Below are 57671 nucleotides of genomic sequence, written 5' to 3'. Positions count from 1 at the left end.
AGCATTAATCGTTTGGGGCGGCTGGCTCGGACACCAGCCGGAGGAAGTGGCCGCCATTTTCCGGACGGTGCTCGAAGAGGAAGGGTTCCGGGTAGAGCTGTCCGACACGCTGGAGACGTTTGCCGACGAGGAGAAGCTGAAGTCGCTCGATCTGATCGTGCCGGTATGGACGATGGGACAGATCGAGAAGGAGCAGGTAGCCGGCGTATCCAAAGCGGTACAGAGCGGCGTAGGGATCGCAGGCTGCCACGGCGGCATGTGCGACGCGTTCCGCACGAACGTCGACTGGCAGTTTATGACCGGCGGGCAGTGGGTGGCGCATCCCGGAAACGATTCCGTCGAGTATACCGTGAACATCAAGAGCAGCTCCAGTCCTCTGCTCGAAGGCATCGACGATTTCGGCGTCAAGACCGAGCAGTATTACATGCACGTTGATCCGGCTGTCGAAGTGCTCGCTACGACGCGATTTCCGGTGGCGGCGGGTCCGCACTCGCTGAACAAGGCCGTCGATATGCCGGTCGTCTGGACGAAGCGATGGGGCGTCGGGCGTGTCTTTTACTGTTCGCTCGGGCACGTCGCCAGCGTCGTGGAGATCCCGCAGGTGAAGCTGATGATGCGCCGCGGTTTCGTATGGGCGGCGGAAGGTAAGCGGCTTGCGGCGGAAGCGGCGGCGTCAGCGGCGAAAGGATCGGCTGTAGAGAAGGGCGCAGCGTATACGGGAATGGGAGACAGCCAGCTGTAGTCCGGCAGTATGAGAGTGGACCGCAGCTGCGGAATGGAATAAGCGGGGGAACCGTTCATCTCGATTGAAGGCGGAGGGGTTAAGTTCCATGGAGAAAGTTCGCGTAGGCATTATCGGGTGCGGCAATATTAGCGCCATCTATTTCAAAAACTGCAAAACGTACCGGGCCCTCGAAGTTGTGGCCTGCGCTGATCTGGACGTCAGCCGCGCCCAGGCCCGGGCCGAGGAGTTCGGCGTGGCGAAAGCCTGCTCCGTCGAAGAGCTGCTGGCCGATCCGGCGATCGATCTTGTGATCAATTTGACGATTCCGGCCGCTCATGCGGAAGTATGCTTGCGGGCGCTGAATGCCGGCAAGCATGTGTATGTCGAGAAACCGCTTGCGGTTACGCGCGAAGACGGCCGCAAAATCGTCGAGCTGGCGAAGGAGAAAGGGCTGCGTGTCGGCTGTGCGCCGGATACGTTCCTCGGGGGCGGCATCCAGACGAGCATCAAGCTGATCCGCGACGGCTGGATCGGCCAGCCGGTCGCCGCTACGGCGTTCATGCTGAGCCGCGGTCCGGAGAACTGGCATCCCGATCCGGTATTTTTCTATAAAGCCGGCGGCGGCCCGATGTTCGATATGGGACCTTATTATTTGACTGCGCTGGTGGCGGCGCTTGGTCCGATCAGCCGGATCGCGGGCATGACGAAGACGAGCTTCCCGGAACGGCGCATTACGAGCGAGCCGAAATACGGCCAAATGATTCAGGTCGACACCCCGACGCATATCGCGGGCTTGCTAGAATTCGCTTCCGGCGCGATCGGTACGATCATCACGAGCTTCGACGTGATGGGCGGTTCGGGCTTGCCCCGCATCGAAATCTACGGAAGCGAAGGCTCGCTGAAGGTACCCGACCCGAACACGTTCGGCGGACCGGTGCTGTACCGCCGCAAAGGGGCGAAGGACTGGACCGAGATTCCGCTGTCGCACGGCTTTGCCGAGAACAGCCGCGGCGTCGGCGTGCTCGATATCGCCCGAGCGATTGCGGAAAACCGGCCGCATCGCGCGAACGGCGATCTCGCCTACCACGTGCTGGAGGCGATGCACGGCTTCCATGACGCTTCCGATCAAGGGAAGCATTATGAGATGCACAGCTCGTGCGAATCTCCGGAGCCGATGCCGATGAATGCGGACAGCACCTGGCTGTAGGCTGTAACCGGCTGTAAGCTGGTGAAAGTTGTTGCAAGTTGTTGCAAGTTGTTGCAAGGCCTCGCAGAGCTGTCTGGCAGATGGTTGGGTTGTTCCGCTTTGTGTGAGTTTGCGGCGCGCATTTCGGAGCAACCGCTCTGCGGCTCTTTCGGGGAGCTATCTGGTAGGGGACCGGGCAGCGATCAGCGATTCGGTAGCGATCCGAAAGCGATAGCAGATGTTTGCACCTCTTATTTTGCGGGATTTGCCCAAAGATGCGATATTTAGAGCTTCTAGGGGCTCTTATTTCCTGCTCGTAGCCGTGAAATCCGCACAATTGTCTGAAATAAGGGGTACAAACAACTCTTATTTTCCAAAAACGGAAGTTTTGTCCGAAATAGAAGCTGCAATCATTTCTTATTGATTACCTCGTATCTCCCCAAGTTATCTTGGTAGTACCTCATACTCCCTAATGTTAACTTGGCTACCTGGGAAGTCCCTCAAATCGCCTCAACCTCCTTAATATTTTTTTGAAGTACCTTATACGGTCTCACAGACTCCTAATGTTACTTTGAAGTACCTAATACCTCTCACATACCCCTAATGTTACTTTGGAGTACCTAATACCGTCTCACAAACTAACTAATGTTATTTGGGAAGTCCCTCATAACACCACACACTGCCTCGCGTTGCATCGTACTCCTCGTGCGAACACGCCCATGTGCCCTCCATGTATATATACATTCCGCTCCAATGCTTCTTCCGCCCGCAGTCCTTCTGGCTGGAACCTCAACTACCCGGATGAAAGGCTCGCGTCGTCACTGAATCTGTCGAAAGAAGCAGGAAATGCCGGAATAGATGTCGTATAACCCTACTAATTTGTCAATACTGGAAGGAGATAGAGAGGTTGGGCAGTACTATGTGGCATGCGGTCTACATGTGGGCAAGCATCTCAGGATCGGCCGCTGCTGTTCCGTATAAGCCACTGGGATGAGCTGTTCCGGATTCACTATACCGCAGCGAGAGCGAAAGGGAGCCGAATCAGACTTTCATTATGGATGGCGAGGATGGGCATTTTGTCGAAAATAGCGACGCGACGGTCGGGACGGATTGGACGATCGGAGCGGATGGACGGATGGACAGGTGGGGCGAATTGGCGGGCGTTCTGGACCGGCATCTCCCGATTCAGGATTCGTCGTGGAGAAACACGGATCGAAGAGTGCGAAAACGAGCAAGTCGTGACGATTTATGTGAACGATGGGATGTTCAAGCCGAATTTTGCTCTAGGAAGCGGAGTTTATGAAATGACAAACGGGGACTGGAAGCACGGCGCTGTTCGCCGAGGAACCGGCCCGCGTACTGAAGTGAACTTAGTAAACAGCCGGCGGCCTGCCCGGCCGACAGACGCCGTCCGCTCCAGTCCCGCCGTCAAATGGAGCGGCATCTTTGAACCTTGAGCAGCGCGTCAACCGGCCATCGATTTGACCGTCAACGTAATCGTGCCGATCATGAAGGCCATGCCAACCGCCATAATAAACTCCCGGATGTAATAAGCGATCTTCGGCGACAGCCCGAATTCTTTCTCTTTGTCCAGCGATTTTAATCGGGCCAAGTACCGTTCTTTGCGCTCCTTGTACGATTTGAGCATAAATGCGCAAAACACGATGCCCCATAATACCGAGGCTACAAGCACCATTTGCCAAATATCGTTGAAGTAACCGACGAGAATACCGGCGACGATGTGGATTTTCAACCTGCCTGTCCCCCTGATCTGAAATAAATTGCAGCCTTGCTCCACTGCGGGTCCGCTGCAATCCAGTATACCATATCGGGGCGTCCGGCGCCCGCGGAGACTCGATCGGCGGAGCTTCATACAGGCTGTGGCCCAAAGGTCCGTAACCGGAAGGGGAAATGTCGAAATGTTGTCCGAAGGGAAACTTTCCTATGGGGAATAACGTCTAACTTTGTAAGGGTAACGAATAGAAAGGCGGGGGGACTTTTTGGTTAACGATAAAGCTGAATCAAGCAAAAAAAGCTGGAAGACGATACCGGCTGCGTTGTGCGTAGCGGCACTATCGTTAGCGGGGGCGGCTCCGGCCTATGCCGATGTGCCTAACGGCTGGCCTTGGAGCGATGCGCCTCCAGGCGTTGAGGCAGCGGCCGATTCCCGGGCGGTGCGGATTGTTTTCGAAGGACCGGTCGTGATGTGGCCGGCGGCTCCTGCGATGAAGGACGGGACTACGGTCGTCCCGGCGAGAGCGCTGCTGGAGGGCATCGGCTACAGCCTGGAGTGGAACTCCGGGCAACTCGAGCTGACGGCAAGCCGCGCAAGCGGCGAGACTCTCGTATTTCGCGTCGGACATGGAGAGATGAACGTCAAAGGAAGCGCGGCGGTTGAACTGCCGGTTGCGCCGTATATCGAAGGCGACCTCTTGTGGGTTCCGCTGCGGATGCCGGCCGAGGCCAGCGGCTTGAAAGTCAGCTGGAACGCGTTGGATCAAGCCGCCGTGGTGAGCGACCCGGATGCGCCGGTGCGCTTCAGCGTAGGAACCCGTTCGGACAACGGCGTTCTGGACGCTCCGGACAAGCTGACCGAATACTTCAAGACGGAGTGGAAGTCCGATATCCGCTTCTCGATTTATGCGCCGGAACAATACAACGACCGGGTCAATATCCGGATCGCGGCAGGAGATCCGACCGATCTGATGCTGCTCGGCAACCCTTACCGCTACTCGGATGAACTGCTCCAGTCGTTCGCGGCCGATCTGACGGATATGCTCGAGAAGTATCCGCGGCTGAAAGCGCTGGCGTCCGGCGATGCTGCGGCTGCACGCAGCATCGGCGGAAGGCTGTACGGCATTCCGCGCCCGAGTCATCCGAATGCTGCGGCTTTTCCCGCGATCCGCCAAGATTGGCTGGACCGCCTCGGACTTATCATGCCGGAGACGATGGACCAATTGTTCGCGGTGTTGGATAAGTTCGTTCATAACGACCCGGATGGGGACGGCAAGCATAATACGATCGGCATCACGGGGCGTGTGGACGGCAACGGGCTCGGCACCTTGTCCTGGGTGGAGCAGGCGTTCACGGGAAGTCCCGTGCGGTTTGCCGGGGCCGGCGGGAAAGTCGTCGATAACGCGGCGGGGAAAGAACAGCGGGCCGCGCTGGACTGGCTCGCCCGCGCCTACAAAGCCGGCTTGGTCGATAAAGAGTTTGCGCAAACCGGCAGCGAGCGCGTCGTATCCAAGCTCAGTCAAGGCCGGGCCGGTCTTGCCGCGATCACCGCTGAACAGGCGGCGAAGCTGACCGTCGAAGCCGGCACGTCCGACAAATTCTCCGCACGCTGGATGCCGATTCCGGGGCTGAAGGGGACAGGCGGCGCGATCGCGCCTTGGAGCACGGAGGAATCCGGGCTTTACATCATCCCGCGCACGGTGCCGAAGGACAAAGCGGAAGCGATCCTGGACTGGCTCGACCGCGGAATCGCCGCAAGCGAAAACGATTGGAGCGGCATATCCGGACTCGGCGAAGCGGACCGGTCCGTGCTGGACAATGTGTTCGGCACGACGTCGCTGTTTCCACAGAAGGCGCTGTTCGACCAGCTGTCCGATTCGACCCGGGACGGGTACCGGTACGCGGTGTACGCTTGGCAGGACGTGTCGTATGCCGGCAAAACGCTGCCGCAGGCAAACGCTTTGTTCGCGACAGGCGAATACGGCGAGTTGAACCGCAAGCTTCAGGAGTTGAAAGTCAAAGTCATAACCGGCGAAGCGTCACTGGCCGACTGGGACCGTCATGTGAAGGAAATGACTGATTCCAAAGAGTATCGGGATATGATGGGGAAGCTGAACGGCTTTCTTCGAGAAGCAAAACCGTAACGATCGCAAAATGAGAATAGCCGGAAAACGACAAACCCTCTAAATCCGCAGAACGGCGGAGTTGGAGGGTTTGTTGGTGTCCGCTTATTGGCAACGGCCCGTTGGTGTCTGCCGACTGGCAACTGTTTTTTGGCGGCTGTCTGTTTGCGCCGCCTGTTGGTGTCCGCTTATTGGTTCTACCTGTTTGTTTGCCTACCAGGCGGCTTGTGGCATGCCGCTGCCTAATACAATTTCAGAGCTTATCTTATGGGATGAATAGACGTTAGCCAGCGGCCGGCTTTCCTTTTCAAGCCACATCATTAGCTCTGAATTTGAACTAGTCTTCCTTGATTTTGAAGCTGCGGGCCCAGTATAAAACCGGGGTCGACGCTATCGATATGATCATTTTGAACAAATAGGTCGTAATGAAAATTTGCAGCCAAATGTCGAACGGATATTCGGTCGCAAACGCGATCGTGCAGAAGACGAGCGAATCGACCAGCTGGCTGAGCAGGGTGCTGCCGTTGATGCGAATCCAGAATTGGTTGCGCACCGGGAACTTGCGTTTCAGGTAAGCGAACACGCGGACATCGAGAAACTGGCTGACGAAGTAGGCGCACAAGCTGCCCGCCGCGATTTGCGGCAGCAGGCCGAAAATCGTCTGCAGCGACTCCTGGGCGAGATCGCCTTCCTGGGGAACGAACGCCAGCGTCATCTGCATAATGACAAGCGAAGCGAGCATGCTGAAAAACCCGAACCATACCGCCTGCCTGGCCGCCTGCGTACCGTACTTTTCGTTCAGCAGATCGGTGGACATGTAAATCGAAGTATAGATCGTATTGCCGAGGGTCATGACGATTCCGCCTGTCACGAGCAAAGGCATCTCGATCGTTTTCGTCACCTGGATGTTGGCGAGAACCGTCGCAAAGCCGATCCAGGAATACAGCCCCTTCTTGCCGAATAACCGGTAGCACAGCAAAAACAGCCCGAAATGAACGAGCATAAACAGGATGCCCCAAACCAAATTGAACATCGAATAATGCCTCCTTAGTTTTGATAACGCGGGATGGTTACGAACCGCGGCCGGTCAAAAAAATCCGACAGCTACCATCATACCAGTTTCCGATAAGATGACAATCTTTTTTTGAGTGTGGGCAAGGGGAGACGTGATCCACCAGTCGTTATGTTGCAGTAAATGTTGTAAACTTCTTGTTAATAAATTGTTACATAGTTGTATTCAATTCACACCAAATTCACATCTTAATACATATAATATACATGTGATTGTAAGCGCTTCACATAAACGAGGAGGTCGAACGATCGTGAATCAGAGACGAATCAGTTTAATGGTTGTAACCGCTTTAACGGCATCAGCGCTAGCAGCATGCGGCGGAGCCGGAGGGAGCCAGGGCGGTCAAGCGGCCGGCCCGGAGGCGAAAGATAATCCTCCGACTGCCAGCAAGCCGGTCAATACCGGACCGAGAGAGATCACGATGTACACGGCAGGCGGCACCATTGACGAGAAAGCGTTCGATTCGATGTACGGCGATGCGATTCGCAAAAAGTTCCCGGATGTGACGGTCAAATTTATTCCGAATACAAAAGGCTCTACCTTGCCTGATCTGATCGCGGCCGGTACGACGATCGATATTATATTCGACTCGATCGGTTATGCGGAGTCGTTCCGTAATTACGGCATCCATATGGATATGACGCCTTACATCAAAGCAAGCGGATTGGATCTGAACCAGTTTGAACAAACCGCGATCGAGTTCCAGCGGAAAATCGGCAACGGGCAAATTCATTCGCTCCCGGTATGGACCGCTTCGGCCGGATTGTTCTACAACAAAGATTTGTTCGACAAGTTCGGAGTCGGTTACCCGAAGGACAATATGACCTGGTCGGAAATACTCGAGATCGCCAAAAAGTTGACTCGTAAAGACGGCGACATCCAATACGTCGGTTATGTGACGGCGGCGGGCTCGCAGGCCAATACGAACCAGCTTGGGCTCAAATACGTCGATTCGAAAACCGGCAAGGCGCAAATCGATAATGAAGACTGGACGAAGTTCATGCAGAGCATCGTGCCGTTTTTCCAGATCAGCGGAATGACCTGGACGGCGGAGAATACGACGGTAGCGGCGATGCGGGCGATGTTCGAGAAGGACCGGACCGCAGCCATGTATACGAACTACAGCGGAGGCACGCCTCCGGAGGATATGAACTGGGACGTAGTGAAAGTGCCCTCGTACGAGCAGGCGCCCGGCGTAGGTCCGCAAAGCTATCCGGCCTACTTGTCGATGACGACGCTGAGCAAAAACAAAGAGCTCGCCTTTGACGTCATTCATTACCTCGTCTCGAAAGAATATCAGCTGCTGAATACGAAAGCGGGCCGCGCCACCGTACTGAACGATAAAGAAATTATTAAAACGTATGGCGAATCGATGGCCAAGTTCAAGGGCAAAAACATTACCTCGATGTTCCCGGAGAAACGGGCGCCGATCGGCGATTACACGGCAGCGGATACGGCGGCTGCATCTCAATTTTCGAGCGCGTTCACGAAAATTATTTTGAACCAGAAAGATATCAATACGGCTTTGCGCGAAGCGAACGAGGCGGCGAACAAAGCGATTGAGGAGATCAAACAGAAAAACGCGAAATAACGCGCCTGTTCAGAAACGAAAGCTGCCGCCTGAGGGTTTCCCGCCGGGCGGCTTTTTTGTGCGCGACGGGGGACGTTCGGGGCTGCCAGGCAAGCGGCGGCGATCCCGACCTACGAGAGCGCGCGGGGAATAGGCCGGTTTCGTCGAGTCATTGGCAGCGGCCCATCCCGGGTCATCCGCAGGGCCGTACCCTTGTGCAGGCATTTCGCAAAATCGTAAAGCTCAAGGAAAGAAAGCTGAACACCGGCGGCGGATTAGGTAGTATACTGGAGGTAACCATACTGGAGGGAAGCTAATGACTGCAATTAAAAGCTTATCGAGTCAAGACGAGTTTGTCGGCTATTACTTATTGAAGGAACTGGAAGTCAAACAAACGAATTCAACGCCTGCCAAAGACTATTTCGATATCGTCCTGTGCGATTCGAGCGGTCAACTGCCGGCTAAATACTGGGACGTCTCGCCTACCGACAAGGAAACGTTTTTCCCGATGGGGCTCGTCAAGGTGCAAGGGCTCGTTCAGACTTACCGGGAGAAGCTGCAGATCAAGATCACGCGAATGCGCAAAACGACGCCGGAGGACGGTGTCGTGCTCACCGATTTTATCCGTTCGGCTCCGATCAGTCCGGCGGACCTGCTTGCTGCGATCAAGCAAACGGTGGAATCCATCACGGATCGGGATATACATACGATCGTTTCCTATTGCGTGAAAAAGGTGGAAGATAAGCTGTCCCATTATCCGGCCGCCAAGACGCATCATCACGCCTATTTTGCAGGGCTGGCGTATCATATCGCGAGAATGCTGGAGCTCGGGGAATTCGTCTGCAAGCAGCGGCCTTTCCTTAATCCGGATCTGATCAAGGCGGGCATCGTGCTGCACGATATCGCGAAGCCGGAAGAGATGATCGCACAGATGGGGATCGTATCCGACTACAGCGTCCAAGGCAAGCTGGTCGGCCATATTTCGATGGCTTCCAACTGGATTACCGAGGCCGCCCTGGTCGAAGGAATCGATCTGCAATCGGAGCGGGTGCTTGCTTTGCAGCATCTCGTCTTGTCCCATCACAATCTGGGAGAATGGGGCAGCCCCGTGCAGCCGCAAACCGCCGAGGCCGTCGCGCTGCACCATATCGACGCGTTGGACGCCAAGCTGCAAATGGTGGAGGACGCCTTGCAAACGACGCCGGAGCATGAAGAATGGACGCCGATGATCCGGGGGCTGGAGAACAAGGCGATCTACCGGATGAAATGGTGAGTATGACCGCTGGAACAGGGAAACCGGATTTTGGAATACTACGATTGTAAAGAGAATAGCGCGAGCCGGGAAAAGCCTTTCGTTTGTTGAAGGGCTTTTTTGGTGTGGAATGAAAACGGTGAGCGGAAATGGATGGTTGAAACAGGAACGAATTTCCGGTATGATTGCATTATGTATCAAATGATATATAACAAATGATATTCAAAAGAAGGGAAGGCTCATGCCGCCTAAAGCCAAATTTACGAAACAATCGATCATCGACGCCGCCTTCGAAATCGCTAAAGCGGAAGGACTAGGCGGGATTACGATCCGGAAAGTAGCCGATAAGCTGGGAAGCTCGATCGCGCCGATCTATGTTAATTTCAAAGACGTCGAGGAGCTGACCGGCGAGGTCGTCCGCAGCATCTTCGAGCTGTCCCGGCGTTTGCTGAAGGAGCACGATACCGGCAACCCGTTTCACGATATCGGTGCGGCCAGTTTGCGATTCGCCAGAGAATACAGCGTGCTGTTCCGCGACCTGGTGCTGAAGCCGAATGATCGTATGAGCGGGTACGAGGAAGAACTGACCGTTCTGGTCGCCCATATGAAGTCTGATCCGGAGCTTGAAGGGTTCACGGAGGAGGAGCTGAAGGGGCTGCTGTTCAAAATGAGAATATTCCAGCTGGGCCTCTCCGTCATGGTGGCGAACGGCTTGCTGCCGGACGGCTTCGGCGAGGAGATGGAGCAAGGGCTGCTGGACAGCACCGCCAAGGAACTGATTGCAGCGGCGCGGATGCGAAAACAAGGACTATCGATTTAGTCGGGTGAGGGGAAAACAGTATGCCGGTTCATAAAGTACAGTCCCGTATAGAGGAAAAATTCAGAAAGACGGTGGGCGACAATCCCAGTGTCCGCAACGCCTATTATTTGGTTCACTCCGACCGGCTCGGCATCCATCTGAGTATGGCTGAGGGGAGGACCGGCGGCAGCCCCGCGAACCCCGGACAGCGCTATCTGATTGCCAGCATCAGCAAGCTGTTCACCTCGGTTCTGACGTCGATGCTGATCGAGGAGAACAGGCTGGATTACGAGGATACGGTGGCGAAATACCTGGATGCGGATCTTCTGAAGGGGCTGCATCGGTATAAGGGGAACGAGTATTCGAACGAAATCCGGATCAAACATTTGCTCGGCCATACTTCCGGTCTTCACGACTTTTTCGAAGACAAGCCGAAGCAGGGCAAGCCGATGCTGGAGCTGATCCAGGACGAGCCGGATCGGCTGTGGACCCCGCGGGAAGTGGTGGAATGGTCGAAGGCGCATCTGGAGCCGCATTTTCCCCCGGGAGCAGGGTTTCATTATTCGGACACCGGCTACCATCTGCTCGGCTTGATCATCGAGCAAACGCTCGGGAAGCCGCTGCATGAGGCGTTCGACCAGTATTTGTTCCGGCCGCTCGGCATGAAGTATACGTCGCTGCATTTATACTCGGAGCCGGAAGAGGATAGCGGCTATCCGCTCGCCGATGTGTATATCGGCGACAATCGGATGACGGATCATCAGAGCTTGAGCGTGGATTACGCAGGAGGCGCCATCGTATCGACGTCGGAAGATTTGCTGATCTTCATGAAGGCGCTGGCGAAGCATGAGCTGATCAGCAAGCAGCGGCTCGAGGCGATGCAAGTCTGGTCGAAGTTCCAGGTCGGCATCGACTACGGCTACGGGCTGGTCCGGTTCAAACCCATTCCGCTGCTGCTTCCGAAACGGTATCAAGTGTGGGGCAATTTCGGCTCTACCGGCTCGTTTTTGTTTTATCAGGCGGAGCTGGACCTTTATTTGCTCGGCAGCTTCAACCAGCTTCGTTCTACGGGGAAGGCGCTGCGGATGATGTTCAAAACGATCGATATCGTATCCAGACACGGTAAGCGGTAAGGCGGCCGGCCAAAAAAGCTGCATTATTTTTTGACGTACAGGCACGACTGGGTAGTCGCCCACATACATTAAAATGATCTTTTCCTAAGGGGTGACACATGTGCTTGGTTTCTTCGGTGCCGTATCCATTTTCATCAAGCAGCTTCTGTTGCTGGTATCGTACGTCAAAAATAATGCGTTTCCGCAGCCGCTTGCCGAGGAGGACGAGGAAAAGCATCTCCGTCTGATGGCCGGAGGAAATCAGCATTCGCGCAATGTGCTGATTGAACATAATTTGCGGCTGGTCGCCCATATCGTCAAAAAGTTCGACAATACCGGCGAAGACCTCGAAGATTTGATCTCCATCGGGACGATCGGCCTAATCAAGGCGATTGAGTCGTTCTCGCCTGACAAAGGAACCAAATTGGCTACGTTTGCGGCTCGTTGTATCGAGAACGAGATTCTCATGTCATAAGTGTGCATTGAATTGGTTAAGCCACATCGCGGCATGTGGCTTTTTTCATGCACTTCACAAGATGAAGAACCTATTTGAAAGAAATTGATCAGTTTGGCTTTCGGGCAAGAAGTATTATAAAATCACATCATAATTGTTTTGATTTATGATGTGATCCCATTTGAAGAGTGAGGAGTTTTGTAATGATTTTAAGGAATTCATTAGAATTTACGATTAGTGAAGAAATGATGAAGAGAATTAATCAGTGGGATCAGTGTCAAGCAATCGATGTTAGCGGGGCCAAGTTTGCTTTTACTTTTATACCATCGGGACTTGGCACTTATATTATTGTCAAGTGTGATGTGTGTAAACGCGAACTTCATATACCGGATGATCTCGAGTAAGTCATTGCTAAAATCTTTACACACATCATCAATTTATTATTTGTAGCTTTTTGACTTAGTTAAATAAATTGGATATAATCAAAATGAGAACATGTATTCTGTAATTTTGACTTGGAGGAAATCCTCTTCTTTTGTCGAATTAACACTCTAACGTGATTAGACTTGGAGTGTAGCTAAATGGTGCCGAATCCAACATTTATTTATCATATAACGAATATTGAGAATTTGCATTCGATACTTAACAATAGTGGTCTCGTTTGTATTAATCAATTACATGAAGATGGAAGCTCTTTCGTAAATATCGCTTATGAGCAAATTCAATCTCGACGCTCGGAAAAACAAGTTCCTTTGCCTCCGTACGGTAATTTACACGATTATGTTCCTTTTTACTTTGCGCCGCGATCACCTATGTTATATACAATTAATCAAGGTAATGTAACGCAGTATCAAGGTGGTCAAAAACAAATTATATACCTCGTATCAACTGTACAGCAAGTGCTTTCAGAGAGAATTCCATTTGTGTTTACTGACGGCCATGCGATCATGAGTTATTCTGAATTTTTTAATGATCCAGGTGATTTGGAGCAAATTGATTGGGGAATAATGAGCTCCCGCTTTTGGAATGATACTACAGAATATCCTGACAGAAAACGGAAACGTCAGGCGGAATTCCTTGCTTTTGAGTTTTTTCCGTTGAACTCTGTACTTGAAATTTGTGTAATTAACGATGCTTTTCAAGATCAGGCAATTAAAATCTTACAAAATAACTCAATTAATATTCCCGTTAATGTACGGCGAGAATGGTATTACTAAGGTGGTGAGATTGTGATTGAGTATAAAAAAGGTAACTTGTTGGAGTCCGAGGCCGAGGCTTTAGTGAACACGGTGAATTGTGTAGGAGTTATGGGGAAGGGGATAGCGCTTCAATTTAAACAAGCCTTTCCTGACAATTTTAAAGAGTATGAAAAAGCATGTAAAAACAATTTGGTTATGCCAGGTAAAATGTTTATTGTTGATATAGGGTCTATGTTTAATCCTCAATATATAATTAACTTTCCAACAAAGCGTCATTGGAAAGGAAAGTCAAAGATTGAAGACATAAAGTCTGGATTGGTCGATTTTGTTGAGAAAATACGAGAGTATGGTATCAAATCAGTCGCAATCCCACCTTTAGGTTGTGGTAATGGCGGATTGGAATGGGATCAGGTACGGCCACTGATTGAGGAATCGGCATTGAAGGTTCCTGATGTTCTATTTATGGTATACCCGCCTATTGGGAGTCCAGAGCCTGATAAAATGCGTGTTGGAACTGAAAAGCCAAAGTTAACTCGTGCTAGGGCACTGCTCATTACACTAATGAATCTATATGCTGCACCGGGCTACAAATTGTCAATGTTGGAAATACAGAAACTTGCCTACTTTTTGCAAGAGTGTGGTGAAGATTTAAGACTAAGATTTGTAAGTGCTCAATACGGACCGTACGCAGATAATCTAAATCATGTTCTTCAAAGACTTGAGGGACATTATATAAGAGGATATGGTGATCGAAATCGGGATGCTGAGATTTATCTATTACCTGAAGTAGCAAAGGAAGCTGAAGAATATTTGAGACAGCTAAACGATGAAAGTACGGATAAAAGGCTTCAGGATACCAAACGAATTATTGAAGGATATGAAACTCCATACGGACTTGAATTGCTGGCTACAACAGATTGGATAATTAAACATCAACCAGATGCTAGTGCTAATGTTAAACGTACAGTCGATCATTTTAAAGCATGGAATGAAAGAAAAAAGAAAGTGTTTAAAGAATCTCATATTGAGACGGCGTGGCGGCATTTAACTACTATTAACTGAATCTAATAAATGGTGTGGATGCCCTGTCCAAATTAACTTTGGAAGGGCATTTATTGTTTAATCCTCGTCGTAATTTTCACCGTACATTAAAAACAGTAAAGAACTAAGTATTTTCGTCAAACAAAAACATACTATCGAGCAACGAAAGATATCCATATGTGGTTGAAAGCTCACGGTGTCGATACTGCTGTTGAATCGCGCGAACGCTAACGCCGGCAGCCAACAATAAGTAACCTGTTGTTCGCCTTAAATCATGGACGGTAACATTCCTCGTAATTCCAGCTTTTTTGCAAATAGTTTTAACGATTTCTAGCAATTTTTCTCCAGAGAGTCGGCGACCGTTTACGGAGAACACAAAACCGCTGATGTCGCCGTCTATAGTTTCTTTGTATTGCTTAAAGTGTAATAATTCTTTTGTTAGTAACCTCGGAAGTGCAATTCCCTTAGCGTTGGTTTTTTGACCTTTATCCACTCGTACCATTCCGGTTGTAAAGTCAATTTGATCGAAAGTTAGATAGCACAGCTCGCGATTACGTAAAGCAGAGGTGATCGCGGTCCATATGAGCAAAAAATAGTATTTAGAAAAGGGATCGATTTTTAATGCATACCGCAATATCTTTTTGCATTCCAATTCTGAAAGGAAATTGATATTTATATTTCTCTCATAGTAGGTGTTTTTGAAATTCGCCATCGGGTTATGGTGTATGAGATTCATACGTTCAAGAAACCCAAAGAAGCTCTTCAGCGAGCTAAGTTTATTGTAAATCGTTTTATTCGAAAGCCCAGGATTTTGGAGCACTAAGAACGTTACAAACTCTTCAATGAATTCGCGGTCAATCGGCTGGTAATCATCCGACTCTGAATAATAAAAGAAACGATTGAAATCAAGCGTTCCTTCGAATTGTAGATCGTAAAGAAAGTCTTGAAATATATGAAGTACGTTGATCGTTGCTTCCATTGCACGGGGCTTAAGCCCGCAATACTCCTTCCATAAGCAGAAGTAGTTGGATTCGAATACGATACCAACAGTATTCATTCTTCAGCGACTCCTTAAAAGAGATCAGCAGCGGCAGAGTTTGAAAAGGGGTGCTTTTCAATGGCCTCAAGAAGCATGCTATTAAATAATTCCAAGTAGATCATAGTCGTCTTTAAGGACTTATGACCAAGCAGCTTTTGAATTGTAACAATATCGATCCCTTCCTGTAATGCAAATAAGGCAAATGAATGTCTTAAAGAGTGTATCGTAAGCCGCTGCTTCTCTTCTGTTGAAAGAGTTTGTGCATCCTCAATCAAGGAATCAAACATCGCTTGCACGGTATTGTCGCTCAAAGGTTTCTGGCCTTTTGTTGCCGAAAATACATACAAATTGCAGTAACCATCTATATTTTTCAAATGGCCGTACTTAAAAGCTATATACATTCTTAATGTGTTAAGGGAGGACGGAGTGAGGAAACGGGGAACTTTCTCCAACTTATCTCCTTTCTCCCTGACCATAATGTATTTTTCCTTGTAGAACACATCTCCTATTTGGAGTTGTGTAAGTGCGTTTAGCCTTACACCACTGCCTAGGAATACCCAGAGCATGGTATAGTTACGGAACCCGTCGTTCGTTAACCTGGAGAGATTTACTATCTCTTCGATTTGAACCCTCGTGAAAGCTTTAGGAAGCTCATTGTTAAAGGGGATCTTTATTACAAGGTTTTCTTTAATTCTCTTTATATCTAGTTCATAGAACCTAGTAAACGTGCGGGTAAAGAAGTCACGCAAAAAGGAGGCCTTCTTCGAGCGTGTGTTTTGAGTGCCTGCAGATTTTAAATATTCAACTAAAATGAGAGGCTCGTCTTCAAATGCAAGCAAGTTTGGGATTTTGGGTAATGTGTGAATATATCTTGAGAATTGTCTCAATTCGGAACGGTAAGTGATCTTCGTACTCTCGGATTTTCGTTCGAAGTCTGCACTGTTAAGATACCATTGCTCAGCCTCTTGAAAGGATATCTCTTTCATAGGTTTCGGCTCAACCGGAGTTACGAGATTACTCATTTCCAAAGCTTTCCTTATATTCTCTTCAGAGTGAGCGGCGCTGAGTTTCTGTAGTTCCGCCATAATGTTGGCGACTGACGATTTCCCGGATTTCACTAACATCGGGTCAATCCCTCCAAATTTGATCGATTTTCTCCATTGCTTCTTGTAACACAGAGTCTTGTCGATGAGAGTATTTTGCAGTCGTGTCAATACGCTCATGCCGTGCAAGCCGCTGCAGTAGTTCAGGGTGAATACGTTTGTTTTTACTTAATGTTGTGATAAATGTATGACGAAACAGGTGGAAGCCTCCCGGGAAATTCCAGTTCGCTATGATCGAGTACAATTTATACTTTTTCAACATTTCTCGATATAGCTTCTGTGTATCAAGATAAATATTAAAAATTCGCGTACACTTATGAGTTGTTACCGCATTTAGTTGTTTAAAATACAATCGTAATGTGGGTGGGATCAGCATTGGTGTAGACTTGTTTCTTCGCCCTTTCCCTCGGATCCTTATGATTCCAGCTTCTAGATTAACATCACTCCAAGCCAATCGTTCGCATTCGCAAAAACGTAGCCCAAGAAGGAGCAATGATCCGAAGAATGCTGAATCGTATTCGGGTTCATCCGAATATTGTTGGAGCGTTTGAAAGAATCGAGAAAGCTGATCTTGGTCCGGTATGTCCCGATAACGGTAACGATTTGCTTTTATTCCGTCGATGGAACCAATGTTTTTACGTATCGCTCGTACGTCGTACAAGTACTTAAAAAAGGATATTACTTCGTAAAAAATGTTACTTGCAGTAATATCGGTATACTTTCCGGATATCTCACATCGCTCTAAATACTCCTTAAATTGAATGAGATGTTCACGCTCGATCAACCAGATTGGAATTGTACTCGCTGTGTGGTCTTGAAAGCTGGCAAACACCTCTGTCAGCCAAGAGAGGAAGAACAGCGAATAGCGAGTCACTCTTTGAACATAAGGTGTACTGTTGCCTTCACGAGTTAGGTGTTTCGCAAAACGATCAAGGTACGGATGAATTTCAGGTTCCTGTTCCTGCCTAGACTTTTTCCCCCAATTATCCGGCATCCGAAGTACACTCTCTGGGTAATATTCCTTAGCCAACTTTTTTATGAAGTTAAAATCGATTTTCTTTTCCAAATATCTTTTACAATAAATAATAATATTTTCTTTCGTCACATCCGAATCGGATATTTGCCATGCGGATTTATTAACGATAACTGCAAGAGAAGATTGAAAATGTAAAGCTATTAAGTAAGAACTATAAAGTTGGTAAGGTGTGCGAAAAATCTTTATTTCTTTCAGCAAGGCGCGTATCTTTTGAAGCTTAATATTCGGAATTACTTTTTGCTCCCAAAGCCAATCGTTTATACCTTTCGAGCCAAGTCTCTCTACCGAACCGTTTTCCTCAATACGTAGAACTTCCTCCATAAGACTCCTCACCATCTCCTCACTGACATCCCATATAGCTTCAGTTTGGTCAAGGTTAGTAGGATTTATTCCATCACCAAAAATTTGAATAGAAGAAGCATTCCACAGAATAGATATTGTTTTTTTCCACTGATCGTTTTGTGGCATATTGCTACTGTTCAATTCATTAATTACATTTTTTGAATCTTGATCCATATTGAGACCTCCTCGTTAGGTTTGGTTCAAACTTTCAAAAAATTAGTTAGACAGAGGTGAGAACATGGCAAAGGTAGAACCGACTAAAATTGTAGTCATTTATGGGGATAATCATAAAAAGTCACTCTGGTCTGCAATCGAACTCTTGAAGACTAAAGTTTCAATCGAGACTGCCGATTTGAAAATTCCACTCAACAGTCCGATTAACGTTTTGAAACATGTTTAGTTTGTGAATGATACATTTCGCTTGTCTTTGATTTTGTTATTGCGAGAGCCTTAATTGCAGATTGAACGTTATGCTGAAAATGATCGCCTTTAATACATTTGATTCGCTTAGGTGAAACAAGCCCCATAAATATTACCTCTTTCGAACAGGCATTAGAAAAACAAAAAAAGGGACCCAAAGTACCACAGTTACCTGTGGAAATTCGGATCCCTTTCGCGCATGCCAGAGACTTATATTCATTAACAGTTGAACTATTAAGAATTCAGCAGAGGAATTCTCCGCGATACCTGTAAAACAGGGGAAAATTCTGCCTATGACTCTGCTTATGTTTCATACTATAAAAGATTGAGGGACTTGTTGTCAATGGCTTCCCGTTAGGGAATTGTATTTTTTAGAATATATAATAATTACATAGAACGTTTCAAAATTACGCATTCCAGACTACTGTGTTATACTTTTGAAAAGCACTTAATAGAATTGGAAGAATTGGAAGGTGAAAATTGTCATGGATCGCATTCCAGATTTATTAAAATACATTAAACTAACCGGGGAACGGGCGAAGTTGGATGCGAAAGCGAATGGGACGTACATTGTATATAAAACTGATAAAGGACAGATTGTGAAGGAATATACAAACGGCGAAATCGAGGTCGTTCAAAACCCGGGGGTGACCCATGAATGAATCATCCCCTGGCATGTACGTATTTGCCGGCAATAACGGGAGTGGAAAAAGTACGATACGAAATTTGATCGTAGACAGGCTTGGAGTTAGTGTGAATATTGATCCTGATGTAATTGCCCGAGGTCTTGATGCAGGCCAACCCGAACGTCGTAAGATATCTGCCGGGAAAGAAGCTATCAAGCTGGCTCGTGATTGTATACATTACAGAAGGGATTTCTCGGTAGAAACAACATTGGCCGGTGGTAATGTAATAAGGCTTATGCGGGACGCAAGAGCGAACGGTTTCGGGGTGACCATGCTTTACGTGGGGGTTGGTGATTACCGACTAAACATTGAGCGTGTTGCTGCAAGGGTTCGTAACGGCGGTCATGACATTCCGACTGAAGACATAATTAGAAGGCATACAACTTCCATTCGCAATCTGCTTTCCCATTTTGATCTCATCGATCAACTGGTTGTCATTGACAATAGCACAACTTCCGGTCAAATTGTTTTGCAAGCAGAACGCGGTGTGTGTTCTAGTCTGATTGAATCTGTTCCATCCTGGATTCACAGCATTAAGGAAAAATGGAATCAATCCGTCTAACAAGCAAGAGATGAAAACGACTATGTTTGATTAGTCGTTTTTTTGTTTTTCGAACATTCGTTCGCTGACAATCTAGTGTCAATTTGCTTTGATATATTGTTATTAGAGCTGCCATAGGAGTTGGTTAAGTGGAACAAAAACTTCACCCGAATGTCATTCGATATTGGCAAATTAATTACGGCTTATATACGTTCAAATGGATCCTGATCAGTTGCATCCCGTTAATAATCCGGACATTTTGGTTACCTGCCTGGGGCTGGTTAACCATGATTTCCTGTCTGGCGATATCATTTTTCTTCATCAAGGGATTCACCTTCATTTGTTTCGGTGCCTATAGAAAATACTCTCGAAGAAGCTATCTCTTAGGTGACGACGAGCTGATGATCCGATGGGGGAATGTCTGGTCGGATAACTCCTCTATTATTCCGCTTAGCCGGGTGCAGCATGTGGATCAAGAACAAGACATGCTTGCCAAACGGCTGGGCCTATCCGAGCTAACCATTACAACGGCAGGGGACCATCACTTTATTGTGGGACTGACTGAAGAGGACGCTGTTCGGTTGCGCAGACAAATCATAGAACTTTCTAAATTAGACAACGAGGATGCTTATTATGATTAAACGGCATCATCCAATTACCGTCATCTATAAGTTATACAGTCAAATCCGGTATTCGATTATTCCCCTTGCCGCGTTTCTATATAACGAGATTCGGGCAGGAACCGGGCAACAGCCTGATTGGGTATATCTCGCAGCCACGGTTTACGGCGTTGTGACAGGTTGTTGGTCGATTTTTTCTTGGTTTAGAGAAACCTATCAGTTTGATTCCAAGGTGCTGCATATTACCAAAGGTGTATTTACTGTAACACAAAGAACGATCCCGCTAACGAAAATCAATAACATAATAATCGAGCAAAGCTGGTTGTATCGGCTGCTCGGGATCGCCAATGTTGAACTTCAAACGAGTGATTCCAATGCTGATGCCGATGCTCGCCTGGTTACATCCCAAAAGATGGCGGAGTTGCTCAAGAAATCAATAAGGCTTATCGAAAACCAAAGTGTGATCCCTTTAACCATAGAACATCATGTGACCAGAAAAGAAATTATGATGCTGTCCATGAGCTCAAATACATTCTGGCTAGGACTTCCTGTCACAATCGCTGTCATTCAACATTTGTGGAGTTGGTTATTCCCTGCACCGGAAGAGGAACAAGTCAGCTTCATGGAACTATTCAAGAAAGAGACTTGGAGCCGGATAACCTTAGATGACAGTATAGAAGTGGCACTGTATTTGGTAGCTTTCTTGGGGATATGCGTAATCGTTACTTGGCTTTTCTCTATAGGGATGGCACAATTTCGTTATAAAGGTTGGCATCTCACAAGAGCCGGAGATGTGATTTCTATTCATCATGGTTGGATGGAACGTAAATCGGTACAGATTCAGGTGGAACGTATCCAATCCATTCGAATCAAGGAGCTGATGATTGGGCGTTTGTACGGATATGCCTCCGTATGCATGGATTGCGTCGGATATTTAGGGGAGCGGAGAGTCAAATTGCTCGTTCCTTCCATCCGTTCATCGGAACTGGTCGAAGTGCTGGGTCGGTTGCTTCCCGAGTTTCAACTCCAAACTCCCGAGCGAGCTTTACACCGAAACGCGAAATTTACTACAGCTATTCCTGTTATCTCGTTGCTAGTATCAGGTATCAGTGTTGGTTGTTACTTCACCTTATTGTATTTGACAATCGTTCCGCTTCTTTACACCGTCTACAAATATATGACTTACGTCTATGTTAATACAAAATGGGAAATAGCCGTGAACTTGTTCATGTTACGCAAAGCAGGCTTCAATCAGACGACTGTGTACCTCTTGCGTGAATCCATAGAATCCATAAGTTTTAGACAATCATGGTGGCAGAGATTATTTCGTGTTTATCAGCTGGAAATGGACATCGATTCCCCTGCGAACGTACGGGAATACCGTATAGCCGGGATGACGAAACAATACTGCGACGAGATTCTAAGATGGTATAAGAATAAGTGATATTAGTCTATTTGAGGTGGTGTTCAAATGGAAATGGATCAAGCCGTAAGAGATTGTCTACTGAATGTAATCTCCGGGTTGGAACAATGGGGGAATGAACTTGGAGAGCCGCCGGCTCTGTTGCGTCAAGGGCATATGCAGTTTGTTCGCCTACTGATGTTGGAGGGAAAAGAAGCGCCTATCGATTTGCCTTCGCTAATTCAATTATTGCAAAAACCGGCAGAAGAATGGGGGATTTCAGTAGCTGGTATCTATCCGCAGGAAGCACCGCTCTTGATTCCAGACCTGGGCCTGTCGCCAGATGCATGTGAGTTTAAATTCATGTACGATTCACCTGAAGAAGCGCAGACACAAGAAATAGTAGCGATATTGCGCTACTGCCGGGGGACAATGCCTATGTTAGAGGAGAAGTACAGGAAACTTCGAGCGTTCCTTATCACCAATCCGGTGATATCTGCCTATCGTTTAATGGAGTTTGGGCCGGAGCTTAAGGATACGGAACTGATGAAATCGCTAAGTCGCTGCTATGTAGAAATAACGGACGATTTAGAACGATATCGCATATGTCCACGATGTGGATGGACGCTGGAGTTTCGAAATAATCACTGGCAATGTGGAACCGAAGACCTTTGCGGGAAAATCGCAAGTCGCGGAGAGCTTAAGAGATGGGAAACCCCGGAGCCCATGCATCGATTGCGTTACGGCATTTATCGTTACACCATGCTGCCAGGGCTGGCGGAACTTGCAACTAAAGATTGGTTAACGAAGAAAGGTTACAAGGTTACACTTTTTCCTCAAGTTGATCGATTCGATCTGGCTGTTGAATTGGACACGCATATCTTATATCTGGATATGAAAGATTTTAAGCATCCCCTACATCTAGCTAACTTCTTCAATAAAATGCAACCCCACCAACTAGAGAAATATCGAGACCCACATGTGTATATTGTCATTCCAAAATACCGAACGAAAATATACCCCGGTTATTCAAGGCTCGTTACACAAGCGCTAATGGCCCATGCGAGTCATCTGAAAGTCATAAATGAGCAGGATGTGCAGAAGCATCTGGCAGGGGGAGCAACGAAGAGATGAGAGTAGCGTATTGGACCTATTTTGAGCAGTTCCTTCCACGTCTCTTGCCGTCTGGATTGCCGCGGCAAAACATTGAAACCATTTATACTGTCGAATTGTTCGTAACGGGATGTTTGATGATCGATCCTTCCATGGATATCCGCGAGGGATATTCGATTTTATCAGGTTACGATTCTCCTATTCTTCCTAAGCGTGCTCGGAAGGAGATTGCGCACCGTCTAAGAGTTTTATATAGTTCTATTCGCTCAAGGATGACATGGGACAACTTATTCGAACGATATGAAGAAGTTTCGGATGAATATAGATTATATGAAATCGACGGTAGACATTGGAGACTCCGGACTCCTGCCTTGTTCTCCGATCGCAGGAAATGGTACTCCCAATTATTAGAACAAGCCGTTGCCCATCAGTCTAAAGACATACACTTTGCTACATCAGGCAAGTTCTACTACTACAAATATAACCAAGAGCAAGAGTCTATTCGTTATGGCGGAGAACTTCCATCGCCGTTGGTTGATACGCCAACATTTCCGAGCTACAGAACCAAGGGGAAATTTACACTACAACTTGGGGATGAACATACGTATCATAGTGAAGGGATGCGGGAAGCTTCGGCAGCCTCGGAATGGAAGGAACGGGCAGGAATTGGTCTTAAACTAAAATCATTGACAAACCCCAGTATTCGACAGTTCGAGTATAAGGGCTTACAGCATATCGTGGGGGGACTGGGTTCGGGTAAATCGACATTTATGGTGTTGGAGACGGATCGATTAGTCCGGGCGGGAGCTCGTATCGGATTTATTGAGAGCAGTGTCCCCCAAGTATTAAATCGGGTTAAGGAACTTCGTTTATTGGGTATTAACGCTGTTCCTGTAATTGGAAGATCGGGCCGCCGTAAACATCAGAAAGACTATATATCCGCCCGTCGCCATCAGATTCGGGATGTAACGGACTGGGGGCAGGACTCTTATTTAGAACTCCGGCATGTATCTAATTTTTGCATCATCCATGCCCTTGCCAATGATCACGAAGAAACGACGGATTATCCATGCCGTCAGTTAATACAGCAGGAGAAAAAGTGCGTATGCCCTTATGCTGCCATTTGCGGAATCTATCGCGATTTCGCAGCCCTGATCCATGCGGAAGTATGGGTTACAACCTCAGCAAGCATATTGAAAACAAAACTACCGGTTATGCTGGATCCTTATGAAAGAACAATCTATGAAGCGATGTATGACTTGCTTGATATCATTTTCGTTGATGAAGCCGATTCGGTACAGAAGCAATTCGACGATTCCTTCGTCTCCGAGATTGCTTTGTTTGGAAACTCCCAGCACCTCTTTGAGAAGACCTTGTTAGAATCTTTCCGTAAAACGATAGGCCATTATGGCAAGTATGCCCATGACGAGGTTGTACAAGATTGGATGGATGTCCTGAATCGCCTTGAAAGCACCATCCGTCGCGGCGTATATCGTACATTAAATTTATCACCAGAATTCGCTCAGTTTTTGTATCGGAAGTTATTACGGCTCTCAACCGAAGCATATCGCATCAGTGGTGCTTTCGCCAAGGATGAACAAGATCGGGAGAGAATCGAACAGGAGTTACGTAACTATGCGGACCATCCACTGGAGCACCATATCTATGCAGATGTAACCAAAATGGTGCAAGCTCGAACAATGAAGGAGCGGGAACAAGCTTTAACTGCCATCCTCCATAAGTTGGGCGGTGAGACAACCCCCATTGGAAGATTAAAGTTCCCGGTTCATTCCTTGGAATTATATCTTTGTCTTGCACTTATCGATCATGATATACAAGTGTTCATGGATCTTTATCCGCTAGTTCAAGCCAAGTTGGGGAAATTATCTGAATTCGAAGGACTTTACTCAATCAAACGTGAATTTACAGCGATTATGAAGGAAGCAATGACCGGACGTATGACCGGGTATCTGTACGAAGTAAAACCTGGAAATGAAACAGGTACTTTCAAAGCTGTTCAATATTCAAGTGTCGGTCGTCTTCTCCTTGAAGACTGGCAATCAATCTATGCTGGAATTGATGGATACGAAGGGCCTGCGGTTGTTCTGCTTTCCGGTACAAGTCTGGCTCCTGGATCGGCGCATTATCATGTTGCCTCGTTACCCGGGTGGCTGTTGGAATCCAGCCTGGGTGTTCCAGTCATTCACCAAGAATATTATCCGGTCTATGAGCACGGAAAGGAAAAGCCTATTCAAATATCCGGCGAGGTTGAGGATAGAAGAGAACGAAATCTACGTGCGCTAACCGCTAAGTTGACGTCCAAGATTGATCAAGAGTTGATGGAGTGGCGTTACTCGGGAGCAAATCGTAAAGTGCTGTTGATTGTCAACTCTTATGAAGACGTTGCTGATGTCGGAGCCGTATTTGCATCCCATTCTTCTTGGAAAAATAGATACCGCCAGTTAACGAGGGACCCGGATCCTTTTCATGAAGCCGAGTTTTCAAGAGCAGAGTTAGAGCGGTTTGCTAACGAAAACGCTGATGTGCTGATCGCCCCTTTACTTGCAATAAGTCGCGGTTACAACATTCTGGATGATACGAAAGGTTCATTATTTGGATCGGTGTTTTTCATGATACGTCCATATCCGATTCCGCAGGACATGACTTATCTAATCCAACTTTTGCATGCCAGACTGCCTGACTTAATTGAACGTGCCGATTTTGAAGGCAAGCTTTATAAACAGGCTCTGGATTTAATTCGCAGTGAAAGTAATAGCTTGCTTCATCGGATGTACCGTAAACCAGACTATTGGTCCGTACTAAATCCTGTTGAGAGAAAGACCATAGCCTGGTATACGTTTATCCCAGTCTGGCAAACGATTGGAAGACTTCTTCGCAAAGGTACACCGGCCAGAGTGTTTTACTGTGATGGTAAATTTCTAGCTCAGCCTATGCGTACGGATGTTGGCGAATCGATGCTGGATTACTGGCTTAAGATCATGTTGGATCATGAATCAAATCCAGCATTTCGCAGTTTATATGGACCATTTATAGACAGTATGAAAGTCATGATGGAAAGGAATGAGACCCATGAGTCGGACTGGTAAATTACTGCAGCTGTATGCTTTCGAGAGTGATCAAAATGCCTGGAAGAATGAGCTGATCTATCTATTGGATATTCCAACGGTTTGGCGAGAATTTATTCTTCAATTTTATAATGGCGTAAAGCTACCCTTTGCGATCAAGCCATTAAGTAAAAAACTGCAAAGTATATTTCCGCAGATTGTCTCGGTAAATAACCAATTTTATCTGAATGAAAATCGTCCGTGGCTCATTGCAACGCAACCTGTCCCAGTTGAAATGATCCTTTTACTCGCTAAGGGATGGATGAACCAAATAGCAACGAGGCAAGGAGTTGCTGCACCGGATATTTTGGAAACAAGTACAATAGGCTGGCGAAGCGAGAAGGTGGATTCCATTGTGCATCGTGACTCAAGATTGAAATATGAATTGCTACCAGCTCTTGTTGCCCATCAATTTTGCTTGAGTCCGAAGCAACTACTGCTAGAGAAATGGGATGAGCCAGTTGAGCTTATGTTCTCACAGGTATATGCCACGCAAAAGGCAGAGTGCATGTCACAACCCATATCCACAAGATCCGGTACCTTTTCTTATGTCGTTCGATTTCGATTACAATATCGAGCTGGGGAGCCGGAACGCCTTCTTTTGATGGTTTCGGCTGGAGTAAGGCGGTTTATTACGAAATCTCAGGAAACCAAATTTCTGAAGGGCGGCATTAATAGCACGTTATTGGTTTCCATGGACAATCCTCTTATAAAGGGTCAGGGAATGGGATTACGTTCGTACGCGAGTTTATCCTTCCGCAGAGAGGGTGGAACCGAGCCTTATACACGTTGGTCTGAAGGGCTCGACGAATTGTTTTGCGATGTCTTATGGGGCAATTCATTATCGACTGAGGATATCTTAACAAATCCAGTCAAGTATCACTCAGATGGCTCCCCTAAGATATGGATAGTTCATAATAATCGAGTCTTTAATAATTCCCTTTATATTGAAGCGGGAATCAGTATTCAGGAGAAAATGAGATTTTACGAGATGGTAAGGGAGAATTTATCCGACTGGAGATCGCTTACGCCGTTGCCACTTGTGCCGAAGCCGAAGCGAGATGGGACATTAAGGCGAGTGAGAGAGCAGATCTCACCTGTATACTGCGGTCACGATAAAGATTTCGTGCTTGAAGTGTGGGGACCGGACTCCCTTTATCAATGTGTCGTCGAAGCATTGAAGACTAAAAAATATAAAGGAAAGTTGCTGGCTGAACAAGTTGACGGAGAAGTTTTTAGCTTGAACGCTTCCTCTGGAAATCGCATCGTTATTGACAGGTGCGACAGAAGGGACTATGTAGATGGCTTGGATCGCGGAACACTTAAAGACCTAGCGGATGAACATCGAACCAACAAAATCGTCCGAAGCGTCGAACATGTTAAAGGGAGTCAGTTCATAACGTGCTCCTTGATCGAGATATTACCTAAAGACGACTGGAAAAAGCTCGGCGAAGGAACAGATCCCAAGCAAGCCGTACGCAAAGGGTTTCAATTAACGGGGAGAATCACTCAATTCGTCTATCCAGAGAAAGGTGCAAAAAAGTCTAAACGTAAGAAGGATAAACCTGAGTCAAGCTATATTCACAAAGTCTTCAACTGTATTTTGGATTTATTGGGGGATGCAGGAGTTATCGATTACAAGGCACATATGGATGTAAATGAACAACGCCCAATCATAGCCTATGATCTGGTTTCGGGTGATAAAGGAATTTATGCGTTTCTTACGAAATTTGAAGACGGTGTACTAACGGTAAAGAGCCGGGGCCTTGAGGAATGGTTGACTTTATCGGAAGCTGTGTTACAAACAGATCAATTTGATCCGCTTCCCAAAGCCCCGGATGCACAAAAGAAAGAAATAGCACGCTGGTTCGGAGAGCAGTTAAGAATGGAACGAATGAATGGCAAGGAGCCGATCGTTTTAGTTGAAGCGGAGCTTCGATATAAAGGGTTGGAGGGCATTCAAAACAACAAAATTGTCTGTGACAAGAACCCTGACTTGCCTGGATTGAAACAGGACGATCAGGGGATAACCGTTATTCGTGTCAATTCCAATGAGGATGTACCAGCTTACGGTTTTCGCCCCATGTCTTTCTCTATTGGTGTCTATTCCGATAACGAGTCAGGACTGTATTATGGTGTCGGAACCAAACCCAAGACCCAGATGAATATTGCAAAAGCCATGACCAAGTATGATAACCCAGAAACGGCTTTTCAACAACCCCGAGTTGTGGAATATATGCCATTAGGTCCGATGGATAGGCAAGATCGAGAGCGCTTGGCTTGGATGGTACATCGCTTACGTGAAGTGTGCATTACCTTGGAATCGACATCGGCACAGCCTTATCCTTTGAAAATGACGAGTACGATAAAGAAATACTTAAAATTTAAGGAGTATGAGGTTACTGAAGCAGAGGCAGATTTTTTGGAGTTGTAAGCGGGGGTGCAAAGAATGACAATGATTAAAGAACTGATTACGAACGATGAATTCGTCGGCTTCTATTTGCTGAAAGAACTGGAATTGAAGCAAACTAACACTTCCCCTGCAAAGGATTACTTCGATTTGGTGCTGTGTGATGCCAGCGGCCAGCTACCTGCCAAGTATTGGGATGTGAAGGAAACGGAAAGAGACAACTTTTCTCCGATGACGCTTGTCAAGGTTCAAGGAATCGTTCAGTTATATCGGGAAAAACCGCAAGTTAAGATCTCCCGGATTCGCAATGTAAGGGACGAGGATGGCGTGTCTCTAACCGATTTTGTTCGAGCTGCACCAATGGGATCTACGGAATTATTAGAAGTCATAAACAAAGTCATTGAGAGTATTTCGGACCCGGTCATTCGTGATATTGTAGGCTTTTGCGTCGATAAGGTGAGAGAGAAACTGGCTCATTATCCGGCGGCCAAAATGCACCACCATGCTTACTTTGCGGGCTTGGCCTACCATATCGTTCGTATGCTAGAAATTGGTGAATTCCTATGCAAGCAGCGGTCATTCCTGAATGCAGACATGATCAAAGCCGGGATCATCCTACATGATATAGCAAAGCCAGAGGAAATGATCGCTCATCTCGGAGTCGTGTCAGACTACAGCATCCAGGGAAAGTTGATCGGTCATATTGCAATGGCAGCTAGTTGGATTACAGAAGCCGCATTGCGGCTGGAGCTTCCGCTCGATTCGGAACAAGTAATCGGATTGCAGCATCTTATTCTTTCCCACCATAATCTCGGGGAATGGGGAAGCCCGGTACAACCGCAAACGGCGGAAGCGGTAGCTCTACATCATATCGACGCAATGGATGCTAAGCTGCAGATGGCGGAGGACGCGTTGAGAGCCACTTCGGACAAAGAGTTATGGACACAACCGATCCGAGGACTGGAGAATAAAGCGTTGTATCGGACGCCACTCCTATGAAAATAACACGGCAAGAATTTGAGAAGATCTTTAGGAGGACAAATGCTTCCTGGTCCTACGAAGATGCTGAACTGAATGACAAAGAAAAAGAACTCCTATGGAAGCGGCATAATGAAGAAATTACCGATGAGGAGTTCAACCGCGCCCTACTCGAGAAAAAGTCGAAGAGACCTGGAATAAAGACCAGTGGGGAGGAGACTCCATGAAAAGTAAATTCTACGTCGTAGTAAAGGGTGAAAATCCAGGAATATATAACAAATGGGATGGAGGAGCCAAACAAAACGTTGAAGGATATAAAGGGGCTGTGTATAAATCGTTCTCAACGTTAGAACTGGCAAAAATTTGGTGGAAGCAGATGTCGCCAGATCAACAAAACCCTAAGTATCATTTTGATCAAAAAGAGGTTGCCTCGGAGATTCAGCCTACTGAGGTAGAGGAAGAACAAGGGCCTTATTCCACCTACGTAATTATTGATCCTCGAACACAGATGCCCTTTTATGTTGGACAAACCCATGATATGGAACATCGAAAAACCAGCCATTTACGTGATTCTTACAAACATAGAGCCTACAAAAAGTGGATTGCAAGTATTCGGAAGGATGGCCTCGAACCGGAATTCCAGATCGTTGATACCCAGCCAACAAAAGCAGATTCCCTGCGTTCAGAAACCGAATGGGTAAAAAAGCTTGCATATCAAGGCATCCGTGTCTTGAATGGTTGGCGTGAACATAAGGAATGGATCGATTTAATCCTTAGAGAAAAAAACAGTAGCCAATAAAAGTCGCATGACTCATTCAAACAATGACTTTGTATGTTATTGAGGAAGGTGATGTTATGTTCACACCCAAATATTCAATAACGGACGCTATTGCCCGCAGACTAATGGATATACAACGCGCCAGTGTTGTAGTGGATTTGCTTCCATTGCCCGCATCTATTCTGGATTTGCTTAAGAAAGAATCAATGGAAAAGACGGTCATTCTTTCAACGAAAATTGAAGGAAACACGCTTGACGAGGCGACGAAGAGAAAAGTCTTGTACCAAACCAGCAATGACAATGAAGAGCAGGAAGTTTATAACTTAATGAAAGCTTTGGAATACCTGGATGAAGCCGAAAAAAGGCAGGTTCCGGTCACAGAGGAATTTATTAAAAAGCTGCATGCCATTATCCGAATATCGCACGGACGAAGACCGCGTAATAGCGACTATCGCGAAGAACAAAATCAAGCAGGCAGCCGCAATGCTTCCGGTTTTTATTTGCCGCCGGAATGGAAAGATGTCCCTGTATTAATGGAGGTTATGGTGGCTTGGGTGAATTCGCCGGAAACCTATTCGGTTCCGGTTCCTATTAAAGCGGGGATTTTCATGTGGCAATTTCTGACGATCCATCCGTATATGGACGGGAATGGCCGAACGGCCCGGATGATCACGACATATCGCCGCGGCGGATATGGCTTAAAGGGGTTATTTGTACTCGAGAATTTCTATGACCGCAACTTGGCTGAATATTATCGCCGACTCCAGTTGGGTCTCCATCACAACTATTATTTTGGGCGGAATGAGGCTGACTTAACGCCCTGGTTGGAATTCTTTATTGATGGCTTGGCGGAGGTATATCAAGAAGCCGCAGCCATCGTAACAGAGAAATCCACCCAAATGACGAAAATCGAACCCGATCTGATTCGCAAGTTAGATCCCCAGCAAAGAATGGTGTTCGCTCAATTAACCTTCAAACAAGACACCCTAACGATAAGCGAAATGAGGGACCTGCTTCGTTTGTCGGATCGTTCAATAAGGGAAAAGGTAAGTCATTGGAGAGAAGAAGAATTCATTGAGCCGCGCGACCAAGACGCCAAAAGAGTTCGTTCGGTCAAATTATACATTGAATACGAGAAGCTGGCTCAAGACATTCGAGATGCCCCGGATAAATTTGCCCATTTTCTAAAATGAATGCAGCACTGCGATCTCCATCTGAGATACCTCAGTGCTTTTTTAATTGGCAGAACGTACATTCGCTGACAATCTATGGTCGTTGTGATCCGTCATAATGAAGGAAAGACATACGGGAGTGATTACATTGGATCAATCAATATACATAGCCATAACAGGCACACAGCACTATTTTGGGGCTGCATTTCTGAAACCGGGGCAGATTGTTCACTTAATCAAAGATCCTGATAATCCCCATGACCATGAGGCGATAAAAGTAGATATGATCCCACTAGGCAAAATCGGCTATGTCGCCAACAGTCCGCATACCGTACCGAAAGGATGCCGCAGTGCCGGGCGTATTTATGATAGGTTTGAGCATCATGCTTGTGGCATGGTGCGATTTGTCGTGAAGGAAACGGCAATTGTTGAACTTACGCTGGGCCTAGAGGAAGTGTACATCATCAAAACGACTGAGGATGTTTCGTTTTCCCCCTGCCTATAGGCAGGAAGAACTAGGAAGAATGTCGAATTTCCATTTATGATAAGGATTTACATTACATATGCCATGACAGGAGACGCGATATGTCAGATAAAGTGATACGGCTCCATAAAATGCTGCTTGCTATACAAGCTAACCCGGGAATTTCGGCCAAGGAGCTGGCGGATAAATGCGAGACCACGGATCGAACGATTTACAGAGATATGAGAATTTTGGATTTGATTGCACCAATTACGAATGAAGGTTATGGAAAAGGATACCGTTTTGTTGGGAATTTCGCCATGTACCCGCTTAATTTCACGGAGCAGGAAGCGTTGGTATTTTCTGTCTTGCCCTCCGTGCTCGACACCAGCAAATTGCCTCCAGGATTTGAATCCGCCTATGACAAGGTGATGGCGACCCATGTAAAAGAAACCCGGAAACACTACGATACATTGGAAAATGTCGCGGATATGATTCAAAAGGGGACTCCAGCTTATCGGGAGAACCATACCAACTTCTTGCTACTCATCATGGAAGCGATCATCGCCAGCAAAACGATCAGGGCTGTTTACCATACACAAAGCCGGAATGAATTAACGGAGCGCGAAATTGATCCGTACTGCCTAGTTCCGCGTGATCAACAGTTTTACTTGATCGGCTATTGTCGTGCCAAGCGGGAAATTCGCACGTTTCGGATCAGCCGTTTCCGTCATGTAGAGTTGACTGGTAATCGTTTCGATAAAGGTGATTTTAGCATCGCTCATTATATGAAGCACACTTGGTCCATTGAACGCGGGGATTCCTTAATCACCTTCAAGATCAAATTTCATCCGGATGTCGTACGGTATGTGAAGGAAGAAGAATTGTTCGTGAGACCGAAAATGACCGACCTGCCGGACGGAAGCTTATTATTCGAGGTCACCGTCAACCACGAACGGGAGTTTATGAATTGGGTGGTTCACTATGGACCATCGGCGGAGATCATCGAGCCTGCATCTGTCCGGGAAAAGTTCAAGGAACAACTCATACGTTGGGGACAGTTGTACGGGAAGTAAGGTGCCAATGTCGAGCGAAAAACGAGAGGGAGGTATCTGTTTTGAACGTAGAAGGAACGTTTCTATGGCGTTTGTATGATGCAATCCGTAAAGAGCCATTTCGCCGCAAGATTGTCATCGCCCCCTCCTATATGGAGGGGCAGTCCTGGCTCATCCGGATAAGCCGAGAATTAGGGCCGGTTATGAACGTCGAGGTCCATACCGTCCAATCCTTCGTTAAAAGTCAGGTTGAGTTCTCCCTGTATAAACAGGAGATGACCTTAATTAGAGATCAGCGCTCCTTTTGGATCATCCACTATGTCATGGAACAAATGGCTTCCGAGCCTGATTCCTACATCTCCATGGATCAAGTAAAGCCCGGTATTGCTATGCATGTTCACAAAGCGATTATGGATTTGCGCCGTGCTGGAGTGAGAGCGGAGGAGCTTCGAGACGATCATTTTTTGAGCCAGCAAAAAGGCTGCTATGTCCGAAAGGTATTGTCAGCGTATGAGCTTTTCCTGAAGCAGCGAAAATGGACCGATTTTCCCGGCCTTTTGTCGTATCTATCAGCCCCATTGCCTGAAAACGTGGAACTTATCCTGCCAAACCCTATGCCGCTTCCACTGGTTTCCACCAAGATGTTGGAGCGGTTGTCCAATGGCCGGATGACGAAAATAAAAACGGATGCTTCCTTCACTGACACTAACTCCTCATTGCCGTTCGGCGAGGTTCAGTTCTATCATGCGACAGGGAAGCTGGCGGAGGTTCGTAAAGCATTAAGACGAATCATTCAGGGGCAGATTCCGTTGGATGAAGTCGAGATGATCGTACCGGGCGCGGAATATGCGCTGGCCATTTCGACCATGTGTGCTTCTCTAGGTCTTCCCTGTTCCTTCGCAGACGGGTTGCCTGTGACAACATCCGGGATAGGAAGAGCCGCACATTTTCTGCTGAACTGGTTGGAGTCCGGTTACCAGGTGCGGCAGCTCGTATCCATGCTGCAGCAGCAATTGATCACGTTCTCCGATCGTGACAAAGGAATAACGAATGCGGATTGTATTCGGGCCCTGGAGAAAAGCGGCATTGGCTGGGGAAAAGAACGGTATATCAAAATACTGGGGTCAGTACATGTTCGTTCCCAAGGGGATTCAGATGAAAGACCCGAAGAACTCGAGCGAACGGAACAACAACAGCGGGATGACGAGATCAAGAACCATCTTACCAACCTCTTAGAAGAACTGTTTCCAGACGAGGCGGCGCTCTGCTCTCCTGCAAGCATTTGGGGATGGCTCGTTAAAATTCTGGATCGATTCGGCGTGTGCAGAGTGGAAGAGGATGCGATCGTTCGGCAGGAGATGAAAGATATAGGCAAGGAGCTGCAGGAATGTCCCGTACCGGACTCGATGCCGTTACAACATGGGTTCTTATATGTCAGGGACATGCTGCAGGAGCTTCGAGTCGGGGTGCAACCGCTGCCCAAGCCAGGCTCCTTGTACGTATCGAGTTTGGCAAATGGGGGGATCAGCGGGAGAAAACACACGTTTCTGCTCGGGATGGATGAACATTCGTGGTCCGGGAATATCCGGCAAAATCCCATGCTGCTCGATGAGGAATGCAGACGGATCGGCCCTGAGCTGCAAACAGCGGTGCAGAGACAAAGGGAACGGCAGCGCCATCGCGATGGACGGCTTGGGATGATGAGCGGTGAGCTTACATTGAGCTTCTCGTCGTATGACCTGGCCGAAGGAACGACTGTAAGTCCGGCTTTTCAGCTTCTACAGGTATTCCGCAAAGCAACGGGGGAGCCGAATGCGGACTATGAGATGTTTCACCGTAGTTTAGGGGAACCGGTCGGATATTTGGATGTAGAAAAGCCTTCCTCTGCTGAACCAAATAAATTGCCATTGGACGGAGCTCATTACGTTTTTGGGCATATCCAAGCACATGCAAGCCTTCAGAGAGACAGGCAGGCCGTCATTGAATCGGTCTATCCTTTGCTCCATCAAGGCAGAACGGCCCTTGAAGCACGCGGCCGCACACAAGTGACGGAGCATGACGGATATATAGCGGGGAAAGAATGGATTGCTTATTGGAGAGGCCTGTCCGAACGGACGCTTAGTGCCAGTCAGTTGGAAAAGTATGCGGAATGTCCGATGCGTTATTTTTTTCAATATGTATTGGGGATTCGCGTGAAAGATCAGGTGACCTTTGATCGTACCTCCTGGCTGAAGCCGAATGAAAGAGGCTCGCTGTTGCACGAGGTTTATCGGCGTTATATGACAGAAGTCTGTGCAAGTCATGACATGCCGATTACGCACGATTATACCCTACTGCTTCGGATCGCGGAGGAAACCATTCTTGCGTATGCTGAGCGGATTCCGGCACCGAGCCCTCATGTGTTTGAGAAGGAGCGGCAAGCGATGCTCAAGGATGTGGAAGTGTTCTTTCGAATGGAAGTGCAGGGTAAGACAACTCCGCGGTTTTTCGAACAAGAGCTCATCGTGGACGGACAGCCACTGCGCCTTGAGCTTGAAGACGGCATGACCATTTCGTTGCGCGGCATCGTCGACCGAATCGATCAAGTTGGGCCTCATCAATATCGCATTATCGATTACAAGACCGGCAGCCCCCGCCCTTACAAGGAAAATGGTGTGTTCGTCGGAGGTACACAGCTTCAGCACGCGCTTTATGCTTGGGGTACAGAGCTTTGGATGCAGCAAACGGGTTTGGATTCTGATGCAAAAGTGCTTGAAGCGGCTTATGTCTTTCCGAGCGAACGGGGACAAGGGCAAGTGATTGCACGGTCACAAAGTGAGCGTCACCGGGTTACCGAGGTGATCCGGAGAATTCTTTCGTCGATGGAACAAGGAGTATTTATTCCTGCATCGGGTATGGGGGCCTGTCGCTATTGCGACTATGCGGCTGTATGCGGGGATCACGCAGAGATGATGGTCCATAAACGAGAGGATGAAGTGAATACGGAGCTGCTGCTCACGCTGCTGGAGGTGGAGAACCTTGAATGAACCGTCCGATCAACACGCTAGAACGAGGATATTGGAGGAGCTTGATACTACTTTTCTGGTAGAAGCTGGTGCAGGATCGGGCAAGACAACCAGCTTGGTAGGCCGATTGCTGGCGCTCATCGAGACCGGCACGGCTAAAATCGAGCAGATTGCTGCGATCACCTTTACGAATAAAGCGGCGGATGAGATGAAGGAGCGTTTCCGCATGGCTTTGGAACGGAAAGCGGCTGATGTTGTTGAAGGCGAAATTAGAGATCGATTGGAAGAAGCTTTATCCAATTTAGACCAAATCTTCATCGGAACGATCCATGCGTTCTGCTCCTCCATGCTTCGCGAGCGTCCGATTGAGGCCGGATTGGACCCTACTTTTGAAGAAATGGACGAAGAGATGAATCGTGCGTTCCACGATCAATGCTGGGACGAATATCTGATTCGACTGCAGGAGGAAGATAGTGAGGCTCTTGCTTCCTTTGGCGAGGTGGACATCGATGTCAGCATTCTGAAAAATGTCTATGATCGGGTATCTCTTTTTACGGACCTCCAGATCCCTTGCGAACCGGTTCAGCGTCCTGAGTTCAACCTGATCCGGCTCTCCCTGCTTCCCATGATTGAAGAAGCAAGCAGTTTTATGCCGATGGCTGAACCGGAGAAGGGGTGGGATAATCTTCAGGCTAAACTGCGTGCTGCGAATCGCATGCTGCTCTTGTCGAAGGAGCAGGACGATAGGCTGATGCATACGCTTGCCAAGATGTTTGACTTCAAACTGGATGTGAAGCAGTACAAGTGGACGGAGAAGAAGCAAGCCAAAGCCATCTCCGAACAATTTCACGATTGGCAGATCACGGTCCTCTACCCTTTTCTTCAATCGTGGCGGGAATACTTGTATCCGAAGGTCATTCAATTTGTCTTACCTGCGTTGGATTATTGCAGGAAACGGCGATTGCAGGCTGGACAGCTGAACTTCCAGGATCTTTTGATGTATGCATGCTGTCTGCTGCGTGATTACCCGGAGGTTCGCGCGTTTTTCGCAGGACGCTACCAACGGCTCATGGTCGATGAGTTCCAGGATACCGACCCGGTCCAAGCGGAAATGATGTTTCTCTTAACGGGAGAGAGCGACGACCCGAATGAACGGAACTGGCGAAAGTTTACGCCTAAGCCTGGTTCCTTGTTCGTCGTGGGCGATCCCAAACAGTCCATCTATCGTTTTCGCCGTGCGGATATTTCCATCTATAACGAGGTGAAGACGCGGATTCATGCATGTGGAGATGTGCTTCACTTGAACAGCAATTTCCGTTCCGTCGATGCGATAGGCGCTTTTGTGAATGGGCAATTCGTCGGCAAGTTGCCCATTCGGGAAAGCGATGTTCAAGCGGCGTATGTCCGGATGGAAACGAATATACCCAATCCCAAAGCAAGCAAGAAAGCGAACCACGGGATATATGCGCTTACGTATCCGAAAATTCCGGGAGGCAAGGAAGCAGTAGCGGCGGTTGACGCCGAGCGCATTGCCTCAACCATAGCGTGGGCTTGCCGCGATGGGAATTTGCACATTCAGGAGCGGGATGGCGCATCTTGGGTGTTTAGAGAGGCGCGGCCCAGTGATTTTCTGATTTTGACAAGAACAAGGCATTATTTGCACCTATATGCGGAAGAGCTCGAGAAGAGAGGCGTGGCTGCGGAAACAGTTGGAAGCTCCGCCTTATATCCCGAGCTTCATACACTTGGACAATTAGCTCTCTATCTGGCCGATCCGTCTGACCAAGTGGCGATGCTGAGCGTCTTGCGCGGGCCTCTATTCGGTATTAGCGACAAGGAACTGATGGCGTATCGTGCTCAAGGAAATGCATGGTCAATTTATCGGCTGCCGGAGGAAGTAGCAGAACTGGGCAGTCAAGTTGCCGCTGCATGCCGGAAATTGCGGGAATATGCCGGCTGGGTCAAGGAAATGCCTGCATGGGCAACCCTACACCGCATTATAGAAGACACCGGTCTTTTACCTTATTCCACGGTGCAGGAAGCAGGGGCCAACCGGTCGGGAACTTTGCTTAAGATGCTGGAGCTCTTGCAGCGTGACACCTTGCTTGCATCGGATTGGCATGAACTGGCGCATGCGATATCGGCCATTCGGGAGAGACAAGGAATGGAAACCGCCAGTCTCTACACGGGTAAGGGGCATGCGGTGCGGATCATGAATGTGCATAAGGCTAAAGGGCTGGAAGCGCCTATCGTTTTTCTCGCCTGTCCTTGCGGTGACAAGGATCATGACGCTGACCAGTTTGTTGATCGTTCGGAGGCTGAGGCAGCTGGAAATTTCTTGATCCAGCAAGCGAAAGGATTTCAGAAGGAAACGATTTCCCAGCCGGTTGGCTGGGATGCGATGAGCGTGCGGGAACGAGCCTTCATGCATGCGGAGCGGGATCGGCTTCTCTATGTCGCGGCGACGCGAGCGAAGCAAATGTTGGTTGTCAGCCTCTATCCCGAGCAGCCGGCGAAGTGCCCGTGGAGCACGCTAATGGATGGGATGGATCACATCCGGGAGCTGGATGTTCCGGAAGTGGATGTCAGGACTGGTGAGTGTGATCGAGAAAATGAACGAGATATCGTAGTTGGGACAGCTTCATCTGGTGTATCTGAATCAGAACCAGCATCCATTGATCTAGGAGTTTACTTGGCCCAAAGAGAGCGGGTGTTCCATCAGTTGCGCCAACCGACTTATGCGGAAGCAACCGTTACGAGACTGACGAAGAACCTTGGCGACACGCCGGAATGGTCAGCTACGGGAAGGGGACAATCCTTTGGTAGCATGATTCATAAGGGAATTGAGGCAGTTGGAAAAGGTCTCTCGATGACCGATTTGCCCGAGTACGTTCAATACCTCTGCCAGATCGAAGAGGTTGCAGAGAAGGACGCGGCGGATGCTCTGCCTATTCTCAATGAAGTTTTAGGTAGTGAACTCTGGCAGCGTAGTCTACTGGCGAAGCAACGGTTGTTTGAAATCCCGATAATGATGTTTCAAAGTAATCAGAATACAACAAACCAGTTTGCAAACGAACAAACGGTTTCCGAGACTGCTGCTTCTGAGTCTGAAACTCAATCCGATAAAGGATTTCATTTAATAAAAGGTGTTGTAGATTTTGCATTCGAGGAAGAAGATGGCTGGGTGATCGTCGACTTCAAGACGGATCAATTAGACGATGGAAACCTGCAGCAGTTTGTCAAATTCTATGCGTCACAGGTGCAGGCTTACACCGAAGCATGGTCGAGTACGTTCGGGTATTCGGTAAAGGAATCGGGTTTATATTTTGTTAGTGTAATGAAATATGTCAAATTATAGTTTGAAAGGTGAACCCTAATGGTTGATCAGAACAAAATACTAAAAAAAGAATATACCGACTGGTTAAGGCGAAAGAAGAAAGCAAACGGACAACCATATTCGGAAGGCACTGTCATGCAATATGTTTCAGCTTTATCCACTTCACCTGCAAAGCTGTCGAATATCGAACTTGAGACGACCAATGTGTTCGAAATCGCAAATGCAAGTCAGTATGAGAACATGAGAAAAGCCATGGAGCAAGCGAAGAATTTTGACTTAGTGAACGAAAGAACTGGTAATAAAGCTTTTCAATACAGTCTTGTTTATTATGAGGATTTCCTAAGGGAGCGAGAGAGTGGGCTCGGTTCTGGAAATGCGTCTAGCCAACAAAGCGAACAATCTATTTCCGCGGCGGGGGATTTAGTTGTGCATTCATTCAATAATCAGATGTTAGACAAGAATAACATCCTATATGGTCCCCCAGGAACCGGTAAAACTTATCATACTGTTCTATATGCGGTTTCCATTATTGAAGATAAGCCATTAAATATCATTCTTCAAGAAGCTGAGACAGACGGATATGATCAGATTAAGGGGCGCTTTGAATCGTATAAAGCCTCTGGACAGATTGCATTTACCACTTTTCATCAATCCTATGGTTATGAGGAATTTATCGAAGGGATCAAGCCCAGGCTAGTATCCGAAGAAAAAGCGGATTCTGAGATTGGTGAAGTAGCTTACGAGATTGTACCTGGATTATTTAAACGGTTCTGCGTGGAAGCTCAAAAACCAATTGTGCAAGCCAGCAACAATTACGGAATCCGTAAAGAACCAACAATTTGGAAGGTATCCTTGGGAGGGTCCAAAGAGAATCCAGTCAAAAGAGACTGTTTCAACAACAACAGAATTCGCATAGGATGGGATTCTTATGGTGCAACCGTCACTGATGAAACCGATTATAGCCAGTATGGAGGAAAGATGATTCTTTCCCGCTTTATGAACGAGATGCGAAACGGGGATATCGTCCTGGTTCTCTACGATGAAGAAACCATTGATGCTATCGGTGTGGTGACAGGAGACTATGAGTGGCTTGAAGAATTAGACGATTATAAGCGTTCCCGAGATGTAAACTGGTTAGTTAAGGACATTCGGGAGAACATCATGGAACTGAACGATAACACGGTTATGACCCTCGGGTCAGTCTATAGGCTGAACCGAATTACGCTGTCGGATGTACTTACCATTCTACAGAAACAAAAGACTGGTCACGTCAACTCCGTCATCCAAAAGAACAACAAAAACTATGTGTTCATCATTGACGAAATCAATCGTGGGAACATTTCCAAAATATTTGGTGAACTTATCACCTTAATAGAGCCTACTAAACGAATAGGCATGCCGGAAGAAATCATGTTGAAACTACCGTATTCCCAAGAGCTATTTGGCGTTCCTAGTAATGTCTACCTGTTGGCCACCATGAATACGGCGGATCGTTCAATAGCCCGTCTGGATACGGCGCTGCGCCGGAGGTTTTCATTTGCCGAAATGATGCCAGATCCCGGTTGTCTCGCATCAATTGAGATTAGTGGTAAACTGTTGAATCTACCGAAGATGCTGGAGACAATAAATCGGCGAATCGAGGCCTTGTACGATCGGGAGCATACCGTCGGACACACATACTTTTTTGAAATATACAAAGAGCCAACGTTGGAGAGATTGGGGCATCTGTTTGAGCATAAGATCATTCCACTGCTGCAGGAGTATTTTTATGATAATTATGAAAAAATTCGCCTTGTATTGAGTGATAATAATAAGCCAGAGTCAGAGCAGTTTATTGTACTGAACAAGGTTAATGTGAATGAGCTATTTGGTAATCTGGGCGATCTTGATCTGGAGGATACTTTTACTTATAAGATCAATCACGCTGCGTTCAGTCAGATCGACTCTTATCGGAAAATCTACGACCACAATAGCTTTGAATAGGTGTGCAGATGAAGATGCGAATGAGTAACAAGAACGGCAAGTGTACTACAGTTACGATGAAAGAATATGGTTCCCTGTGCAAGAATGCAGACGGAATATCTCTTGGTTATCAATGTCTGGCGGAGTCAACCTTCGACCGCTTGGAGCAATTTATTCTGGAAAATAGAGGGGGAAAGGACGCGGCAGAACCTCTTGAATTCATGACGCTGTCAAGTAGGAGAGGAATCGGCAAGGTCATCAGTGCCAAAAACCATGTAGGTGTAATTGCTATGCAGGATGGCACCCAAATTGAAATTCTTCCGAAATTATACTCCCGGGACGAGGAAAGCTCCAATACACAAACGAAGAGCATCTTCATCCAAATGCTTCGGTCCATTCAGGATATTCCGAATAAACAATTCAGTCCAACGAGCCTTCAAGCGGAGAAAAATAATATACTCAACATCTTCATTCGCATGTTTATAGAAGAAACGATAACATTAGTCAAGCGCGGACTTAAATCGGATTATCGGGAGCATCGTGACAACGAATTCTTTTATAAGGGTAAGCTACAAGTTGCCCAGCACATTAAACATAACGCAGCTCACAAGGAACGCTTCTATATTGAATATGACGAGTATAGCGTCAATCGACCGGAGAATCGGCTGATCAAGACCACGATAGAGTTATTGCTGCGGATCAGTGGGAGTGCGGATAATCAGAAGGACCTATACTCGTTACTGGCTGCTTTCGACAACATCGAGACATCGGGTCAACTAGAACAGGATTGGGCTAGTATTTCAACGGATCGATCCATGAAGGACTATCAGACGATTCTGGAATGGTGTCGCTTATTCCTGTCAGGCCAGAGTTTCACACCGTTTAAAGGCGAAAGTCTAGCTTATGCCCTTCTGTTCCCGATGGAGAAGGTTTTCGAAGGATATGTGGCTGGACTTATAAAAAAGGTGCTGGTACATCGTCATGTGCAGATTAAGGCACAGGATCGAACCTACCGTTTGTTCCATAACCCGGCGAGATTTCAACTAAAACCGGATATTGTCGTTCAAGGTCCATCTGGGGTTGTAATATTGGATACGAAGTGGAAGCTGCTCTCTACTGCCCCGGATTACGGCATTTCACAATCGGATATGTATCAAGCATATGCTTACGGCAAAAAGTATGGAGCTACTAAGGTTTACCTGCTCTATCCCTGGTTACCTCAGCTTTCAATGATTAAACAGCCTGTCGGGTATGAAAGCGGGGACGGTGTGGAAGTTCACGTTACCTTTTTGGATTTGAGCCTTGGAAAAGCATGTGTGGATGCCTTATCTGTTGAATTACTGAATACGGCTCTTGGTAATGATTAGATGTATGTCATATTAGGACAGTCCGTTGTATAATTAGACAAGAACCTACTTGCAAAGGAGATCGCTATGATTACAGGAGAATTAAGACAAAAAGTAGACCGGATTTGGGAGACGTTCTGGACCGGCGGCATAACCAATCCATTAAGCGTAATCGAACAGTTTACATATTTGTTGTTCATTAAGGGCCTGGATGAAACGGAAACACGTAAGGAAAATGAATCGATGCTGCTGTCTGTTCCATTTACAGGGCTGTTTCCAAGTGACAAGCAGCATCTTCGTTGGAGTCAATTTAAGGATTTTGATCCGCAGCGAATGTATGATGTTGCTTCCAATGAAGTATTTCCGTTTATTAAGTCACTTCATGGTGACAAGGATTCAGCCTATGCCAAATACATGGGCGATGCCATCTTTATGATTCCGACTCCTAATATGCTTGTACGCATTGTCGAGGGCATTGATACGATTGATATGAAGGATAGGGATACCAAAGGGGATTTGTACGAGTATCTATTATCCAAAGTAGCTACAGCTGGAACGAACGGACAATTCCGTACGCCAAGACACATTATCGAAATGATGGTCGCTTTAATGAAGCCGACACCGGAAGATATCATTTGTGACCCGGCTGCGGGTTCGGCGGGTTTTCTGGTTGCCGCAGGAGAATATTTACGAGACCATCATGCCGATTTATTCTTGGTTCAGGGATTGAAAGAGCATTTCAACAATTATATGTTCTTTGGTTTCGATATGGACCGTACAATGCTGCGTATCGGCGCTATGAATATGCTGCTTCATGGTGTGGATAACCCGAATATCGAATACCGCGATTCCTTGAATGAAAACAATACGGACAAAGACAAATATACGTTAATCTTAGCCAATCCGCCGTTTAAAGGGTCGCTTGATGCGGATGCGGTAGCAGCGGATCTGCTGCGTGTGACTCGCACGAAGAAGACAGAGTTGTTGTTCCTTGCGCTGTTTCTTCGAATGCTTAAAGTGGGTGGGCGCTGTGCTTCCATCGTGCCGGATGGTGTCTTATTCGGCAACAGTACGGCACATAAAGATATTCGTAAGGAGATTGTAGAAAATCATAAGCTGGAAGCGATTATCTCGATGCCAAGTGGGGTATTCAAGCCGTATGCTGGGGTGTCTACAGCCATTATGATCTTCACCAAAACCGGTGCAGGCGGTACGGATCACGTTTGGTTCTATGACATGAAGGCGGACGGATATTCGCTTGATGACAAGCGGAATCCGATTGAGACTAACGATATTCCGGACATTGTTGAGCGGTTTGGTAATAAGGATGCTGATCTGGAGCGTAAACGTACAGAGAAGTCTTTCCTGGTTCCGATAGACGAGATCCGTAATAATGCCTATGATCTCAGTATTAACCGCTACAAGGAAACGGAGTATGAGGAAGTCCAATACGAGGATCCGAAGGTCATACTCGCTTCACTCAAGCAGCTCGAGAAGGAAATAGTTGAAGGGCTTGGGGAACTGGAGGCGTTGTTGGGGTGAAGGAATATCAGGTAATCGATCTTCTAGAAAGTGTAATAAGTGGTGAATGGGGTAATGAACCTAGCGGTGAACAAGATGTCTTTGTTCTGCGGACAACAAATTTTTCAAATAATGGAAAGATAGATTATAGCAAGGAAGTTGTTAAACGAAATATCGATGAAAAAAAAGTAGACGCTAAAAAGTTAAATTATGGTGATATAATTATTGAGAAATCAGGCGGTAGTATTGATCAACCTGTTGGCAGAGTTGTTTTTTACGATCTTCGTGACAATACTACTGCTTATCTTTGTAACAACTTCACATCGGTGTTGCGTCCAAATACCGAACTTGTAAACCCAAAATTTCTTTTCTATTTTTTATTTTATCTTTATAGATGTAAAGCAGTTTTGAAATTTCAGGATCAGACTACAGGTATTATTAATCTGAAGTTAAATAATTACTTAAGAAACAGCACTATTTCTATTCCTATGCTCGAGAAACAAGAACATATTGTAAAAATATTAGATAAAGCTCAATCTCTGATTGAACAGCGTAAAAAAGCAATAGCTAAACTTGATGAATTAGTTCAAGCTGTGTTTATGGATATGTTTGGGAATCCGGTGACGAACCCTATGGGATGGGAAGTACAAAAATTAAAAAGTTTATCGACAAAGATCTTAAGTGGCAATACTCCAAAAGGTGGAAGTCAAGTATATGTCGATAAGGGTATTATTTTTTTCAGAAGCCAGAATATCTGGAAAAATAGAATTGAGACAGATGATGTTGCTTATATCGATGAACAGACCCATTGGAAGATGAGTCAGACAATTTTAAAAAACAGGGACATATTAATAACAAAAACTGGTCGTATTAATACTGAGAATAGCAGTCTGGGGCGAGCGGCCCTATTCTTAGGTGAGGATGATAGCGCAAATATAAATGGACATGTTTATTTAGTAAGGCTGAAAAAAGGATATATACATGAATTTGTTCTTTATATCCTGATTACGGATGAATATAGGGATTATATAAGGGAAGTGTGTGTTGGAGGAATAGACAAAAGGCAAATTAACAAGGAGCATTTGGAGGAGTTTCCCATTATAATGCCTCCGATTGATCTCCAGCAACGCTTCGCCGACTGCGTGCGCCAAGTCGACAAATCGAAGTCCAAGATGCAGCAAGGGTTGAAATACCTAGAATCCAACTTCCAGGCACTTTTACAAAAAGCCTTTAAGGGCGAATTGAAAGTGAAGGACGGTGTAGTGGTTTAGATGAGTGATATGCAACTATCTAACTTTGGATTTCTCAGTGAAATAAAGACCTATACTAGTTTTGCTGGCGCAAGTATCGAGGCGGAGAAAGCTCTGGTTGTCAGTCCTGCGACCAGCGCTATCCTTTGTCGGCGGGCGTTGGAACTTGCTGTAAAATGGTTGTTTACCTACGATAGTGATTTGGTAATTCCCTATCAAGATAATTTGTCGAGCCTTATTCATGATGTATCTTTTCTCCGCGTAATAGATCAATCGATGTTACCTCAGCTGAAATATATTACAAAGCTGGGTAATGTAGCAGTTCATTCGAATGCAACGATCAGCCGCGGCGAAGCGATTCTATCCCTTCGCAACCTGCATAACTTCATAAGCTGGATCGATTACTGTTACTCGGTCGAGTATACGGCGAGAAGCTTTGATGAACAAATCCTTTTGGAAGATAACAAGCAGCAAGAAAAAGTTAGACCTCAGGAGCTGCAGGATTTGTACGATCGCTTGGGTTCGAAGGATCGCAAGCTGGAGGATCTGGTCAAAGAAAATGAAGAGCTCCGGAAGCTGCTGACAGCACGTAAGGCAGAGAATATTCAGGACTACGACTTTGTACCGGATGAAATCAGTGAATACGAGACCCGTAAACGTTACATTGATCTGGAGCTGAAGCTAGCCGGATGGATGTTTCAAAGAAATGTGCTGGAAGAGTTTGAAGTACAAGGTATGCCAAACAGACAAGGTATCGGTTATGTCGATTATGTGTTATTCGGTGAGAACGGGAAGCCGCTTGCGGTCGTGGAAGCGAAACGGACCAGCGCGGATCCTAATGTGGGCAAGCAGCAAGCGAAGCTCTATGCGGATTGTTTGGAGCAGCGATATGGACAGCGTCCTGTAATTTATTATACGAATGGATTTGTAACGAACTTCTGGGATGATCTTCATTATGTTAGTCGGCTGGTATCTGGGTTCGCAAGTCAGGATGAGCTGCAATTGCTCATGAACCGGCGTTCGATTCGTAAACCGTTAGAGGAAGTACAAATCAACAACTCCATTGTGAATCGCCCGTATCAGCATGAAGCAGTCCTTTCGGTTTGCGACGCTTTAAACAAGGGGCAGAGGACCACATTGCTCGTTATGGCAACAGGAAGCGGGAAAACACGCACCGCGAGTGCCATTGTTGATGTGCTGAGCCGATATAACTGGGTTAAGAATGTGTTATTTCTTGCGGATCGTACAACGCTTGTCCGTCAAGCAAAAAACAGCTTCAGCCAGTATTTGCCTGATATGACACTGTGTAACCTACTGGACAGCAAGGACAATCCAGAGACGGCAAGGATCGTATTCTCTACTTACCCAACGCTGATGAATGCAATCGACGAGGCCAAGCGCAAGGATGGCAAAAAGCTGTTTACTGTTGGTCATTTCGACTTAATTATTATCGATGAATCGCACCGCAGCGTCTATAAGAAATATAAGGCCATATTCGATTATTTTGATGCCATTCTAATGGGCTTGACGGCAACACCTAAGGATGAAGTCGACAAAAATACATACGATGTATTCCATTTAGAGAATGGTGTTCCGACCTATGCCTACGAATTGGAGCAAGCAGTCAAAGAAGGACACTTAGTGGATTATCGTACGGTGGAAACTACGACAAAGATTATGGATGATGGGATCCGCTACGACGACCTCTCGGAAGAAGAAAAAGAGCAATACGAAGAAGTGCTGCTAGAGGATGAAGAAGAGGAACCACTGGATATTGACAGTGCAGCGATTAATGAGTGGCTGTTTAACCAGGATACGATAGACCGGGTTCTGCAGTTTGTTATGGAGCGTGGCCTGAAGGTTGAAGGCGGAGACAAGCTGGGCAAGACCATCATTTTTGCCAAAAACCATCGGCACGCGGTTGCGATCGTGGATCGATTCGATAGCCTGTATCCGGCATTAAAGGGGCATTTTGCGCGGGTCATTGATATCAAAACGAAATATTATCAATCTTTGATTGATGATTTTTCCATATGGAGCAAGCTTCCTCAAATGGCTGTTTCTGTTGATATGCTGGATACTGGTGTAGACATACCTGAGGTTGTCAACTTGGTATTTTTCAAGAAGGTTCGCTCGAAGTCAAAGTTTTGGCAGATGGTGGGTCGAGGGACGCGGTTGTGTAAAGACCTGCATGGTATTGGCGAGGATAAGAAGGAGTTCTTGATCTTTGACTTTTGCCGAAACTTTGAGTATTTCCGGGCCAATCCGAAAGGAAAGGATAGCGATATAACCGAAACTTTATCGGAGAAGCTGTTCAATGTTCGTACGCAGATTGTGCGTGAGCTCCAGCAACTGCGTTTTCAGGAACCGGAGTATATCGCTCACCGCACTGATTTGGTGGAATTGCTAAAGGATAGCGTGAAGGCTCTGAATGAAGAACATTTTCGCATTCGACAGCATATCCAATATGTCCATAAATATAAAAGTGACGCTGCATGGCGCTCCTTAAGTGATACCGATATGGGGGATTTGAAGGAGTATATTGCTCCTCTTGCCGTTTCTTTAGGCAATGACGAATTAGCGAAACGGTTTGACTATATGATGCTAATCATCGAATTGGCTAAACTTCAGGGAACGCAATCGGTGAAGCCGATTCGCAAAGTCATTGAGACGGCTGAAAAGCTATCCAAGTTGGGGACGATTCCTCAAATCGTCGCCCAGCGAAATGTAATAGAGAAGGTCATGACGGCAGATTTTTGGGAAGAAGCGGATATCTTCGAAATGGAGAAAGTACGTGAAGCTTTACGGGATCTTATTAAGTTCCTGGAACGTGAAACGCAGCAAATTTATTATACGAATTTTAAAGATGAGTGGCTTGCCATAGAAGAGAGCCGCGGCTTCTATAACACCAATGACCTGCAAAATTATCGTAAAAAGGTTAGCCAATATTTGCAAACTAACAAGGATCAACTAGCTATCTATAAACTACGCAACAACAAACCCATCACAAAACAAGACTTGGAGACTCTTGAACATATCCTGTGGGCAGAGCTTGGAACCAAAGAAGATTATGAACGGGAATATAAAGATTTACCGGTAACTAAGCTTGTTCGAACGATAGTGGGGCTTGATCAAGAGGCCGCGAATGAAGCATTCATGATATTTCTTCAAGAAAATCGTTTGAATGTCAATCAACTACGGTTTGTGAAGTTGATTATCGAATATGTAGTTAAAAATGGCATTATTGAAAAGTCAGTTCTTCAAGAGGAGCCGTTCCGCACGGTAGGCAGTATCACGGAACTGTTCAGTAGTAATCTGGACGATGCGCGGGCAATTATCGGTATTATTGATGCGATTAATAAGAACGCAGAGTTTGTTGGAGCTTAGATAATACTTTGAATTGAGACGACGATTTGTCGTCTTTTTCTTTTAAGGAAGGCCAGATCCATTGTTTCAACCCTACTGGTCAACTTGAGCTTGAAGAATATATTGTGATCCTTCAGTTGGAATGAACATTTTGTAGAAAAAACGAGAATCTTGCAGGTTATCACTTCTTGTTTGGAGAATATTTACAAAGCATATCTTGAAGCAATACTTTTAGCGTTAACAGGTCTCATTAACAGTAAAAGTATCGAAAATCAATTGACTCAGTATATGTTTAGTAACGGAGTGGTTAATCACTACATTGATGAACTACTTCAGGATAAGAAACCCAGTTAGCCATTCAATAAGCTATAGATATCAAAATGGAACTTATGTATATATTATCGTATTGTTTGTGAACTTAGAATGATACGGAATATTGGTTGCAGCATTTCAAATTACAACTTTTAATAAAGAGAAGATGATAAAAATTGAGAATTCATAAAATCATTATATTGAGCAAATATAAAATTTTTAACCCAGGTCAAGTTTTCTTATTCGGAGACGATTTTGTACAGGGGATAGTGGGGGTGAATGGAAGTGGAAAATCAATTCTACTAGAATTGATTTCTAATATTTTCATTGAGGCTGTAAATCAAATAACAAAAGTGAATCATACAAGCAAGATTGAGTTTGAGATTATATATTCAATGGTCAAAGATCATATGTTCAATAGTGCCCTTTATAATATTAGAGGAAACTGGGGAAATATAGACCGTTTAAATATAAAGATTTCTAATCGTGAGAATGAATTCGGAATGTGGATTTTGAATGATAGAGAAGAAGTGAAAATTGAAAACTTAAACCTCTATTTTGTCTTCTTCCCTCGGAGAATTATTGTATATTCATCTGGACACAATGAAAATATTAGCAATGAAATATATAATTATAAATTGTATTCTTTTATAGAAAGAGATAATTTAGCTGTTAAAAGGAACAATGCTGGAGAAATAATTAATGAAGGTGTTTTAGAGAGATATAATGAGATATTTTATTATTTTGACGATAAGATTAGTAAATTAGCGATCCTAACAGCATTTCTTTATAAGTCAATAAATCAAGATTTTATAAAGCAATTTATTGATGAAGTATACGTAGAATCATTTAAATTAAGGTTTGACGAAAGTGATATTTATGGTAATAAAATTTATTTTGATGAAAAAGTAGCTTACTTATTAAAAGAACTTTATGGTATTCATAGTACCAAACACACAAATGAAAATGGACTTGAGTATTACCAATACTTATTGCATGATAATGTGACTAAAGAAAAAAGTGCGTTGTTAGCCGTCTTTGAAGGTTTTCACAGGTTATATGAATATAATGTATATAAGATTAAGAAAAGAACTAGAAAAAGGATAGTTCATAGTTTTGAAAAAAATAAAAACTTGTTAATTGATTGGAATATTGCAAATAATAGAGTATTTGAGCTGCTTGATATTATAATGAGAACAAATAGTGGTGATGTATTTGATTTAAGAGCATTTTCTGATGGCGAATACCAGTTATTGCAACTTATTAGTATTCTGAACATTTTTAGTGGAAGCAATAACTTGTTTTTATTGGATGAGCCGGAGACACATTTTAATCCAAGTTGGAAATCATTTTTTGTTTCTTATCTCACAAAAGTAGCTGATAGAAATTCATTTGTTATTTTTACTTCACATAACCCTGAAGTCATTACGGACCTAAAAAAAGAAAATGTAATCAATATGAAAAGAGGATTTCAAAATAGCTTATTAATTGAGACTTTTGGCGCTAACCCCAATATTATTAGTGCAAATTTATTTGATAAGAAAAACACTGTATCTGAAATAGCTAACCAAAAAATTAGTGAGTTCAGAAATAAGATTAACCAATTAAATGAAAACAAGGACACAATGGGTCTAGAGTGTCTGCAGAAGGAAATTGAAAGTGAACTAGGAGATTCATCTGAACGCTTAATGCTACTACTTGAGATTAAAAAGAGGATGAAATAAATGTGGTACTTTTATAGGAAGTTCGACAGTGAAGAAATAACTAGTATTGTAGCGCAAGTTAATGACTTATTTATTAAAATTCTTGATGAACACGAATTTGTTTTTCCTGATTGGATGGAACCAATTATTCTAAAAGAGTATTTTAAAAACTTAAAAAGCCATTATAGATTAAGTTTGGATGAAGAAAAGACTAAACTAATTGATTCTTTTAACATGAATACCCAAATTGAGAGAATTTGCAAAAATGAGATTAGTCCCATATCGTATGAAGAATTATTAAGAAATGCATCAACTGATTTTATTAAATGTATTGAAAATATAAAGTTAATTCAAGAGTATCTTTATGAAAATTTGCTTAAGCTTAAACATTTTAGTGATAAAGCAATGACATTTAAAAATTATTATGAAAATTTTTATAAGGAAACGATTGAGTATGTTTGTCCATTTTGCGGACTTGATAATATGTTGACCTCCAAAGACTTGTATAGAGAAGCATTTGATCACTATCTTCCCAAGTCAAAATACCCATTTGTTTCATTTTTAAGAGAAAATCTCTTTCCTATTTGTAACACGTGTAATTCATTGTATAAAAACGATAAAAACCCTAATGATTATGGAAAGTCATTCTATCCCTTTACTGCACAGTTCAATGATTGCAAGTTATCATTTGAAATAATTTCTGGAAAGATTGAAGAAACAGAAATAAATAGTAATTATTTTCAAGAGGAGATAGAAACTTGGAATAGTTTGTTAGATATAAAGAATAGGATAAATAATTTTGCCGATTTTAACTTGAATGGTTGGGTATCAAATATTTCAGAAGCAATGAGGAATTACGGTGTTGATTTTGAGCACGCTTTAAATGCAGAAATAAAGGCATGTAAACCCCAAATGCAAGATCATAAGTTTGTTAAAAAAGCTGTATTGGAAGCTTTACAGGGAGTAGAAGAGGATGATGCTTTGCCGACTGTGCTAGAAAAAATATTGCTTATGTCGTAGCGCTGATCCAGTTTGCTCCTTTTGGATAACCCTCCAAGTACTTTGATTACCTGCCTGGTAATGAAATTAAGGATTATATGAAATGTATCCAGATGTATTTAAAGTCTGATGACTGATTCATCAAAGAAGCCGGGTTATCTACATATCAACTTATAATATAAAGTTGCGAGATGAATAATTCAATAAAGACCTATTTTCTATACTACAACTTACCCAAACAAAGCGGTTATTTATTGCTTTGTTTGGGTTTTTTCGTATTTTCACAGGACTTACTGCCTATATTGTCGAATTATCAGTAAAGGGATTTTATTCCATAGGAACGTATATTCGATGACAACCTATTGTCTAATCATTATGTTTAAATATGATCAACAGACATTAGCGATGGAGGGATTAGGTAATGGCATTTCTGAAATGCTCGGAATGCACCAATATGCTAAAGGCAATTCAAATTTCCAACAAAATCAGCCAAGTCGGGGAGCAACGATGGCTTGAATATTCGCCAACTGGAATTAAATGCTCAGACTGGACTCCCGTAATTGAAAACCTCCGAGGATTCGCAGAAGGAATCTACTGTCCGTCTTGTTTTACTATCGTTCCTCTGGAGAAAGAAGAATTTGTACTTTGTGAAGATAACCGAATTCCTGGCGTAGTAAGTCATGAATTTTCATCAGAAGATGTACTGGATAAGCTTAAGAAGTTGGCCGAGGAAGAAGCCGCCGAGATTTATGTACATAAACTTCCTGCGAAGGAAGCAACTTTTGCAGATATCCCTGAGTCTACACCAGAACCCATTAAGGATGCTTTACATCGAATGGGAATTAAGTGGTTATATTCTCACCAAGCAGAAACGGCCGATGCAGTCCATTCTGGGTCGAATGTTGTCTTGGTTACTTCGACGTCATCCGGAAAGACGTTGTCCTATAACCTGCCAATTCTTAGTCATTTATATAACTATCCCGAAGAACGTGCATTATACATATTTCCAACAAAAGCGTTAGCAAATGATCAGTTGGATCAAATTAGGCGTTTTGGCTTGCAACAGGCGGAGAATTATTCTTCCTTGGATGAGTGGTTTGAGACCCAGTTGCATTTGGGAGATCGTCTGATTCATATTGGTCGGCTGGATGGGGATACCGAGAATGGGCCGCGGCAGCGAATCATGGAAAAAGCACAGGTATGGATGACGAATCCGGATATGATTCATTATTCCATTCTCGGGCAAGTTCAGAAGGTGAAGTACGCGACCGCCCACCACATTCGGAATTATCTGCGGAACCTCAAATTTATCGTGCTTGATGAGATGCATATGTACCGCGGCACATTCGGAAGTCATGTCGCATTAGTACTCAGACGTCTGCTTAAGGTTTGCCGAGAACTTGGTAATGCACAAAATATCCAGATTATCACGAGCTCAGCAACGATTGAAAATCCTACTAGATTAGCAGAGGATCTTACGGGCTTTAGCGGATTTACCCTCATCAATACAGATGGTTCCGCCCATCAGAAGAAGGGGATCGTCCTCTGGAATCCTGGCATGTCAGCCGACGAACAAGTCCGCCGCGCGCCTTCTACTGATGCCATTACGATGGCGAAACAAATTATGACTGTGGATCAGAAGGTGATTAAGAGTATCATTTTCCAGCCTTCTCGCAGCCAGACGATGGTCTTTACCCGCTATATCAAAGACGTATTGCGCCAGCCTCTCCGGTTACCTAAAGAGAAAGTGGATGGAGAAAAACTCGCGGCTTTTTATACTGGAATCTTACCGAATGATACCCGGAAAAGGATTATTGAGCGGCTCAAGTCCCATGATATTCATGTCATTATTACGACCAATGCCCTTGAAGTCGGGATTGATATCGGTGATTTAAGTCTCGCCGTTCTTGTTGGTTATCCCGGATCGAAAGCGGCATTCTCCCAACAGATTGGGCGCGTAGGCCGCAAAGGCGAGGGAGTCGCTGTCTTGATCCTGCAGGACGAACCGCTTCAGCAGTATTACATGCGAAACCCACTGGAGTTCATTCACAAGGCTCCGGAAGTAGTTCGAATTAATCCAACAAATTACAAGTTGTTGGCTTTGCATATTCCTCTACTGAGAGAAGAGCTCGGGAGAGAAGTTACGAAGGAAGACTTGCAGAACATGTTCCCCGGGTTAGTTGAAGACTATATCGAGACTGTTCTCCAAGTTGCCGCATCAGCGAATCAGGAGGAAGTTGTTGATAAAAAGTTTAGTCTTCGATCCATCTCCGGGCAAAACTACAGCGTCACTATTCGTGGACAGAATCAAACGATAGTTGATGGTCTGGATGAATGGAGTGCTCTTCGTGACTTTCATGAAGGCGCGATTTATTGGACTCCTGGAGAAAAAGGCTATCGGGTAGACTCTATCAATCGCAGAAAAGGCGAAATCATTCTATTGCCCATTCAAGAACTAACCTATTACACTCAATCTACTTATCGTGATGCCATCGATATTATGCAGACTTATCAGAAGCAAAATATCGAAGGAATCGATATGGCCTATGGTGAACTGGAGATCAAGCGGAGTGTCTTCGGTTATAAAAAAGTTTACTTCGGACAGAAGCATGAATCGGAGCAGGTTCAATTGGATCATCCGTCCGTCACCCGATTTACTCCCGAAGGAATGTGGGTTACATTAGCGGATTCCCAATGGGGTCACTTGAAGAATAACATCCAGGAATGGGTAGATGAAGGCAGACCCGTTGATCTGTTGGCCGAAGGCTCTCTTCACGCTGCAGGTCACGCTATGACTTCCGTTATTCCTGACCTCATTATTTGTGACGCGAATGACTTTACAGGTTTTTCGGCGAGCGGGATGACGGCTTTTGCGAATAGACCTGTTATCGGCTTCTATGGCGAGAACGGGTCTGGTCTCGGAACCATCGAGGCGATTTACGAAAAACTCCCTCATGTGCTACGAAAAGCGCTTGAGCTTATTGAGAGCTGCCCTTGTGCTGAAGGATGTCCTAGCTGCGTGCAGCTCCCAGGTAAAGGAAATATTGAATTATTCAAACCTGGAGCCAAAATGCTGCTGAAGATTTTGATTGAAGGGATCGATTAAGAATGCCAGTAATTTGTTCCGCTTGCGGAGGCCAAAGACCTTACGGGGACTTCGTTCAAGTCAGTTATAAAGCAGATTCGGAGGGCTATTACCGTAAGATTCATCAACGGGCAAACGGGATTCGAATTTCGGAGTGGCATTCCCTTGCACCCGATATGGAGTCCTATATAAATAAACAAGCCGGCGTTTATTGTACGCATGATGGATGTTTGATCTTGGACGGGATGTTGACACCGGAAGAAATGGAAATGATCTCAGACCGAAGACTTCCCGTGCAACAAGCATTCGATAGTGATGTGCTCGTCCAGAACTTGCTTGAAGTAGGAACTCGTGTCCGAAGCGAAGTGCATGTGCATCAAATTGACGCCAATCAAGGCGCTTATGCTGAACAAATCCTTATGCCCAGTTGGCTGCAACGGAAGCTTCATTCTCTGGGGATCAATAAGCTGTATGAGCATCAAGGAGAAGCCATACAGAACATCCGGGAAGGACGCAATGTAGTTCTCTGTACGAAAACCGCATCTGGAAAATCATTGGCTTACAATGTTCCCATCATGGAAAAATTGGTATCTGATCCGGATGCGTGTGCGCTATATTTGGCTCCGTTCAAAGCATTGGTCGAAGATCAGTTTACCCATTTGAAAGAATGGGCCGATGATATAGAAGAGCAGGGAAATAAAATTTCGCTTAATGGATTTTCGCGATTCACTGTGAATGCACAACAAATATCTGTTGGACTTCTTCATGGGCAACGGAACGTTCCAGAGCATATGAGAAAAGATCAGGCGTCTAGCTTCGTGTTCTCTGAGGGGCGCTATTGGCTGACCAACGTTCACTATCTGCACTTAATTCTTCAAGGTGCAAGTTCACCTAAGGGGAAAGGCCCTGGACTGTTGCGCTTTCTGCAAAATCTTCGGTTTGTTGTTATTGATGAGCTTCATCAATACTCAGGCTTGTTAGGTTCAAAGGTTTCTTTGGTCCTTCGCAGATTAAGAATGTTATGTGACAGGTTGGGGAATAAAAACGTCCAGTTTATTGCCTGCTCGGCTACCATTGCTAATCCAAAGTATCTAGCTGAAGAATTAACAGGAATGCGTGGACTGAAAGGATTTCATGAAATATCGGGTGTACAAGCGCCAGTAAAGAAGAAAGCGATTTTGATGTGGAATCCTGGCTTATCAGACGATGAACAGAAGAAAAGGGCTGTTGTTTCCGATCTCTATGAAATTCTGCGCACGATCTACAAGGATGGAAGATGGCCAAGAAGTATCATTTTCACAAGCAACCGCCAGCAAGCCCAGCTTTTAAGTCGTGAATTAAACATGATATTGCGCAGCCATCTTCATGATCATGGCGGGCTTTCGGCAGACGAACCACATGAGTTTTTTCTGCCGTACCATGCATACCTCACGCAAGAAGTTAAAGAACGAACCATACAAAAACTTGAGCAAGGCGAGATCCTTGGAGTGGTCACTACTAGCGCCCTAGAGGTCGGAATTGATGTGAAGTGTCTGGATGTATGTATATTGTTGGGGTATCCAGGTTCTCAGGCCTCCTTTTGGCAGCAGGCTGGTCGTGTGGGGCGCAGCAGAGACGGTGTGGTGATTATGATGGTTCAGGAAGAGCCATTGCAGCAATACTTTGCCCGCAACCCTGAAGAATTCTTTACGCTTTCGCCTGAATCAGCGGCGATCAATACAACGAATCCCAAGCTATTAAAGGAGCATCTCGCATACGCAGCTCACGAACTGGGAGGAACGTTGACGAATGCTATGAATTATGTTCGCTCTTCGGCGCTTCGCAAGGTGGTTGCGGAAGCAAGCGACCAGTGGCAGCAGCTTGAAGGGAAACTACACTATCAAGGAGAAACACCCCGGTATCAAACTTTGTTCACTATGGGCGATACCTATACGGTTGTAACCAAGAACGGGTGGAATGAGGACATCCTATTTCAAAGTGTGGACGGACGTTCCTTGATTCGAGATTATCACGTAGATGCCGTATTTCTGGGACCTGACAATCGTACCTTCTATAAGGTCAAGTGGGTCAATAACAGGCAACGCAAAGTGGTTGTAGAGCCAGTAAGAACGGATTATCATACTCGCGGAATTGTTCGTGATAGCATTGAAATCCATGATGTTACCAATCCTCTGATAAGTGACGCGGCGATCAAATCCAATCTTGGAAGCATCATCGTAAAACGAAGCACATTTGGCTATAAAAAAATCTATAATCACGGCGCAATGCCTCTCGAAACCGTACAATTAACAAACACATACCCTGTCAGTTTCCAAACAGAGGCATTTTGGCTGATGTGGGACCACCAAGGAAGGGATGAACTTAGAGGTCTGCTCAAGGATGTGCAGAATTGCGAATCCATTGACTTGGAGAACTTGGTTGAGGGAAGCCTTCATGCCGTTGAACATGCAATAGCTTCGGCGATACCGGCTGTTGTAAGGTGCAGTATGGCTGATTTTCAGCACACTTCTTTTTATTCTGGCTCAGCCTTGTTTGGAATGCCTGGAATGTTCTTCTATGACAGCCAAGCGGGAGGCGGTTCGGGTATAGTCGAGGTCGTCGCTGAAAAGTTCGGGGTTCTCTTGGAAAAAGCACGACAGATCATCAGCAGCTGTGGTTGTTCGGACGGCTGTCCGTCGTGCATTCAGTTATTTCATTGTGAAAAACAGAATGAGCCGCTGCACAAGGCTGGGGCCTTATTGGTAATCAACCATTTACGAAAATCATTCGGATAAAGGGAGCTTAAAGCCATCTTAGTCGCGGCACATTAACCCCAAGGAGTGAGGAATATGGATAAATTCCGGGCTTATGGCCAGTTTCTCAAACGAGGTGAACATATATATCGTACATCCGCCCATCTTCAGTGGGGAGACTCAACGAAATCTTTAGGATGTTGTGTACTACTTAACCCGGGGTCAGCCACGTTGGAAAAAGTCGCTCCTGAACTATACTCTCGTTTATTAGCAGATGGAAAGGCACATGGCCAAGTTATTCCTGACCCAACCATGAATCAATTGGCCACGTTATTGGAACGAATTTATGGACAATCCCTAGAGGGGCAGTTTAAGATATATAATCCTGAATTTCGAAAGCCCATAATCTTAGAACTGAGTAGTTCATCAGTAGAATACAATCTGTAAATAACAGGAAAACAACCTAGTGCACAAAGCATAGGTAGGGAAAACGGATAGTTTTTC

General features: G+C 45.7%; 39 protein-coding genes and 1 pseudogene (1 of these 40 running past the window's edge). 35 read left to right on the top strand and 5 right to left on the bottom strand.

What is annotated here, in order from left to right; all coding sequences use genetic code 11:
* From PV433_RS31755 to PV433_RS31745, 3 genes are all read left to right on the top strand, one after another.
* Nucleotides 1-742: the 3' portion of a ThuA domain-containing protein gene (locus PV433_RS31755; RefSeq protein WP_332075983.1), read on the top strand. The gene continues 14 nt to the left of window position 1, outside the view; 742 of the gene's 756 nt are visible here — the last part of the coding sequence; its start codon lies beyond the left edge, outside the window; its stop codon occupies nucleotides 740-742.
* An 88-nt stretch (nucleotides 743-830) separates the two neighbouring features.
* The gene (locus PV433_RS31750; RefSeq protein ID WP_190930858.1) at nucleotides 831-1931 is read left to right on the top strand and encodes a Gfo/Idh/MocA family protein; all 1101 of its coding nucleotides are present in this window, start codon (nucleotides 831-833) and stop codon (nucleotides 1929-1931) included.
* Between the two features lie 905 nt (nucleotides 1932-2836).
* Nucleotides 2837-3367 carry a hypothetical protein gene (locus PV433_RS31745; RefSeq protein WP_332075982.1) on the top strand — a complete coding sequence of 177 codons (531 nt, stop codon included), beginning with the start codon at nucleotides 2837-2839 and terminating at the stop codon, nucleotides 3365-3367.
* An 8-nt stretch (nucleotides 3368-3375) separates the two neighbouring features.
* On the opposite strand, the gene PV433_RS31740 is transcribed toward PV433_RS31745, so the two are convergent.
* Nucleotides 3376-3663 carry a hypothetical protein gene (locus PV433_RS31740; RefSeq protein ID WP_332075981.1) on the bottom strand — a complete coding sequence of 96 codons (288 nt, stop codon included), beginning with the start codon at nucleotides 3661-3663 and terminating at the stop codon, nucleotides 3376-3378.
* Nucleotides 3664-3910: 247 nt separating this feature from the next.
* Here PV433_RS31740 and PV433_RS31735 point away from each other — a divergent pair, with 247 nt between their 5' ends.
* Nucleotides 3911-5788 (top strand): extracellular solute-binding protein, encoded by a 1878-nt coding sequence (locus PV433_RS31735; RefSeq protein WP_332075980.1) that lies wholly within the window; start codon nucleotides 3911-3913, stop codon nucleotides 5786-5788.
* A 316-nt stretch (nucleotides 5789-6104) separates the two neighbouring features.
* Here PV433_RS31735 and PV433_RS31730 read toward each other — a convergent pair whose 3' ends face one another.
* Nucleotides 6105-6800, bottom strand: a complete 696-nt coding sequence (locus PV433_RS31730; RefSeq protein WP_332075979.1) for a queuosine precursor transporter — start codon at nucleotides 6798-6800, stop codon at nucleotides 6105-6107.
* A 289-nt stretch (nucleotides 6801-7089) separates the two neighbouring features.
* Here PV433_RS31730 and PV433_RS31725 point away from each other — a divergent pair, with 289 nt between their 5' ends.
* The 7 genes and pseudogenes from PV433_RS31725 to darG all read left to right on the top strand — a co-directional run bounded on the left by PV433_RS31725 (nucleotide 7090) and on the right by darG (nucleotide 14287).
* Nucleotides 7090-8430, top strand: a complete 1341-nt coding sequence (locus PV433_RS31725) for an extracellular solute-binding protein (RefSeq protein ID WP_332075978.1) — start codon at nucleotides 7090-7092, stop codon at nucleotides 8428-8430.
* Nucleotides 8431-8725: 295 nt separating this feature from the next.
* Nucleotides 8726-9682, top strand: a complete 957-nt coding sequence (locus tag PV433_RS31720) for a 3'-5' exoribonuclease YhaM family protein (RefSeq protein ID WP_332075977.1) — start codon at nucleotides 8726-8728, stop codon at nucleotides 9680-9682.
* 220 nt (nucleotides 9683-9902) lie between these two features.
* Entirely contained in the window at nucleotides 9903-10481 is a 579-nt protein-coding gene (locus PV433_RS31715; RefSeq protein ID WP_332075976.1) for a TetR/AcrR family transcriptional regulator, read from the top strand.
* 20 nt (nucleotides 10482-10501) lie between these two features.
* Nucleotides 10502-11593 carry a serine hydrolase domain-containing protein gene (locus PV433_RS31710; protein ID WP_332075975.1) on the top strand — a complete coding sequence of 364 codons (1092 nt, stop codon included), beginning with the start codon at nucleotides 10502-10504 and terminating at the stop codon, nucleotides 11591-11593.
* 100 nt (nucleotides 11594-11693) lie between these two features.
* A pseudogene (locus tag PV433_RS31705) lies at nucleotides 11694-12041 on the top strand (sigma-70 family RNA polymerase sigma factor); the annotation flags it as partial.
* 566 nt (nucleotides 12042-12607) lie between these two features.
* Complete coding sequence (darT, locus tag PV433_RS31700) at nucleotides 12608-13243, top strand: type II toxin-antitoxin system toxin DNA ADP-ribosyl transferase DarT (protein WP_332075974.1); 636 nt, start codon at nucleotides 12608-12610, stop codon at nucleotides 13241-13243.
* A 12-nt stretch (nucleotides 13244-13255) separates the two neighbouring features.
* Nucleotides 13256-14287, top strand: coding sequence for a type II toxin-antitoxin system antitoxin DNA ADP-ribosyl glycohydrolase DarG (gene darG / locus PV433_RS31695; protein WP_332075973.1), 1032 nt, complete (start codon nucleotides 13256-13258; stop codon nucleotides 14285-14287).
* Between the two features lie 103 nt (nucleotides 14288-14390).
* Here the strand turns inward: darG and PV433_RS31690 are convergent, their stop codons facing one another.
* Genes PV433_RS31690 through PV433_RS31680 form a run of 3 tightly spaced genes read right to left on the bottom strand, consistent with a single transcriptional unit; the run spans nucleotide 14391 to nucleotide 17960 of the window.
* Complete coding sequence (locus PV433_RS31690) at nucleotides 14391-15323, bottom strand: tyrosine-type recombinase/integrase (RefSeq protein ID WP_332075972.1); 933 nt, start codon at nucleotides 15321-15323, stop codon at nucleotides 14391-14393.
* Nucleotides 15324-15337: 14 nt separating this feature from the next.
* On the bottom strand, nucleotides 15338-16429 hold the full coding sequence (locus PV433_RS31685; protein ID WP_332075971.1) for a tyrosine-type recombinase/integrase: 1092 nt from the start codon (nucleotides 16427-16429) through the stop codon (nucleotides 15338-15340).
* Nucleotides 16430-16433: 4 nt separating this feature from the next.
* Nucleotides 16434-17960 (bottom strand): tyrosine-type recombinase/integrase, encoded by a 1527-nt coding sequence (locus PV433_RS31680; protein ID WP_332075970.1) that lies wholly within the window; start codon nucleotides 17958-17960, stop codon nucleotides 16434-16436.
* A 731-nt stretch (nucleotides 17961-18691) separates the two neighbouring features.
* Between PV433_RS31680 and PV433_RS31675 the strand changes: the two genes are divergently transcribed.
* The 24 genes from PV433_RS31675 (at nucleotide 18692) to PV433_RS31560 (ending at nucleotide 57209) form a co-directional block, all read left to right on the top strand.
* Nucleotides 18692-18868: a hypothetical protein gene (locus PV433_RS31675; RefSeq protein ID WP_332075969.1), complete on the top strand. Its 177-nt coding sequence runs from the start codon at nucleotides 18692-18694 to the stop codon at nucleotides 18866-18868.
* Complete coding sequence (locus tag PV433_RS31670; protein WP_332075968.1) at nucleotides 18861-19454, top strand: zeta toxin family protein; 594 nt, start codon at nucleotides 18861-18863, stop codon at nucleotides 19452-19454. The genes PV433_RS31675 and PV433_RS31670 overlap by 8 nt, the downstream gene beginning before the upstream one ends.
* A gap of 128 nt (nucleotides 19455-19582) precedes the next feature.
* On the top strand, nucleotides 19583-20074 hold the full coding sequence (locus PV433_RS31665; protein ID WP_332075967.1) for a PH domain-containing protein: 492 nt from the start codon (nucleotides 19583-19585) through the stop codon (nucleotides 20072-20074).
* The gene (locus PV433_RS31660; protein ID WP_332075966.1) at nucleotides 20067-21497 is read left to right on the top strand and encodes a PH domain-containing protein; all 1431 of its coding nucleotides are present in this window, start codon (nucleotides 20067-20069) and stop codon (nucleotides 21495-21497) included. Before PV433_RS31665 ends, PV433_RS31660 begins: the two co-directional genes overlap by 8 nt.
* A 27-nt stretch (nucleotides 21498-21524) precedes the next feature.
* Nucleotides 21525-22589, top strand: a complete 1065-nt coding sequence (locus PV433_RS31655) for a restriction endonuclease-related protein (protein WP_332075965.1) — start codon at nucleotides 21525-21527, stop codon at nucleotides 22587-22589.
* On the top strand, nucleotides 22586-25675 hold the full coding sequence (locus PV433_RS31650) for a hypothetical protein (RefSeq protein WP_332075964.1): 3090 nt from the start codon (nucleotides 22586-22588) through the stop codon (nucleotides 25673-25675). Before PV433_RS31655 ends, PV433_RS31650 begins: the two co-directional genes overlap by 4 nt.
* Entirely contained in the window at nucleotides 25659-28127 is a 2469-nt protein-coding gene (locus PV433_RS31645; RefSeq protein ID WP_332075963.1) for a pPIWI_RE module domain-containing protein, read from the top strand. The genes PV433_RS31650 and PV433_RS31645 overlap by 17 nt, the downstream gene beginning before the upstream one ends.
* 15 nt (nucleotides 28128-28142) lie before the next feature.
* Entirely contained in the window at nucleotides 28143-29102 is a 960-nt protein-coding gene (locus PV433_RS31640; protein WP_269879875.1) for a 3'-5' exoribonuclease YhaM family protein, read from the top strand.
* Entirely contained in the window at nucleotides 29099-29308 is a 210-nt protein-coding gene (locus PV433_RS31635; protein ID WP_332075962.1) for a hypothetical protein, read from the top strand. The genes PV433_RS31640 and PV433_RS31635 overlap by 4 nt, the downstream gene beginning before the upstream one ends.
* Entirely contained in the window at nucleotides 29305-29880 is a 576-nt protein-coding gene (locus tag PV433_RS31630) for a ribonuclease H1 domain-containing protein (protein WP_332075961.1), read from the top strand. Before PV433_RS31635 ends, PV433_RS31630 begins: the two co-directional genes overlap by 4 nt.
* Before the next feature lie 56 nt (nucleotides 29881-29936).
* Complete coding sequence (locus tag PV433_RS31625) at nucleotides 29937-31052, top strand: Fic family protein (protein ID WP_332075960.1); 1116 nt, start codon at nucleotides 29937-29939, stop codon at nucleotides 31050-31052.
* 127 nt (nucleotides 31053-31179) lie between these two features.
* Nucleotides 31180-31536 carry an HIRAN domain-containing protein gene (locus PV433_RS31620; RefSeq protein WP_332075959.1) on the top strand — a complete coding sequence of 119 codons (357 nt, stop codon included), beginning with the start codon at nucleotides 31180-31182 and terminating at the stop codon, nucleotides 31534-31536.
* Nucleotides 31537-31616: 80 nt separating this feature from the next.
* A complete protein-coding gene (locus PV433_RS31615) occupies nucleotides 31617-32570 on the top strand; it encodes a helix-turn-helix transcriptional regulator (RefSeq protein ID WP_332075958.1) in 954 nt (317 codons plus the stop codon).
* 41 nt (nucleotides 32571-32611) lie between these two features.
* The gene (locus tag PV433_RS31610; protein ID WP_332075957.1) at nucleotides 32612-35575 is read left to right on the top strand and encodes a PD-(D/E)XK nuclease family protein; all 2964 of its coding nucleotides are present in this window, start codon (nucleotides 32612-32614) and stop codon (nucleotides 35573-35575) included.
* Nucleotides 35568-38912, top strand: a complete 3345-nt coding sequence (locus tag PV433_RS31605) for a UvrD-helicase domain-containing protein (protein WP_332075956.1) — start codon at nucleotides 35568-35570, stop codon at nucleotides 38910-38912. The genes PV433_RS31610 and PV433_RS31605 overlap by 8 nt, the downstream gene beginning before the upstream one ends.
* An 18-nt stretch (nucleotides 38913-38930) precedes the next feature.
* A complete protein-coding gene (locus PV433_RS31600) occupies nucleotides 38931-40874 on the top strand; it encodes an AAA family ATPase (RefSeq protein WP_332075955.1) in 1944 nt (647 codons plus the stop codon).
* A 20-nt stretch (nucleotides 40875-40894) separates the two neighbouring features.
* Complete coding sequence (locus PV433_RS31595; RefSeq protein WP_332075954.1) at nucleotides 40895-42220, top strand: McrC family protein; 1326 nt, start codon at nucleotides 40895-40897, stop codon at nucleotides 42218-42220.
* A gap of 66 nt (nucleotides 42221-42286) precedes the next feature.
* Nucleotides 42287-43741, top strand: a complete 1455-nt coding sequence (locus PV433_RS31590) for a class I SAM-dependent DNA methyltransferase (RefSeq protein ID WP_332075953.1) — start codon at nucleotides 42287-42289, stop codon at nucleotides 43739-43741.
* Nucleotides 43738-44991: a restriction endonuclease subunit S gene (locus PV433_RS31585; protein WP_332075952.1), complete on the top strand. Its 1254-nt coding sequence runs from the start codon at nucleotides 43738-43740 to the stop codon at nucleotides 44989-44991. Before PV433_RS31590 ends, PV433_RS31585 begins: the two co-directional genes overlap by 4 nt.
* A 9-nt stretch (nucleotides 44992-45000) precedes the next feature.
* Nucleotides 45001-48357 carry a DEAD/DEAH box helicase family protein gene (locus PV433_RS31580; protein WP_332076028.1) on the top strand — a complete coding sequence of 1119 codons (3357 nt, stop codon included), beginning with the start codon at nucleotides 45001-45003 and terminating at the stop codon, nucleotides 48355-48357.
* Between the two features lie 467 nt (nucleotides 48358-48824).
* On the top strand, nucleotides 48825-50372 hold the full coding sequence (locus PV433_RS31575; protein WP_332075951.1) for an AAA family ATPase: 1548 nt from the start codon (nucleotides 48825-48827) through the stop codon (nucleotides 50370-50372).
* Nucleotides 50373-51371 carry a hypothetical protein gene (locus PV433_RS31570; protein ID WP_332075950.1) on the top strand — a complete coding sequence of 333 codons (999 nt, stop codon included), beginning with the start codon at nucleotides 50373-50375 and terminating at the stop codon, nucleotides 51369-51371.
* 400 nt (nucleotides 51372-51771) lie between these two features.
* Entirely contained in the window at nucleotides 51772-54456 is a 2685-nt protein-coding gene (locus tag PV433_RS31565; protein WP_332075949.1) for a DEAD/DEAH box helicase, read from the top strand.
* Nucleotides 54457-54680: 224 nt separating this feature from the next.
* Nucleotides 54681-57209 (top strand): DEAD/DEAH box helicase, encoded by a 2529-nt coding sequence (locus PV433_RS31560; protein WP_332076027.1) that lies wholly within the window; start codon nucleotides 54681-54683, stop codon nucleotides 57207-57209.
* The last annotated feature ends 462 nt before the right edge of the window (nucleotides 57210-57671 follow it).

The organism is Paenibacillus sp. GYB004 (assembly GCF_036577605.1).
GTDB classification, from domain to species: domain Bacteria; phylum Bacillota; class Bacilli; order Paenibacillales; family NBRC-103111; genus Paenibacillus_AB; species Paenibacillus_AB oceani.
Note: the sequence above shows the minus strand (reverse complement) of the source record. Positions and strands in the feature narration are given on the sequence as shown.

Excerpts from the sequence above, each read along its gene's own strand:
- PV433_RS31570 (WP_332075950.1), top strand. The coding sequence starts at position 50,373 with ATGTGGTACTTTTATAGGAAGTTCGACAGTGAAGAAATAACTAGTATT.
- PV433_RS31600 (WP_332075955.1), top strand. The coding sequence starts at position 38,931 with ATGGTTGATCAGAACAAAATACTAAAAAAAGAATATACCGACTGGTTA.
- PV433_RS31685 (WP_332075971.1), bottom strand. The coding sequence starts at position 16,429 with ATGTTAGTGAAATCCGGGAAATCGTCAGTCGCCAACATTATGGCGGAA.
- PV433_RS31615 (WP_332075958.1), top strand. The coding sequence starts at position 31,617 with ATGTCAGATAAAGTGATACGGCTCCATAAAATGCTGCTTGCTATACAA.
- PV433_RS31745 (WP_332075982.1), top strand. The coding sequence starts at position 2,837 with ATGCGGTCTACATGTGGGCAAGCATCTCAGGATCGGCCGCTGCTGTTC.
- PV433_RS31670 (WP_332075968.1), top strand. The coding sequence starts at position 18,861 with ATGAATGAATCATCCCCTGGCATGTACGTATTTGCCGGCAATAACGGG.
- PV433_RS31640 (WP_269879875.1), top strand. The coding sequence starts at position 28,143 with ATGACAATGATTAAAGAACTGATTACGAACGATGAATTCGTCGGCTTC.
- PV433_RS31660 (WP_332075966.1), top strand. The coding sequence starts at position 20,067 with ATGATTAAACGGCATCATCCAATTACCGTCATCTATAAGTTATACAGT.
- PV433_RS31630 (WP_332075961.1), top strand. The coding sequence starts at position 29,305 with ATGAAAAGTAAATTCTACGTCGTAGTAAAGGGTGAAAATCCAGGAATA.
- PV433_RS31560 (WP_332076027.1), top strand. The coding sequence starts at position 54,681 with ATGTTGACACCGGAAGAAATGGAAATGATCTCAGACCGAAGACTTCCC.
- PV433_RS31675 (WP_332075969.1), top strand. The coding sequence starts at position 18,692 with ATGGATCGCATTCCAGATTTATTAAAATACATTAAACTAACCGGGGAA.
- PV433_RS31720 (WP_332075977.1), top strand. The coding sequence starts at position 8,726 with ATGACTGCAATTAAAAGCTTATCGAGTCAAGACGAGTTTGTCGGCTAT.
- PV433_RS31595 (WP_332075954.1), top strand. The coding sequence starts at position 40,895 with ATGAGTAACAAGAACGGCAAGTGTACTACAGTTACGATGAAAGAATAT.
- PV433_RS31580 (WP_332076028.1), top strand. The coding sequence starts at position 45,001 with ATGCAACTATCTAACTTTGGATTTCTCAGTGAAATAAAGACCTATACT.
- PV433_RS31645 (WP_332075963.1), top strand. The coding sequence starts at position 25,659 with ATGAGTCGGACTGGTAAATTACTGCAGCTGTATGCTTTCGAGAGTGAT.
- PV433_RS31750 (WP_190930858.1), top strand. The coding sequence starts at position 831 with ATGGAGAAAGTTCGCGTAGGCATTATCGGGTGCGGCAATATTAGCGCC.
- PV433_RS31625 (WP_332075960.1), top strand. The coding sequence starts at position 29,937 with ATGTTCACACCCAAATATTCAATAACGGACGCTATTGCCCGCAGACTA.
- PV433_RS31565 (WP_332075949.1), top strand. The coding sequence starts at position 51,772 with ATGGCATTTCTGAAATGCTCGGAATGCACCAATATGCTAAAGGCAATT.
- PV433_RS31715 (WP_332075976.1), top strand. The coding sequence starts at position 9,903 with ATGCCGCCTAAAGCCAAATTTACGAAACAATCGATCATCGACGCCGCC.
- PV433_RS31590 (WP_332075953.1), top strand. The coding sequence starts at position 42,287 with ATGATTACAGGAGAATTAAGACAAAAAGTAGACCGGATTTGGGAGACG.
- darT (WP_332075974.1), top strand. The coding sequence starts at position 12,608 with ATGGTGCCGAATCCAACATTTATTTATCATATAACGAATATTGAGAAT.
- PV433_RS31690 (WP_332075972.1), bottom strand. The coding sequence starts at position 15,323 with ATGAATACTGTTGGTATCGTATTCGAATCCAACTACTTCTGCTTATGG.
- PV433_RS31680 (WP_332075970.1), bottom strand. The coding sequence starts at position 17,960 with ATGGATCAAGATTCAAAAAATGTAATTAATGAATTGAACAGTAGCAAT.
- PV433_RS31635 (WP_332075962.1), top strand. The coding sequence starts at position 29,099 with ATGAAAATAACACGGCAAGAATTTGAGAAGATCTTTAGGAGGACAAAT.
- PV433_RS31710 (WP_332075975.1), top strand. The coding sequence starts at position 10,502 with ATGCCGGTTCATAAAGTACAGTCCCGTATAGAGGAAAAATTCAGAAAG.
- PV433_RS31650 (WP_332075964.1), top strand. The coding sequence starts at position 22,586 with ATGAGAGTAGCGTATTGGACCTATTTTGAGCAGTTCCTTCCACGTCTC.
- PV433_RS31655 (WP_332075965.1), top strand. The coding sequence starts at position 21,525 with ATGGAAATGGATCAAGCCGTAAGAGATTGTCTACTGAATGTAATCTCC.
- PV433_RS31730 (WP_332075979.1), bottom strand. The coding sequence starts at position 6,800 with ATGTTCAATTTGGTTTGGGGCATCCTGTTTATGCTCGTTCATTTCGGG.